Origin of the sequence: Glycomyces sp. YM15 (assembly GCF_016918015.1) — a bacterium.
Taxonomy (GTDB): Bacteria; Actinomycetota; Actinomycetes; order Mycobacteriales; family Micromonosporaceae; genus Glycomyces.
Map to the genome: position 1 here is coordinate 284,417 of NZ_JAERMK010000002.1, position 57,671 is coordinate 342,087.

49 protein-coding genes, 1 tRNA gene and 2 pseudogenes (1 of these 52 cut by a window edge) are annotated in these 57,671 nt (G+C 68.1%); 24 read left to right on the top strand and 28 right to left on the bottom strand.

Going from position 1 to position 57,671, the window contains the following annotated elements; genetic code table 11:
• Positions 1-41: 41 nt before the first annotated feature.
• Positions 42-117, top strand: a tRNA-Ala gene (locus JHY01_RS03940).
• A 613-nt stretch (positions 118-730) separates the two neighbouring features.
• Here JHY01_RS03940 and JHY01_RS27990 read toward each other — a convergent pair.
• Both JHY01_RS27990 and JHY01_RS03955 read right to left on the bottom strand, forming a co-directional pair.
• Positions 731-1,759: pseudogene (locus JHY01_RS27990) on the bottom strand (recombinase family protein); the annotation flags it as partial.
• 703 nt (positions 1,760-2,462) lie between these two features.
• A complete protein-coding gene (locus tag JHY01_RS03955) occupies positions 2,463-2,957 on the bottom strand; it encodes a hypothetical protein (RefSeq protein ID WP_205324291.1) in 495 nt (164 codons plus the stop codon).
• A 371-nt stretch (positions 2,958-3,328) separates the two neighbouring features.
• Between JHY01_RS03955 and JHY01_RS03960 the strand changes: the two genes are divergently transcribed.
• Positions 3,329-3,883 carry an HD domain-containing protein gene (locus JHY01_RS03960; RefSeq protein ID WP_240192393.1) on the top strand — a complete coding sequence of 185 codons (555 nt, stop codon included), beginning with the start codon at positions 3,329-3,331 and terminating at the stop codon, positions 3,881-3,883.
• On the opposite strand, the gene JHY01_RS03965 is transcribed toward JHY01_RS03960, so the two are convergent.
• Complete coding sequence (locus tag JHY01_RS03965) at positions 3,871-4,341, bottom strand: NUDIX domain-containing protein (RefSeq protein ID WP_205324293.1); 471 nt, start codon at positions 4,339-4,341, stop codon at positions 3,871-3,873. The two genes, JHY01_RS03960 and JHY01_RS03965, sit on opposite strands and share 13 nt — an antisense overlap.
• Entirely contained in the window at positions 4,338-5,105 is a 768-nt protein-coding gene (locus JHY01_RS03970) for an XRE family transcriptional regulator (protein WP_205324294.1), read from the bottom strand. Before JHY01_RS03970 ends, JHY01_RS03965 begins: the two co-directional genes overlap by 4 nt.
• 159 nt (positions 5,106-5,264) lie before the next feature.
• On the opposite strand from JHY01_RS03970, the gene JHY01_RS03975 reads away from it, so the two are divergent.
• The 5 genes from JHY01_RS03975 (at position 5,265) to JHY01_RS03995 (ending at position 11,148) form a co-directional block, all read left to right on the top strand.
• A complete protein-coding gene (locus tag JHY01_RS03975; protein ID WP_205324295.1) occupies positions 5,265-5,843 on the top strand; it encodes a hypothetical protein in 579 nt (192 codons plus the stop codon).
• Positions 5,844-6,300: 457 nt separating this feature from the next.
• Entirely contained in the window at positions 6,301-7,884 is a 1,584-nt protein-coding gene (locus JHY01_RS03980; RefSeq protein WP_205324296.1) for a DUF262 domain-containing protein, read from the top strand.
• Positions 7,885-7,903: 19 nt separating this feature from the next.
• Entirely contained in the window at positions 7,904-9,184 is a 1,281-nt protein-coding gene (locus tag JHY01_RS03985) for a type II toxin-antitoxin system HipA family toxin (protein WP_205324297.1), read from the top strand.
• A 251-nt stretch (positions 9,185-9,435) separates the two neighbouring features.
• Complete coding sequence (locus JHY01_RS03990; protein WP_205324298.1) at positions 9,436-10,926, top strand: serine/threonine-protein kinase; 1,491 nt, start codon at positions 9,436-9,438, stop codon at positions 10,924-10,926.
• A 54-nt stretch (positions 10,927-10,980) separates the two neighbouring features.
• The gene (locus tag JHY01_RS03995; RefSeq protein ID WP_205324299.1) at positions 10,981-11,148 is read left to right on the top strand and encodes a hypothetical protein; all 168 of its coding nucleotides are present in this window, start codon (positions 10,981-10,983) and stop codon (positions 11,146-11,148) included.
• Positions 11,149-11,723: 575 nt separating this feature from the next.
• Here the strand turns inward: JHY01_RS03995 and JHY01_RS04000 are convergent.
• The 6 genes from JHY01_RS04000 to JHY01_RS27195 form a co-directional block, all read right to left on the bottom strand.
• A complete protein-coding gene (locus JHY01_RS04000; protein WP_205324300.1) occupies positions 11,724-13,046 on the bottom strand; it encodes a PHB depolymerase family esterase in 1,323 nt (440 codons plus the stop codon).
• A gap of 79 nt (positions 13,047-13,125) precedes the next feature.
• The gene (locus tag JHY01_RS04005) at positions 13,126-15,492 is read right to left on the bottom strand and encodes a glycoside hydrolase (protein ID WP_205324301.1); all 2,367 of its coding nucleotides are present in this window, start codon (positions 15,490-15,492) and stop codon (positions 13,126-13,128) included.
• Between the two features lie 642 nt (positions 15,493-16,134).
• The gene (locus JHY01_RS04010) at positions 16,135-17,427 is read right to left on the bottom strand and encodes an MFS transporter (protein ID WP_205324302.1); all 1,293 of its coding nucleotides are present in this window, start codon (positions 17,425-17,427) and stop codon (positions 16,135-16,137) included.
• A gap of 80 nt (positions 17,428-17,507) precedes the next feature.
• Positions 17,508-17,867 (bottom strand): metalloregulator ArsR/SmtB family transcription factor, encoded by a 360-nt coding sequence (locus JHY01_RS04015; RefSeq protein WP_205324303.1) that lies wholly within the window; start codon positions 17,865-17,867, stop codon positions 17,508-17,510.
• 38 nt (positions 17,868-17,905) lie between these two features.
• On the bottom strand, positions 17,906-18,559 hold the full coding sequence (locus JHY01_RS04020) for a response regulator transcription factor (protein ID WP_205324304.1): 654 nt from the start codon (positions 18,557-18,559) through the stop codon (positions 17,906-17,908).
• Positions 18,547-19,662, bottom strand: coding sequence for a sensor histidine kinase (locus tag JHY01_RS27195; protein WP_205324305.1), 1,116 nt, complete (start codon positions 19,660-19,662; stop codon positions 18,547-18,549). The genes JHY01_RS04020 and JHY01_RS27195 overlap by 13 nt, the downstream gene beginning before the upstream one ends.
• A 130-nt stretch (positions 19,663-19,792) precedes the next feature.
• Here JHY01_RS27195 and JHY01_RS04030 point away from each other — a divergent pair, with 130 nt between their 5' ends.
• Both JHY01_RS04030 and JHY01_RS04035 read left to right on the top strand, forming a co-directional pair.
• The gene (locus JHY01_RS04030; RefSeq protein ID WP_205324306.1) at positions 19,793-20,164 is read left to right on the top strand and encodes a DUF6069 family protein; all 372 of its coding nucleotides are present in this window, start codon (positions 19,793-19,795) and stop codon (positions 20,162-20,164) included.
• Positions 20,161-21,264 (top strand): alpha/beta hydrolase, encoded by a 1,104-nt coding sequence (locus JHY01_RS04035; RefSeq protein ID WP_205324307.1) that lies wholly within the window; start codon positions 20,161-20,163, stop codon positions 21,262-21,264. The genes JHY01_RS04030 and JHY01_RS04035 overlap by 4 nt, the downstream gene beginning before the upstream one ends.
• 119 nt (positions 21,265-21,383) lie before the next feature.
• Here JHY01_RS04035 and JHY01_RS04040 read toward each other — a convergent pair whose 3' ends face one another.
• From JHY01_RS04040 to JHY01_RS04060, 5 genes are all read right to left on the bottom strand, one after another.
• A complete protein-coding gene (locus JHY01_RS04040; RefSeq protein ID WP_205324308.1) occupies positions 21,384-22,331 on the bottom strand; it encodes an NmrA/HSCARG family protein in 948 nt (315 codons plus the stop codon).
• A 510-nt stretch (positions 22,332-22,841) separates the two neighbouring features.
• Entirely contained in the window at positions 22,842-23,741 is a 900-nt protein-coding gene (locus tag JHY01_RS04045; protein ID WP_205324309.1) for an alpha/beta fold hydrolase, read from the bottom strand.
• Positions 23,742-23,906: 165 nt separating this feature from the next.
• The gene (locus tag JHY01_RS04050) at positions 23,907-25,658 is read right to left on the bottom strand and encodes an ABC transporter ATP-binding protein (RefSeq protein WP_205324310.1); all 1,752 of its coding nucleotides are present in this window, start codon (positions 25,656-25,658) and stop codon (positions 23,907-23,909) included.
• Positions 25,658-27,301 carry an ABC transporter ATP-binding protein gene (locus tag JHY01_RS04055; protein WP_205324311.1) on the bottom strand — a complete coding sequence of 548 codons (1,644 nt, stop codon included), beginning with the start codon at positions 27,299-27,301 and terminating at the stop codon, positions 25,658-25,660. Before JHY01_RS04055 ends, JHY01_RS04050 begins: the two co-directional genes overlap by 1 nt.
• Positions 27,302-27,375: 74 nt before the next feature.
• The gene (locus JHY01_RS04060) at positions 27,376-29,487 is read right to left on the bottom strand and encodes a thioredoxin domain-containing protein (RefSeq protein WP_205324312.1); all 2,112 of its coding nucleotides are present in this window, start codon (positions 29,485-29,487) and stop codon (positions 27,376-27,378) included.
• 309 nt (positions 29,488-29,796) lie between these two features.
• Here JHY01_RS04060 and JHY01_RS27995 point away from each other — a divergent pair.
• Positions 29,797-30,270 (top strand): annotated as a pseudogene (locus JHY01_RS27995) (DUF998 domain-containing protein); the annotation flags it as partial.
• Between the two features lie 75 nt (positions 30,271-30,345).
• On the opposite strand, the gene JHY01_RS26330 reads toward JHY01_RS27995, so the two are convergent.
• The 3 genes from JHY01_RS26330 to JHY01_RS27590 form a co-directional block, all read right to left on the bottom strand.
• Positions 30,346-31,017 carry a hypothetical protein gene (locus JHY01_RS26330; protein ID WP_240192342.1) on the bottom strand — a complete coding sequence of 224 codons (672 nt, stop codon included), beginning with the start codon at positions 31,015-31,017 and terminating at the stop codon, positions 30,346-30,348.
• A gap of 56 nt (positions 31,018-31,073) precedes the next feature.
• A complete protein-coding gene (locus JHY01_RS04075) occupies positions 31,074-31,763 on the bottom strand; it encodes a hypothetical protein (RefSeq protein ID WP_205324315.1) in 690 nt (229 codons plus the stop codon).
• A gap of 69 nt (positions 31,764-31,832) precedes the next feature.
• Positions 31,833-33,137: a PhoH family protein gene (locus JHY01_RS27590; RefSeq protein WP_374199488.1), complete on the bottom strand. Its 1,305-nt coding sequence runs from the start codon at positions 33,135-33,137 to the stop codon at positions 31,833-31,835.
• A 182-nt stretch (positions 33,138-33,319) separates the two neighbouring features.
• On the opposite strand from JHY01_RS27590, the gene JHY01_RS04085 reads away from it, so the two are divergent.
• The 14 genes from JHY01_RS04085 (at position 33,320) to JHY01_RS04145 (ending at position 47,023) form a co-directional block, all read left to right on the top strand.
• Positions 33,320-33,586 carry a hypothetical protein gene (locus JHY01_RS04085; RefSeq protein ID WP_205324317.1) on the top strand — a complete coding sequence of 89 codons (267 nt, stop codon included), beginning with the start codon at positions 33,320-33,322 and terminating at the stop codon, positions 33,584-33,586.
• Positions 33,587-33,605: 19 nt separating this feature from the next.
• On the top strand, positions 33,606-34,379 hold the full coding sequence (locus JHY01_RS04090) for a hypothetical protein (RefSeq protein WP_205324318.1): 774 nt from the start codon (positions 33,606-33,608) through the stop codon (positions 34,377-34,379).
• A 2-nt stretch (positions 34,380-34,381) separates the two neighbouring features.
• Positions 34,382-37,201, top strand: coding sequence for an FtsK/SpoIIIE domain-containing protein (locus JHY01_RS04095; RefSeq protein ID WP_240192343.1), 2,820 nt, complete (start codon positions 34,382-34,384; stop codon positions 37,199-37,201).
• 10 nt (positions 37,202-37,211) lie between these two features.
• On the top strand, positions 37,212-37,877 hold the full coding sequence (locus tag JHY01_RS04100) for a hypothetical protein (protein WP_205324319.1): 666 nt from the start codon (positions 37,212-37,214) through the stop codon (positions 37,875-37,877).
• 123 nt (positions 37,878-38,000) lie between these two features.
• Positions 38,001-38,555, top strand: a complete 555-nt coding sequence (locus JHY01_RS04105; protein WP_205324320.1) for a hypothetical protein — start codon at positions 38,001-38,003, stop codon at positions 38,553-38,555.
• A 691-nt stretch (positions 38,556-39,246) separates the two neighbouring features.
• Positions 39,247-41,049, top strand: coding sequence for a phosphoenolpyruvate carboxykinase (GTP) (locus JHY01_RS04110; RefSeq protein ID WP_205324377.1), 1,803 nt, complete (start codon positions 39,247-39,249; stop codon positions 41,047-41,049).
• Positions 41,050-41,231: 182 nt separating this feature from the next.
• Positions 41,232-41,999, top strand: a complete 768-nt coding sequence (locus tag JHY01_RS04115) for an isoprenyl transferase (protein ID WP_205324321.1) — start codon at positions 41,232-41,234, stop codon at positions 41,997-41,999.
• Between the two features lie 106 nt (positions 42,000-42,105).
• Positions 42,106-42,531 carry an RNA polymerase sigma factor gene (locus tag JHY01_RS27595; protein ID WP_205324322.1) on the top strand — a complete coding sequence of 142 codons (426 nt, stop codon included), beginning with the start codon at positions 42,106-42,108 and terminating at the stop codon, positions 42,529-42,531.
• Positions 42,507-42,653, top strand: coding sequence for a sigma factor-like helix-turn-helix DNA-binding protein (locus JHY01_RS27600; RefSeq protein WP_307814225.1), 147 nt, complete (start codon positions 42,507-42,509; stop codon positions 42,651-42,653). Before JHY01_RS27595 ends, JHY01_RS27600 begins: the two co-directional genes overlap by 25 nt.
• Positions 42,650-43,549, top strand: coding sequence for a hypothetical protein (locus JHY01_RS04125; protein WP_205324323.1), 900 nt, complete (start codon positions 42,650-42,652; stop codon positions 43,547-43,549). The genes JHY01_RS27600 and JHY01_RS04125 overlap by 4 nt, the downstream gene beginning before the upstream one ends.
• A gap of 166 nt (positions 43,550-43,715) precedes the next feature.
• Complete coding sequence (locus tag JHY01_RS04130) at positions 43,716-44,255, top strand: RNA polymerase sigma factor (protein ID WP_205324324.1); 540 nt, start codon at positions 43,716-43,718, stop codon at positions 44,253-44,255.
• On the top strand, positions 44,252-45,091 hold the full coding sequence (locus tag JHY01_RS04135; protein ID WP_205324325.1) for a hypothetical protein: 840 nt from the start codon (positions 44,252-44,254) through the stop codon (positions 45,089-45,091). Before JHY01_RS04130 ends, JHY01_RS04135 begins: the two co-directional genes overlap by 4 nt.
• A 187-nt stretch (positions 45,092-45,278) precedes the next feature.
• On the top strand, positions 45,279-45,830 hold the full coding sequence (locus tag JHY01_RS04140; RefSeq protein WP_205324326.1) for an RNA polymerase sigma factor: 552 nt from the start codon (positions 45,279-45,281) through the stop codon (positions 45,828-45,830).
• A complete protein-coding gene (locus tag JHY01_RS04145) occupies positions 45,827-47,023 on the top strand; it encodes a hypothetical protein (protein ID WP_205324327.1) in 1,197 nt (398 codons plus the stop codon). The genes JHY01_RS04140 and JHY01_RS04145 overlap by 4 nt, the downstream gene beginning before the upstream one ends.
• 61 nt (positions 47,024-47,084) lie before the next feature.
• Here the strand turns inward: JHY01_RS04145 and JHY01_RS04150 are convergent, their stop codons facing one another.
• The 10 genes from JHY01_RS04150 to JHY01_RS04195 form a co-directional block, all read right to left on the bottom strand.
• On the bottom strand, positions 47,085-47,639 hold the full coding sequence (locus tag JHY01_RS04150) for an isochorismatase family protein (protein WP_205324328.1): 555 nt from the start codon (positions 47,637-47,639) through the stop codon (positions 47,085-47,087).
• Between the two features lie 123 nt (positions 47,640-47,762).
• Positions 47,763-49,439, bottom strand: a complete 1,677-nt coding sequence (ctaD, locus tag JHY01_RS04155) for a cytochrome c oxidase subunit I (RefSeq protein ID WP_307814220.1) — start codon at positions 49,437-49,439, stop codon at positions 47,763-47,765.
• Between the two features lie 224 nt (positions 49,440-49,663).
• Entirely contained in the window at positions 49,664-50,068 is a 405-nt protein-coding gene (locus tag JHY01_RS04160) for a roadblock/LC7 domain-containing protein (protein WP_205324330.1), read from the bottom strand.
• Positions 50,069-50,079: 11 nt separating this feature from the next.
• The gene (locus tag JHY01_RS04165) at positions 50,080-52,539 is read right to left on the bottom strand and encodes an ATP-binding protein (RefSeq protein WP_205324331.1); all 2,460 of its coding nucleotides are present in this window, start codon (positions 52,537-52,539) and stop codon (positions 50,080-50,082) included.
• Between the two features lie 107 nt (positions 52,540-52,646).
• Positions 52,647-53,996 (bottom strand): TrkH family potassium uptake protein, encoded by a 1,350-nt coding sequence (locus tag JHY01_RS04170; RefSeq protein ID WP_205324332.1) that lies wholly within the window; start codon positions 53,994-53,996, stop codon positions 52,647-52,649.
• Between the two features lies 1 nt (position 53,997).
• Entirely contained in the window at positions 53,998-54,678 is a 681-nt protein-coding gene (locus JHY01_RS04175; protein WP_205324333.1) for a TrkA family potassium uptake protein, read from the bottom strand.
• A 237-nt stretch (positions 54,679-54,915) separates the two neighbouring features.
• Positions 54,916-55,731: an ectoine/hydroxyectoine ABC transporter ATP-binding protein EhuA gene (gene ehuA, locus JHY01_RS04180; RefSeq protein ID WP_240192345.1), complete on the bottom strand. Its 816-nt coding sequence runs from the start codon at positions 55,729-55,731 to the stop codon at positions 54,916-54,918.
• Positions 55,712-56,383, bottom strand: a complete 672-nt coding sequence (locus JHY01_RS04185) for an amino acid ABC transporter permease (protein WP_205324334.1) — start codon at positions 56,381-56,383, stop codon at positions 55,712-55,714. Before JHY01_RS04185 ends, ehuA begins: the two co-directional genes overlap by 20 nt.
• Positions 56,383-57,105 carry an ectoine/hydroxyectoine ABC transporter permease subunit EhuC gene (gene ehuC / locus JHY01_RS04190; RefSeq protein ID WP_275889659.1) on the bottom strand — a complete coding sequence of 241 codons (723 nt, stop codon included), beginning with the start codon at positions 57,103-57,105 and terminating at the stop codon, positions 56,383-56,385. Before ehuC ends, JHY01_RS04185 begins: the two co-directional genes overlap by 1 nt.
• A gap of 12 nt (positions 57,106-57,117) precedes the next feature.
• A protein-coding gene (locus tag JHY01_RS04195; protein WP_205324336.1) for a transporter substrate-binding domain-containing protein crosses the window boundary here: on the bottom strand, positions 57,118-57,671 show its 3' portion. It continues 367 nt past the right edge of the window; 554 of the gene's 921 nt are visible here — the last part of the coding sequence; its start codon lies beyond the right edge, outside the window; its stop codon occupies positions 57,118-57,120.

The window sequence follows — 57,671 nt, forward strand, 5'->3', positions numbered from 1 at the left end:
CGCGGCGGCCCCCCGCGGCTGTGCTAACCTTGTCGCCGCAAGGGGCTTTGGCGCAGTTGGTAGCGCGTTTCGTTCGCAATGAAAAGGTCAGGGGTTCGAATCCCCTAAGCTCCACCAAAGGGTTCTTACTTGAACCCTGACCCATAGGAAGAACGGCATCAGCCTCCGGGCAGGTGCCGTTTCGCCGTTCCCGGTCCCGGAACGTCACCAGCGGCGCGATGCTGGCAGTGGCTGTGCCCTGGCTGATCCGGGGGTGCTGGTCGGTGTCGGTGTCCACGTGTAGCCGGGTGAAGCAGATCGAGTTGAGCGTCTGCCGGTCCTCGTCTGCCAGCGACTCGTAGAGCCGCCTCGGATCCGACAGGAGCTCCAGGAACGGGGCGATGTGGGCTGCGGCCTGGTCGAGTCGAGGCAGGTCGGTGTCGGCCAGTTGGGTATCGATGGCTTCGCGTTGCGCGGCGATGTCGCGGATCTTGGCGGCGAGTTTGTCGGTGGGCCAGTCGGGGTCGCCAAGCAAGTCCAGGACCTGGTCCTCCAGGGTGTCGAGTCGGGTGCGTTCGCGTTTGAGGTTGCGGCGCAGGGTCTGCGCGGTCCGCTCATCGGTCCGGGCGACCTGCTCGAGCCCGTGCCTGGTCCGGCTCGCTTCGTTGGGCGTGAGCGCGATGGTGGCGTAGTGGGCGCTCACTGCGGCCTCGACATCACCCACGGCGAACCGCGGGAGATCGCAGGTGCCGTTCTCGTTGCGGCCCATGCAGAGGTAGTAGAAGTAGAGGCGGCCGGTCTTGGACTTGGCGCGCTCGACGATCAAGCGGCGCCCGCAGCGCCCGCACCAGACGAGGCCTTTGAGGTAGTGGTCCCACTTGCGTTCGCGCACGCCCGCGCCGCGCTGCTCGGTGAGCACGGCCTGGACCTTGTCGAACAGGGCTCGGTCGATGAGGGCTTCGTGCCGGCCGGGGTAGGCGACGCCGTTGAAGGTGACGGTGCCGAGGTAGTACGGGTCGGTGAGGATCTGCCCGATCTTGTGGATCGAGACGGCAGTACCGGCCGGATGCTTTCGGGTGGGCCGGGTCTTGAGCCCGGCGGTAGTGGCGATTTCGCGGAGTTTCTTGAAGGAGTGCTGTCCCGTGGCGTATCGCTCGAAGAGCGTTTTGACGATCGGGGCGCGTTCGGGATCGAGGGTGACGGTGCGGATTTCGCGACCGTCAATAGTCTCCCGGATGTTCAAGTACCCGAGGGGCGCGCGACCGGGTGTGCCGCCTCGGGCGGCTTTTGCTTCCATCTTGTAGGCGATGTCCTGCCCCGAGACGCGCGACTGGTACTCGTTGAACCCGTCGACCATATGCGCCATCAGATCCCCGGTGGGCGAGTCGTCGGTGGGGTCCTTCACCGACAGGATCGCGACGCCGAGGCCGCGGAGTTCGCGTTTGGTGAGTCCGGCGTCGGTGGCGTCGCGGAACAGCCGCGAGCGCATGTATACCACGACGAAGTCGACATCGCGCTGATTGCGAATCCGCCCCATCATCTTGCGGAATGCAGGGCGACCGTCAATTGAGCGGGCGGACTTGCCCGGCTCGACGTACTCGTCGACAACGGTAAGACCCATGCGCTCAGCGAGCGCCAGACACGCATTCCGCTGGGCGGGGATCGAGTTCCCCTCGGGGTCGTAGTCGGTCTCAACCTGGCCTCGGGAAGAGACTCGCAGGTAGACCACTGCTCGCCCGCCGATGGGCGTCTCGCTCGTCTTGTCAGGTTGGCCGTTCATGCCGCGTCCCTCTCGCTCCGAACATCGTCGTCACGGGCCGCGTCCTGGTCCGGACACCCGCTGTCTGCCGTCGGCGTGTCAGCGGCTTCCTGGGCGCGTCTGGCGGCGCGCAGCAACAGTGCGGCCAGCCGGTCGGTGTCGATGGTTTCCCGCCGCGCCCCGGTGACCCGGATCCGCTTCGAAACCCGGCTCACCGCCCCCACCACCAAGCAAAACTGCAGGTAGCGGCCCTGATGGCGACCGTAGCGCGGACTCGCTGCGGGTACGAGCTTTCGGATGGGCAGATCTGAAACGCTCGATGGAGCACTCGGCGGTGCGTGATTGCAGGCGTAGGCAAGGCGGGCGTCTCGCGCCGTCCTCAGGACCAAGGTCGCTCGAAGGTAGCTCGTTCCTGGATGCGCGTCAAGATCATCGATTTTCGGGCCGGGAGGCCGGTCGGCAGTCGCAGAGCAGGCCTCGCAGGCCGGAAACGCTCAGATTCGGAGTAAATATGTCGGGCCAACTTCTGACCCCTCCACGCATCCGCTATCGCAAGGCCTCTCAACGGCAATGACCTTGTCGAGCGGATGTCACAACCGGGCTGTGACAGGGGTTGCGTCTCATCCTGCATGTCGATGGCGGGCGAGAAGCAAGGTCAAACTCAGGGTGAAAGTCGTGGGGAGAACGGAAGCGGCCACAACACAGGTGCTGCGCGCGGGACGCGTCAGAAATAGCCGAAGAACCGAGCCCACCAGTCGGGCCGCTCACCGTCCAGGGACTCCTGGCTCGGCCCTTCATAGTCGCGGCCCAGCAGTTCCTCGGGAACTACGACGTATCCGAGATCCTTCAGCGCCTGATCGACCCTCACAAGGTCGTCCGCGTGCAGTGCCCTCTCGTCTATCGCCTCGGCCGTACTGAGGAACGCGCCTGGATTGTCGGCGCAAATGAGGGCCAGGTTTCCGAACTTGCTGACGCAAACGACCAGCCTGGAATCGCCTTTCAGCGCCGCTGCAGGCACGTGGATGCGCCCGTATTCGCTGGAATCTTGGGTGTCTTGTTCAGACTCGCAGCGAACCGCAAAATCCTGTTCGAGCCGCGCCACCAGCCGGCCGAAGGGCTCGGCGCACTTCCTGCGCTCGTAGCCCTGTGGCCACTCCAAGTGGACAGGATCGTCAAGCTCGCGCAGCAGCGCCAACAGTTCCGATTCGCTTGAAGGCATGCAGTCATCATCAAGGAGCACTCAGATGGGGCCTGCAGGGGCACAGAAGCGGCTGAGACCCGCCAACTATCGCCCCACATCAGCAACCAGTCCTCGCCCGTCTCTTCCGAGAAATGCTGCTGGCCCGAGTACATAAGTTGCCCCCCATTTGGCTCTGCGCGAGCGCCGCTCCCCTCTCGCCCGGCACCTTAATTGACCTGCGCATCTAGTTGTCACGAACGCTTGGTGACAGGGGCGGCATCTCTCCCGGCACCTGGTTGGCCGGTGAGATGCCGGGTCAGGTGCTGGGGCAAACCTCCGGGTGGAACGGCCACTGTCACAGACGTTGGCTCGACCATCCGGATCGATAGGATTGTCGAGTGCAGTCGAGCATGGTCAGCAGTGCGCGCGCTCTCGCGGAGCGGAAGCTCAGCGAGGCGTTGCCTCGACGATGGCGACATGTTCAAGCGGTGACCGCCAAGGCCGAACGGCTTTCCCTAGTGCTCCGTGTCCAGCAGGATCGCGAGACGCTTGTCGCGTCTGCAGCGCTCCACGACATCGGCTACGCACCCTCGATCGATACGACTGGATTCCATCCATTGGACGGGGCGCGTTGGCTTCGCGAGATCGGGTTCAACGACCGGGTGGCCGCGCTGGTCGCCCACCACACCAATGCACTTGCCGAAGCTGAACAGCGAGGTCTCGACAAGGAGTTGTCCGGGGAGTTCGACCGTGAAGCCTCGCCCGTGGCGGACCTGCTTTGGTACTGCGACCTCACGACCGGCCCTGACGGACAGGCCTTCACGGTCGAGGAGCGGATAGCCGAGGTCCAGGAACGATATGAGCCTGACTCGGTCGTCTACGAGTTCATCACGGGCAGTGCCAGCGTATTTGCCGAGGTTGCGAAACGAGTCGAACCGATGTTGCCGTCAGCTCAACCAATGTAGGGCTCGCCGTCGTTCGCAAAGCCGTGCTCGATTCGGAGCCGCATCGACGGATTGATCGGAAGAGCGTCAAGCTCATCTGCGCCAATCCAGCCAACCTGGGTGGACTCGGCGCTGGTGGCGAGCGATCCGCCGATCGGCTTGGCCCGGAAGGAGATCGAGAACTGCTGCCGGACCTCGCCATCGCTGTACTCGATCAAGTGATCAGGGTCGGTGTAGAGGCCGATGATGCCAGTGACCTCGATGTCCAGGCCGGTCTCTTCCTTCGTCTCGCGGACTGCGGTGTCGGCGATTCGCTCTCCCAGGTCGTGCCCACCGCCGGGTAGGGCCCAGTCGCCGTTGTCCGAGCGCTGGATGAGCAGAACCCGGCCTTCGTCATCGGTCACGAACGCGACTGTCGAGGGCACGACGCTGTTCGGCTCGGGGGCATCGGGGTTGTTGATGTGGTCGATGCGGCTCATGGCCTCACCTTGCCATGGTCGCCGGTCCAGGCGTCGCGCGAAGCGGTCCAGACTCGGTCGAAGCTGTCGGCGTAGGAGTTGAACAGGGTGCCACCGGCGAGTCGGCGCAGATGCATGACCGGGGCGTGCGCTGCCGGAAAGCCGTAGACGTGGGTGTTGACCAGCATCTCGTCGTCATAGCGGTAGATGCTGTTGTACAGCGTCGAAGTGTGGAAGCCGACGAACACGCCTTCGGTGCCTCTGAGCTTCTCGTAGAACGCCAGGACATTGCGGATCTTCGCAGCAAGCGCATCGCCGATGCCCTCCTCACGGCCGCGGACCGCTACGGCTCCACAGTCAGGATCTCCGAGCAGGACCGTGATCTTGGTGCCCGCTTCGGCTTTGCGCTGCAGCGCCTCGATCAGGTGCGGATCATGCTCGGGTAGGAACAGCCCGGAGTACACGAGAATCCCGATCCGCTCGGTAGCGTTGTCGAACAATCGCCGCCACAGTTCCGACGGCACCTGAAAGCGGCGCGGGTAGGTCCGGATCACCTCGGACTCCGACACACGCGCTTGCCGCTCGGCCGTGTCGATGTTGGGCCACAGGTACTCCTCAGCCTCGTCCAGCATCGCGGCGATGGCGGAGCGGTGCCGAGGGTACGGAGTGCGGCCGATACTGATCCACCGTCTCACGGTCTTGGCATCGACCTCCAGCTCGTCGGCCAGCGACTCCGGCGTCATCCCGGACGCTTGCAGGGCATCCTTCAATCGGTCATTCGGCATGAGCACTCCCAATCGTGGACGACTTCGATGCGTGAGGACGTCTCTTCGCGTCCCATTGTGTAGTTCTGTCGTCCCGTTCTGTCAACCACCATGTTCATATGCCGCTTTTCCACCGGGTCAGATGGCTGGGCGGTCAAACGGACGACAGGGAGGAAGTCGATGACGCAAACACAGGTCACGGGTCGGACCGTCCAGTCCGAGGTGCTGGGCGAATGGACTACCGATCACGGCAACCGGCTCACCCTCATGGCCCGCCGGGCGACGGGCTACGCCTCGATCTGGCTGAACCGCCACGGCAAACCAGTCAAGATCGGCTACGCGGTCCACGCGGGGGGCGTGCTCCGCGAGGTCCGCTGGGAACCGCTCTGGAACGAGCAAACCGATGCCTGGAAGACCCAACAACGCAACCACATCGCCGCCCTCATCGCCGCCTGGCATGCCGAAGGCACAGTCCCGCCCGAACCCGCGGCGCTTCCCGCGAGCGTGCTCGGCACCTTCGACTCCTTCGGCTTCCGCTTCGCTGTCGAACCGACCGCCACCGCCGAACACGCCATCCTCAGCATCCTCAACGTGGCAGGCAGCCTCACACCCGTCGCCGACCTCCTCCACGAGCAAGGACGCATCGCCGGCATGTCAACTCGCCCCGGCTGGAAGAGCACCCCCGACGACCGCAAACGCCACTGGCGCCACGAGTCCGAAGCTATCCTCACCCAAGCAGCCGAACGAGGCCGCCTCTAGACCTTCCTCCAACGGGCGGGGCCGCCAGGTGGGTGGCGAGCCCCGCCACCAACTCGCCGCACCGATCCTCCGAGTCTCGAGGGAGAGGGCGAGCAACTCGGAATCTGGCTGCCTCCAGCAGACTTCGCTGTCCTGACAACCCTAGAATTAGCGCTGGAAGCACAGCACGGCGCTCTAACGATCGTCGCCACAACCGCGCTAGGCACAGTCTTCCCCCTACGCCATAGTTCGCCGAAGGAAGGTGGGTGAAGGATGTGGAAGCGTTGAAGCATACGCCCGTGTCACCGCTGGATCCTAGTGGCGCTAAACCAAGCATGACCTAAGCTAGGGTCCTCGAGTTCGGTAGAATTCAGAATCGGGTTGTTCGGAGCCCGCACTCGGCGCAACAGATCCCTGGAGTTACTCGCACCTCCGGGTCAGACATCAAAGTATATCCGGCTGTATATGGAGTGACTACATGGATACAAAAAGTGAGTTGATAAATCGACCTAGGCCTAGCACCTGGAGTATTCCTGAGCTTGTAGCTGAAGCGACTAGTGGAAATCTCAGGATTCCAAACTTCCAAAGAAAATTCACATGGGATCAGAGCGATGTTAAGAAGCTATTCGACAGTATTTGGAGGGGGTTTCCTATCGGCAATCTTCTCCTTTGGCGAAATCGCGCTGAGGCCGGAACTGTCAATCTCGGGCCGATATCGATTCAAGCCGATGCGCGGCCAGATGCCCTCTGGGTGGTTGATGGACAGCAACGAATTACTTCAATTGTTTGCGTTCTTAACAAGGATTTCAAGGCGCAAGATGAACGGTTTCAGATCTACTTTGATCTTCGTCGGAAGCATTTTGTTTCAAAGGGCAAAGGTGTACCGCCATGGTGGATTCCTGTAAGCGAGGCTCTTGAGACTCGAACACTACTTTCCTGGCTGCGCGAGAAATCAGTGGATCTTGAGGAGGATGATCTTACGGTCGCTGACGCACTTGGAGGGGCAATACGAGATTACCAAGTTCCGGCGTATATAGTTGAAGGCAACGACGATTCTTTGCTCCGAGAAGTATTCGACCGCGTTAATTCTGCTGGAAAACCAATCGGACGCGCGGAAACATTCCATGCGCTCTTTGCTAGTGAATCAGAGCCTGGGAGCCCAGCAACGGTAGTCGAGAGTCTGAAAAGACTGCGATTCGGAGAAATCGATGCAGATCGCGTAGTCCAGAGTCTCCTTGCACTAAGGGGCGGGGACGTCCAGCGAGATATTCGTGATGAATTTGATGCTGGTGAGGATCCAGCTGAATGGTATGATCTCGTGGAGGTTGCTCTGGAGCGAGCGATCTCGTTTCTTCGATCCGAGGGAGTCCCGCATCTATTGCTGACTCCTTCTTCATTGCCGCTTCCAGTACTGGCTGTATTCTTTCATCTACACCCGGATCCTGATCCTTGGACAAGACAACTTCTCTCTAAATGGCTGTGGCGAGGCTGGGCACTGGGATTTGGGCAAACGGGGCAAACTCCAGCATTGCGGCAAGCCATTCGGGCAGTCAACCCTAAAAAGAAGCGCAATGACTTGATTCCCAACGAGTTTGACGCCGTATCTGCGCTCATCAAGCTGGTACCTGACGATGAGCCACCGGTTCCCGCCCTTGAGCCTTTCAAGACCAATTCTGCTGCAGGGAGACTGTGTCTCCTCGCCCTCGCATCACTGACACCACTCGACAGGGAAGGCAACCCGGTAGATATTGCCTCGGAGCTTGGCAAGAATGGGTCCGCTGCAATTACAGAACTCGTGCCCTCCAAACGTGCGAATCTAGCTTCCAGAGGATTCTGGCCCATCGAAATGCGGAGGCCAAATGGAAATGAAGACGACAACATACTTATGAGTCATGGAATCGATTCCGTGGCGGCGCACGCTCTTAGAATTGGGAACATTGATGAATTCCTTGAAGCTAGAAGTTCCGTGATATTGCCTGTCATACGGAATTACGTTTCGGTTCGAGTGGATGCGAGGGCCTTGATTCGTCCGCCGCTTTCAAATCTGCTGGTTGAGGACTAGAAGAAATCGAGGGTGCGTGATGGAGACTCGACACATTGCACAACGGTCCTTGCGTGTAGAAATACAGAAACCTGACGGGGTATGGGTCAAAGTCGGGAATCTCAATCATTCTCATGACATAACATGGTTCGAAAGTGATGCGGGCTATTGGGAGACTTCCCAGCGACCAATCTTGGGCCAGATATTCGAAGAGCGAGGACGAAGCTGGAGACCAAGTGCCAGAATGTCGCTGCCCAACTGGTTCTCCCAATTGTTGCCAGAGGGGATGCTCCGTTCCGCGGTTGCTAGGGCTGCTGGAGTCGACAGTAAGCGCGAGTTCTTCTTGCTTGCTCGCATCGGAAGAGATGACCTTCACGGTGCAGTTCGAGTTCAGTTTGATGAGTCAGCCAATTTGAGTGAGCCGCCAGAAGTCTCTGAAGAGCATGAAACTGATGACTCCGACAACCCCTATCTCAAATTTAGTCTTGCAGGCGCACAGCTGAAATTTTCCGTCGTACGAGCTGGGAAAACTGGCCTTACCATTTCGGCGCGTGGAGAAGCTGGAAACTGGATTGTGAAGCTCCCCGACGGGCGTGCAGGATTCGACGGAGTTCCAGAAGCGGAGCTTGGCGCAATGGAACTTGCTAGACGAGTTGGCATCGAAGTTCCTGAGACAATGATGATAAAGGCATCTAATATACCCGGACTGCCAAAGGTCGTAAGTGATATACCGGGGGATTCATTTGCGGTAAAACGATATGACCGTCTGGAAAACGGGGGACGAGTGCATGCAGAAGAGCTTGCCCAGATCCTGGATATTCCAACTGGCAACGAGTTTCACAAGTATCGCCGTGCCAATTTTGAGACAGTGGCATCCGTCATCGGAGGTCTGTGTGGTCGTGAATCGGTTGGCCTTGTTCTCGATCGTATCATTCTCAATATCTTGATTGGTAACGGTGACGCCCATTTGAAGAACTGGTCCGTCGTGTATCCGGATGGTCGTATCCCAATCCTTAGTCCACTTTACGATGTGGTCCCCACGGTTCTGTATATGCCGACAATCGGAACGGGTCTGAACCTAAATCGCTCTCAGTCATTTGGAGTGATACAGCTCAGGAGCTTTGACAAACTGCTGAATCGCGCCGAATGGGAATTGAATGAGGGGCGCAGTCGGATGCGGGAAATGACCCAAAAGATTGAAACTGAATGGAATGTATTGCGGGATCATCTGTCGAAGGAGAATTTCAATAAGCTGACTCGGAGGCGCAATTCCCTCGGTCTTTTCAGAGAGATTCAAAATCTATTGGACTTAATTACCTGAGAGCTGCGGGACCGCTCCACACATATGCAATAAGCCGTTTCATGCCGGATTGGCCCGGTTCTGATGGTTGTCGGTGAAGTGCAATCGTGGGCGCGAAAATCGTGCGGCTCATCGTCATGGCGCACAAGTACTCTTAGCAGGGCACAGACTTACGCAGCCGGACTCGTACTCGGCGCGGACTGCAGTCGCCACCTCAACTCGCATTGAGGAGCCGGTGTACGGCTCCATGAACACATCGCCAAGGAGCAGCCATGGGCAGCATGCCTTCCCCCTGGAAACTGGTTCCAGATTCAAGGCCTATCGAATCGGGTCAGGCTTTTGTCTTCCGGGTGCAGCGTCGCGATGATCCGAAGGTTTATGCGCTCAAACGCTGGAAGAACCCGAAGCGGATGGACCGCTTCGAGCGCGAGTTCACCAGCATGAACGAACTCGCGGCGCTTGAAGTCCCGGTGCCTCCGGTCATCGATCACCGTCTCGATGACCCAAAGCCCTGGTACGTCATGCCCTGGTACGACGAGGGTTCCCTTGACTCGCTGGTGGAGGGAGACCGCTCACAGCGAACGACCCAGGAGCGCATCGAGATCGTGGATGCGGTTGCGCGCGCCCTCTCCATGATCCATGAGCATGGCATCGCTCATCGGGATATTAAACCGGGGAACATCCTGCTGAACGGGATCGGCATTCTAGTTACCGATTTCGGCTTGTGCCTGTCGCTGGAGGACGAACGACTGACGGGTGTCAATGAGGCGGTTGGTCCGAGGCTGTACACCGCGCCCGAGAACCGGTCGGGATTCTCCGAGCTCCTCGATCAGCGGCCTGCGGATTTCTATTCCTGGGGGAAGCTGGCGTGGGCCGTAGTTGCCGGACAATATCCGACTGACGGTGAAGAGGTCCTCCTTCCCGAATATCGGCTCGAGATTCTCCTTCGCGATGACCGCCTCTCCGGGCTTCATGCCCTGTTCGAGCGACTCCTGGTTCGTGACCCGCGGAGCAGGCTTGTGGACTGGGGGCCTGTGCGACGGCAGCTTGCCGAGGTGCTTCAGGAATATGATGGCCGGACGCGCGCCGATGCAGGTGAAGAACGGCCCTCGTTCACTGCGGCGATCTCGACGGCGCACCGCATCGCGTTGAAGGCTGGCGCCGCAGCCCGCATCGCCGAGCGAGAGCGGGTTGCGTGGCGCCACAAGGCTGTTCGCGAGCTTCAGTTGCTAATGTTTCCGGAGATGCACAGAATCATCGGCGAAGACCTTGGATTCTTTAACGATGCGGCCAAACGGGAGGTCGAGGCGAGCCTGACTAGCGGCGGAGATTCCCTTGCTGCGATGCTCTACCACATCGACTTCATTCCTGGTCCCGAGGCGGACCAGCACAGCCTCGATGACAACTCGCACGCCATGATGAGCCTGTCCTGGAAATCTGATCCAGAACGTGAAAACGCCGATATCTTCCTTTTCCTCTCCCACTACACCCTGATCGAAGGCGATTCGGTGAGGCTCATCAGGATTCCGACGATCCATCGAAACGGCGACCCCTCAAGAAAGTTCGAAGGCGTTGAAGGCTTGGTGCACGTTTCCGAACCGTTGCCGCTCAGCCTTGCCGTCACGCAGAATGACGTCGTGCGCCTCATCGGCCAGAGCGCCCGAGTGTTCCGCAACCTCGTCATTCGCTGGGCACAGTTCATCGAAGAGGGCCTCGATCCCTACACCCAAGAAGACTGGACCCTCCCGGCCCACACAGACTGACCGAGACGGCCTACGCGTGCGGATACCGACCTAATTCCGATTACCATTGAGCGCATGGGGTGGTGCCGCCACAACGGCGAGGATAAGCAGATCACCGAGGAACACATCCCGCCGCGGGCTACGGGGAACGACGGCCAGGGCAAGCTCTACGTTGAGAAGCACGGCGGGTTTGACGGCTATGCGACTTTTGGGACGGTCCTGGCAATCGCCAAAGGACGATGAATCGCTCCTATCAGTGCTTGACAATTCCACAGGAAGTATTCGCTGACTATGCTTCGGTTTTCATCTCGCTTACCCTCGTCTTCCGAACGAGGCGCTTGATGCTGGAGAGACTGATCCCGTAGTGGTCTGCGAGGACTTGTTGGTGGACGCCCTCTTGGCACGCGGTCACGATGGCATTCCTGACTTCGTCGGACAGGCGGCGACTCAACGCCCAGGCTTTGGCGGTGCCTTGGGGTGGGATTGCGGGGTCAGGAATCGGGGCGGGCCGGGTGAGCAGGTCGGGGAGCTGGTTTGCGTGGGTGTTGAGCTGGGGTGATGGGTTCAAGTAGGCCGATGCAAGCTCCACCACATCTACCAGGCAAAAGAGGCCACAAGGTTATCCCTTGTGGCCTTTCTGCTACTCGATCTGCTACCGATTGGTCGGCATATCCCCAGGTCAGGGGCTAGATTCTTGTCACCTATGCGCCGTGCCGCCCCCTCCGGGCATCGACCAGTTCCGCGATGCGTTTCACTCGCGCAGTCGCATGCGCCCGCGACCTCGTCATCCAGGTCGCGGGCGTCATACGATGTTGCGGCTAGAGGAGGGTAGTCCACTGCTGGTTGGTGCCGCCGTGACAGGACCAGAGGATGATCTCGGTGCCGTTGGCGCCGGTACCGCCCATCGCATCCAGGCAGAGCCCGTTGAAGTCGTTGGAGATCGATCCGTTCGAGTTCAGGGTCCAGCGCTGGTTGCTGCCGCCGGTGCAGTCCCAGATGACCACTTGGGTGCCCTCGGCGGTGCCCCAGCCATGGGCGTCGAGACACTTGCCGCCGACCTTGAGCTCACCGGCGGGGGTGCGGGTGAACTGCTGGTTGGAGCCGCCGTTGCAGTCCCACAGCTGGAGCTGGGTCCCGTTGGCCGAGCTCGAGCCGGGCACGTCCAGGCACCGGCCCGAGGCCACTCCGGCGATCTGGCCGCCGGTGGCCGTCGAGGTCAAGCCGAAGAAGCGGAGCGTCTCGGCGGCACGGTGCGGCAGGCCGTGGTCGACGCCCGCCATGCTGATCGCCTCGACGGGAGCCTGGCCGCCGGTGCCGCCGTAGCGGGCGCGGGTCCAGTTCGGCTCCGGGGTGTCGGTGTAGTCGGCGGTCTGGTCGGTGCCGTTGACGTTCGTCCACTGGTCGATCTGCTCCCCGAAGTTCGGGTAGAACAGCGCGTCGTCCTCGGTGCCGTGCCAGATCTGCATGCGCGGCCAAGGGCCGTTGTAGCCGGGGTTGGCGCTTCGCACGGCGTCGCCCCATTCCTGCGGGGTGCGGTCGATGTTCCCGGTCGCGCACTCGCTGTTCCACTCCGAGCCGTTGGTGGTGGCGAAGCAGGTGAAGGGCACGCCCGCGTAGGCCGACCCGGCCTTGAAGATCTCCGGGTAGACGCCGAGGAGGACGTTGGTCATCATCGCACCGGAGGAGGTGCCGGTCGCGAAGATCCGGTTCTGGTCGGCTCCGTGGTTCGCGAGTACATAGTCGACCATCGACTTGATGCTGACGGAGTCGCCGCCGGTGCCCGAGAGCGAGGCCTGCGAGGCGACGTCGAAGCACTTGCTCTCGCGGGTCACCGACGGGTAGACGATGATGTAGCCGTACTGCTCCGCCAGTTCGTCGAACTGGGTGCCGCTGTGGTAGACCGGGCCGGAGCCGGTGCAATAGTGGTTGGCGACCACGATCGCCGGGTTCGTGGCCACGTTGTCCGGCACGTACAGGTACATCTCGAGGTTGCCGGGGTTGTCCCCGAAGTTCGTGATCTGCTGGAGTTGTGCGGCGTGCGCGGCCTTGGGGGCCATGAAGACCATCAGCGCTGAGGCTGCGACGAGCGCGATCGCGAAGACCGCCGCCGCGCCGCGGCGCAATCGGATGACTGTAGACATTGCTTTCTTCCTTTGATGAGACTGCTGCGGCCTGAGGCGCCCGGACGACGCCGGGCACCTCGGGCCGTTGGAACCGGGCTTAGGCGATGTCGCCGTAGATCAGTCCGCGGCCGTTCGTCGTGAGGTAGACGCGGCCATAGATCTCGGGGTCGCCGGTGATGGCGGACCCTGCGAAGGCCCACTGGTGGGCGTCGTCGTTGATGCGCTGCCAGCTGCCGCCGGCGTCCGTCGAGCGGTAGATGGCGGCCTTGCCGCCGATCTCCGCCGAGGTGTAGACCGCCGGGTAACCGGATCCGTCGGCGGCCCTGCCGAAGCCGACCGACAGCGCCGTGTCGATCGCGCTGATGCGCGTCCAGGTGAAGCCGCCGTTCTGGGAGTGCCACATGCCTCCGCCGATGCCCTCCTCCTCGTCGCCGCGTCCGGCGAGCCAGACGTCGCCCCAGCGGCCGGGGACGACCCGGAAGTCGTCGACGGCGCCGATCGGCAGGCCGGACGCCCCGGTGTCGGCGAACGTCGCGCCCCCGTTGGTGCTGCGGTAGAACCTGCCGCCGGAGTAGGCGTACATGATCGGCGAGTCGACCCGGTCGCCGCGGATCAGCGCGCCCGCCGGGAGTCCCTGGACGGGACTCCAGGTCACGCCCAGGTCGGTGCTGCGGACCGGCGTGACAGTGGTGTCACTCGGCGACCACAGGATCACGGACGCGTTGGCGGCGATCGCGACGACGCCGGCGTGGCCGCCACCCGGCACACCGGCGAGCGGCGAAGCGGTCCGCCAGGTACTGCCGCCGTCGGTCGAGACGCCGACATGGCCGACCCCGTTGTCGTGGGGGTTGCCCGTGCCGACGATGACGTTCGGGTTCCAATGGGCGAAGTCGACGCTGGTGCCGGTGGACCAGTCGGAGCGGGTCATCGGCTCGGCCCGGTCGAGGTCGGTGTGGACGAACCCGCCGATGTCGCCGAACGCGGAGACGAGCGTCCCCCCGAGCGCCGCGATGTCCAGGACCGCGGTCTCCTCGACGCCTTCGGCGCGGACGCCGACGGTGAACTTCTGGATCGGCCGGGCCACGCGCTCACCGGCCGCGTTCTGGACGACCAGTTCGCCTTGGCTGTCCCACCGTGTCAGCTCGTCGGTGCCCCAGATGGTGGCGCCGGTGCCCCACATGATCCGGTCGGAGTCGTGCGGGTCGATCGCGAGCGCCTCGATCATCCAGCCGTGCTTGACCGCGTACGTGGTCCCGTCGTCCTGGCCGTTCCAGGACAGCCACGGGCTGCCGGTGTTGTCCATGACGAACCGGTCGGTGCGTACGTCCTCACTGACGAGGTCCCAGCTGAGCGACCAGGTCGCGCCGGAGTCGGTGGAGCGGAAGAGGATCTCGTCGGGGCCCCAGTTGTTGCATGTGGACGCCATGAGGGTGCTGGGGTTCTGGCGGTCGACGGTGATCCCGCCGAAGCCGGGGATCGGGCGCCCGGGGTTGTAGGGCGGAGTGACGTCGGTCCAGGCGCCGGTCAGCGTCGAAAGCCGCTGGATCCTGCCGCCCCGGCCGGAGGAGGGCCCGCCGTTGTAGGGGCCGGGGTCATAGCTGGTGATGACGTACAGGTAGCCGTTGGTGTTGTCGACCGCGGCCTGCTTGGGGATGGTGCGGTTGCCGTCGACGTTGCCGAGCGCTGCGGCGGCTCCGGGGACGGGCTGCCAGGTCGCGCCGCCGTCCCTCGAGACGTAGAGCGGGTCGTCCGGGTCGGCGACGCCCACATAGATGTCGCCGCCGATCTGGTCGAACTCGATCCAGAGCACGCCTTGGTTGTCGGCGGAGTAGGGGTTCGAGGGGTCGATGACGAAGTTGCCGGGGTTGGGGAAGTTCCCGACCTTGGACCAGCTGCGGCCGAAGTTGTGCGAGCGCCACAGGCCGTTCCCGCTGGGCGTGCCCAGGTACAGCTCGTAGTTCTTCCCGGGGTGGACGGCGAGGCGTTCGCCCATGCCGCGGCCGGGCATGTTGCCGCCCTGCTTGAACGGCAGCTCGGCGATGCCCCAGGTCTCGCCGCGGTTGTCGGAGTAGAGGACCGCGCCGTTGTCGGGGTCCCAGTCGGTGGTGTAGGTGCCGACGGCGGCGTAGACGCGGTTCGGGTCGACCGGGTCGGTGGCCATGGAGACGACACCGGACCAGCCCCATTTGTCGCGGCCGATCCAGTCGAGGAGGGGCTTCCAGGTCCGCGTGGCCTCCTGCCAGCGGTAGCAGCCGCCGATGTCGGTGCGGGCGTAGATGAGGTTCGGCTCGGTCTCGTTGAAGACGATGCCGGGCACGAAGCCTCCGCCGTTGACGACGACGTTCTTCCAGATGTAGGTGTCGGCGGCCTGCTGCTGGGCGAAGGCCGGGGCGGGCAGGGCGCCCGCCACGGCTGCGGCTGCGGCGGTGGCTGCGCCGAGGGCGGTGAAGGTGCGTCGTTGCACGTTTTTCTCCTTTGGATTGGGATATGGGATATGGGATATGGGGTCGCGAAGCGGCGCGGGGCTCGATGGGAACCCCGCGCCGTTCGGTCGGGTGTCGCCTAGGAGGCGGCGCCGGTCACGGTCGTGCCGGTCTCGGTGACCGTGCAGGGCACCGTGCCGCGTCCCGGAAGTCCATTCGAGGTCCCATCGGTCGATCGGCACGCAGAGGTTGGTCACCTTGACGTTGCCGGCGAGGCCGCCTGCCGTCGGCCGGCGACGTCGTGGTCGACCGCGCAGCCTTGGACCGCTTGGGCGCTCATGGCGCCGAGCAGTTCCGCGAAGGTCGAGAAGTACCGATGTATCGAGGTATGTAGATTCCTGACCTGACGCGGAGTACGGTACAGCCCGCGATCGACTTTGTCAATCAAGCAAACTAAGAAAGCGCCTTCACGGCGGCCGGGCGCCGCCATAGCGGTGGTGATCGTCGACTGCGATCGTTCACATGGCACAGGAGGCGTATCCGGCCCGACTCGCGGGCTGAGGTTAGTTTCTTTACTTGACAAAGTATTGGTGTGGGTTCGACAAGGGGAACCCTGCTTCCCGTCGTCGGCGACCACGAATTTCCCGGTCCTCGCCGACGGGGAGGGCCGGTGCCGTTGGGGCTCAAGGTTGTGCGACGTAGGTGCCGGCTTCGGCCTTCGGGCCGGTGCCGCTGCTGCCATGCGCGGGTTCGGACCGTTCGGTGCCGCGGAGGAACGCGACGGGGTCGCGGGCGGGCCACGCGGCCAGGCCGGTGGCGGCGGCGGCCGCGGCGACGGCCGCGAGCACGGCTGCGGCGATGGCCATGTCGGACGCGGCGAGCCACCCTGCGAGCGGGTAGGCGATGAGGAACCAGCCGTGGGAGAGGGAGAACTGGGCGGCGAAGGCCGCGGGCCGGTCTCCTGCGGCGGCGGAGGCGGTGACGAGGCGTCCGGTGGGGGTGAGGATCGCGGCGGTGGCCGCGCCGAGGGCGGTCCAGGCCGCGAGGAGCCAGGTCCAGTCGAACGCGCCTGTCGCGAGTGCGGCGGCGATTGCGGTGAGGCCCGCGGCGAGGGTGAACGCGGCGGCGGCCATGACCTGGCGGTCGCTCCGGCGGCGCAGCAGCCGCGGGGTCGCGAGCGTGACGAGGATCGAGCCGATGCCATAGGCGCCCAGGGCGATCGCCACGTCTCCGGCGGTGCGGCCGAGGACGCCCTGGACGAGCACGACGGTGTTGACGACGACCATCGCGGTCGCGGCGGCGACGGCCAGGTGCATGCACAGCAGGGCCCGCAGGCGGGGTGTGGCCGCGTACAGCTTGAAGCCGCGGGTGGTCCGGGCCCATCGGCCCCCCGACGGCTCGGTCCGCGGCTTCGGGATGGCCACGGAGACGACGAGGACCGCGGAGGCGAGGAATCCGGCGGCGGTGCCGGTGAACAGCCACTGGTATCCCACGGCGGTCAGGAGCGCGGCGGCGAGCAGGGGGCTGGAGAGGGCCTCGAGGTCGTAGGCGAGGCGCGAGAGCGACAGGGCCCGCGTGTAGTCCTCTTCGCGGTCGAGGATCTCGGGGAGGGTCGCCTGGAACGTGGGGGTGAAGGCGGCCGAGGCGGCCTGGAGGACCAGGATGAGCACGTAGATCTGCCAGACCTCGGTCACGAACGGCAGCGCCAGGGCGGCCGCGGCCCTCGCGAGGTCCATCGCGCACATGAGTGTGCGGCGCGAGCACCGCTCGGCGAGGGCCGTGGCGATCGGGCCGATGAGCAGGTAGGCCAGCATCTTCAGGGCGAGCGCGGTGCCGAGCACGGCGCCCGCGTCGGCGCCGGCCAGGTCGTAGGCGAGGAGCCCGAGCGCCACCGTCGCGAGTCCGGTGCCGGTGAGGGCGACGGCCTGGGCCGCGAACAGGTGGCGGTAGGTGCGGTGGCGCAGGACGGCGAGCACGGCGGTTCCTCGGTCCGGGACAGATGAGGACCCGACCGTAGCATATATGTGCGCACCTGCGCACGCGTCTAATGTGATGGCTATGCGTGCCACGGCTCGCCCGTGACCTGGTGGTCGGCACGGCTGAGGGCTTCGACGACGAGCCGGCGCAAGTGGCCGTCAGTGAGGCTGTAGACCGCACGGCGGCCCTCGCGGCGCGGCTGGACGAGCCCGGCGAGCCGCAGTTTCGCGAGGTGCTGGCTCACGGCGGTCCGGGCGGCCCCGGTGCGCTCGGCCAAGCCCGTCACGTCCGACTCGCCCTGGGCGAGCGCCCACAGCACATGCAGGCGGGTGGGATCGGCGAGCAGGGCGAACACGCTCGCGGCGGTGGCGAACTGCGCACCGCTCGGGGAATCGTGTTGCGACTTCGTTGCAGGAGCAGGTTGCTCGCGTTCGGGCATCAGCCCATCCTACGTGCGCGCCGCGCGCACGAGCCGCTTCAGACCAGGTCGGCGTCGTGCACCAGGAGCGCGATCTGGGTGCGGTTGTCGAGCCCGAGCTTGGTGAGGATGCTCGAGACATGCGACTTGACCGTGGTGACGCTCATGAAGAGCGCACCGGCGATCTCCGCGTTGGCGCGGCCGTCGGCGATCGCGACCGCGACATCGCGCTCGCGAGGCGTGAGCGCGGCGAGCACCGCACGGGCCCGCTCATAGGCGCCGGTCTGAGCGACGGTGCGATCCATGAGCCGCCGCATCACACCCGGGGAGAGCATCGGGTCCCCAGCGGCCACACGGGCGACCGCGTCGGCGATCTGACCGGGCGGGGTGTCCTTGAGGAGGAAACCGCCCGCCCCGGCACGGAGGGCGTGGACGATGTTCTCGTCGGAGTCGAACGTCGTCAACACGATGACCTCAGGCGGGTCGGCCCGGGCGCGGAGCCTCCGCGTGGCCGCGATCCCGTCGACGTACGGCATCTGCAGATCCATGAGGACGACGTCGGGAGCGTGGGCGTCGACGGCCGTGACCGCCTCCCGGCCGTCCCCCGCCTCGCCGACCACGACGATGCCGCCAGTCCCGTCGAGCATCATCGACAACCCGGCCCGGACCAGCGCGTCGTCGTCGACCAGGAGCACTCGGATCACATCGGCCATGGTAGCCGCGCCCGCAGCAGGAAACGCCCCTCGCCGCGCTCGTGATCGAGCCGCCCGCCCGCCAGACGGACCCGCTCCGTGAGGCCGACCAGACCCAGACCGCCACCGGGCACGACCGGCGCATCGCCCTGCGAGGGAAGCGGATTGGAAAGCTCGACCGTGAGCTCAGCGCCCGGCCCGCCGCGCAACACCAGGTCGACAGGGAGCCCGACGGCATGCTTGCGGGCGTTCGTCAGCCCCTCTTGAAGCACCCGGAACGCGGTGCGACCGACCGAAGGCGGCAAGACCTCGACGGGAAGACCGCCCCGCACCGACACCGACTGCCCAGCCGCCCGCGACTCCTCGACCAGCCGCTCCAGATCGGCCACGGCCACCGGGCCACCCGCCCCGGCCGCATCGTCCTCCCTGAGCAGGCCGACCACCTGCCGCAGCTCCTCCAACGCCTGATGCACGCCGACCCGCACCACCCCCGCCGCCATGGCGACCTTCTCGGGCGGGGCGTCCGGGCGGAACTCGAGCGCCCCCGCATGCGTCGCGACCAGCGAAAGGCGATTCGCGAGCACGTCGTGCATATCGCGGGCCAGGGCACGGCGCTCCGCCGCACGGGCCTCCGCCACCCGCCGCCCCTGCTCGGCCTCGGCCCGCTCCGCCCGCTCACGCAAGGAGACGAGGAGCCTGCGGCGGGCGCTGGCCAGGGCGCCCCAGCCGAGCAGCGCGCCGTACGAGACCACGCAGAACAGTGCCCACCACCCGAACTCGAGCGCCGGTATCGGATACCACCGCCACTGCAGGAGATGCGCCAGGACCCCGGCGGCCGCCACGGCCGCGGCCGTCCGGAACCGCCCGCGCCACGCCGCCTGCAGCGCACCGATCGTGGCCGCCGGCGTCGCGACCGGCGACAGCACCGCCAGCACCGTGGCCGCGAAGGCCCCCGCGACGGGCCGCCGCACCTGCACGACCGCCGCCCCCACACTCAGCACCGCGACGGCGACCTCCAAGGGCCGCAACTCGATACGCGACCACAACGCCAACGCCGTCATGAGCGCCACACCGCCGACCAGCACGGCCGCGTCGACGGGGCGGGGACTCCGGCACTCGCTCACGAGCTCATGCTAGCCGCGAACGGACCGGACCCGTCACCTCCGAAAGTAGGAGACGACCCCTTCCCCGGCAGGAGACACCGCGGCCCCCCGACCGATGCGGACACCCCACGACCCCCACGACACTGGTCACATGCACCAGCGCACCCGCCGACTCCTCACCGTCACCACCGCCGCCGCGGCACCCCTCCTCCTCTGGGCCGCGGCCGCCCCGCTCGCCGGCGTCGACCTCACCGTCGACCAGGCCGGCACCCCGCTCACCATCGGACCGACCCTCATCGCCCTCGCGAGCCTCACCGCCGGCTTCGCCGCCTGGGGGCTCCTCGCACTCCTCGAGCAACTCACGGCCCGAGCCGCTCTGATCTGGTCGATCACCGCCGCAGCCGTACTCGCCTGCTCCCTCACCGGCCCCCTCGCCGCCGCCACCACCGCCGCGATGCTCGTCCTCATCGGCATGCACGTCACCACCGGCGGCATCCTCATCGCCGGGCTGGTGCGGCGATGAACCTCCCCTGGGGCTACCTCACCGGCCTGCTCCTCCTCGCGCTCCCCGCGATCCGACTGCCGCGCATGCCGATCGCCCCCGGAACCGCAGTCTTCCTCGCCGGCATCGCCGTCCTCGAACTGCCATTCCTCGCAACGGCCGCCTTCGCCGCCGGCACCGCACTCGCACTCGCCCAAGGCGACCTCGAATCACCCGCGACGATCACCGCCGCCGTCCTCGCGGGAGCCTGCCTGACCCTGACCATACGGCGCAGCCTCCGCGCCCGGCCGACCCTCACGCGCACCATGGGCGACCTCCCCATCGCACACCGCCTGCCGTGGACCCGCATCCTCCTGCTGCCCTTCCCCCTCCGGCCCCGCACCGTCGAACGGATCCCGAACCTCGCCTACGGACCGCACGGCAGACGCAACCTCCTCGACCTCTACCGGCACCGCTCCCCACCCGCCCACGCGCCGGTCCTCATCCACCTCCACGGCGGCTACTACACGACCGGGCACAAGAACTCCCAGGCACTGCCGCTACTCCACCGCCTCGCCGCGCAGGGCTGGGTGTGCATCAGCGCCAACTACCGACTGGGGCACGCGGCGGGCTTCGAGGCCCACCTCCACGACGCGAAACGGGTCGTCGCCTGGGTCCGCGCCAACGGCCGCGAATGGGGCATGGACCCGGACCGGATCGTCCTCTCCGGTTCCTCTGCGGGGGCGCACATGTCGGCGCTGGCGGCGCTCACGCCCGGGCAGGCGCGCTTCCAACGGGGCTTCGAGGGTGTCGACACGTCCGTGTCCGCGGTGGTGGGCCTGGGCGGCTACTACGGCCCCTACTTCGACGGCGGGCCGGACGGCGACCCGCTCACCCACGCTCATGCCGACGCCCCGCCGTTCCTGATCGTCCACGGCGGCAACGACACCGTGGCTCCGGCGGCCGCTGCCCGCCGTTTCGCCGAACGTCTCCGCGGGATCTCCGCTCAGCCGGTCGTCTACGCCGAGCTGCCGGGCGCCCAGCACGGCTTCGACGTGTTCCACTCGCCGCGGTTCGAAGCCGTGGTCAACGCGATCGAGGCCTTCGCCACCAGGGCCGTTGCGGCCGGCGCGCGGCATTAGCCCGTCCGCCGCCGAGGGACCGGTGGTCCCCGGCCCTTCGGCGTTGCAGCCCGGGCGGGCACCGAGACGCGGAGAGGGACCGTCCCAAGGGGGCGGTCCCGCTGCTCCACTGCTGCCGATCAGGCTCCCGCGAAGGCGTCCTTGTTCGCGGCCAGCCATTCCCGGAAGGTCTTGAGCCGCGGGTTCAGCGCCCGCACGGCGGCGAGGTCGCGGCGGCCGGTGAACTCCTCGTCGAACTCGGCGTAGTACTGGAACATGTTGCCCATCTCCTCGGCGGCCGGGAACCCGGCGGCGCGGAAGCCGTCGAACGGGACGGGGTAGTAGGCGACCGGCTCGCCCAGTGCCTCGCTGAACGCCGCGGCGTACTCCTCACCGGTCAGGTGCTCGCCGGCGATGCTGATGGTCTTGCCGACGAGTGCCTTGCCGCGCTTGAAGATCCCGAACGCGGTGCGGCCGATGTCCTCGGCGGCGATCCCGGCGAGCTTGCCCTCGCCCATCGGCAGCGCCAGGACCAGGCTGCCGTCCTCCTGCCGCTTCGGGGGGAAGTAGGCCATGAAGCCCTCCCAGTAGAACGTCGTCTGCAGGAACGTGGTCGGGACCCCGGCCTCGGCGAACAGCGTGTTCGCCTCGCCCTTGACGTCGAAGTGCGGCACCTTGAAGCGGTCGAGGAGCGTCGGCATGCGGTCGTCGTCGAGCGGGACCGAGTCGCGGGTGTCCTCGAGGGTGGACCAGATCGCGTGCTCGACGCCCGCGCGCTTCGCGGCCCGTGCGAGGTTCCCCGCCTGCTCGTACTCGCGGTCGGGGGACATGTGCTCCCAGAAGTTGGTCACCAGGAACGCGCCGTACGCGCCGTCGAAGGCCTTCGCGAGACTCGCCTCGTCGTCGAGGTCGGCCTCGACCACTTCGGCCCCGAGCCGCGCGAGTGCACGGGCCTTCTCGGAACCGGCGTTGCGGGTGATGGCGCGCACGGTGAATCCGGAGTCGGGGTCGTCCAGGATCGCCTGGGCGAGCCCGCCGCCCTGGGCTCCGGTCGCGCCGACGACGGCGATGACGTTCTGCTCGGTCATGGTGTTGCCTTTCGTTGCGGTGTTCCGGGCGTTTTCACTCGGGACGATAGGTCGTCGGCAGCGTGCCCGGTCGCGATTCGGCCGAACCATTTGCATGACGCGTCATTTAACTTACGCTGCGATCGATGATGTGTCAACTACCGGTCTCGGGCGTGACGGACCCTTCTCGCCACAGCGCCCCGACCCGAGACCCCCCACCCAGGAAGTCCGTTCTGTTCAAGACCCCGAGACCGGACCCGCCCTAGCGTGGACGCATGGCACGAATCACCGACTCCATGACCGAACGGGCCGCCGCATTCATCTGGCTGACCGGGAGCACACTCGACCAGCGCCGCCTCGCGCTCCACCTCGGCGACGGCGACCGCGACGTAGTCCTAACCGCACTGGCCGGACACCGGACCGCTGACGGCGGCTACGCCTTCGCACTCGGCGCCACCGCACCGGTACCGACGCTCCTCCAGCCCACGAATCCCGTTGCGACCCAACGATACGACCCGGCGCCCTTCGCCCTCAGGCGCCGACGGGGACCCCGCGGAGGTCCTCCACGACCGTCGCGTACGGGAGGTCATCGAGCGGTTCGCGGGAGAAGAAGCGGGTCATGAGGTCCACGAGCTGCACCGGGCGTTCGAGATGGATGAGGTGGTCGGCGCGGGCGAGCTCGACGTACCAGCTCTCGGGGCAGGTGAACGCGAGCTCGCGGCAGCGCTCCGGCGGCGTGATCGTGTCGTGCTCACCGGTGGTGAAAACGGTCGGAACGGCGGGAGGAAGCGACGGGTCGATGAGGTCACGGGAGAGCAGCCGGTTCGTGTTGGCGATGAACTTCGCGAGGTCCGCGTCGTCGGCGGCCCCGAAACGCATCGCGAGGACGCGGCGGACCACGGCCTGCGCCGCGATATCCGGATGCGGGCTCATGAGCGCCTCCACCGCGGCCGGACCGAACCGCTCCCGCGGGCCCCGTTCCGCAAGCGCCACAGCCGCTCGCATCATCGGACGCGATTCAGGCGGGACGCCGCCCATGGTACCGGCGAGGACCATTCTGGCGATCCGCTCCGGGCGGGTCTGCGCGAGCCGGTACCCCACCGACGAACCATAGGAGCCCGCGAACAGGTTCACCCGTTCGACGCCCAGGTCATCGAGGAGCCGCACCAGCGCCTCGGCGGGGAGGTCCGGCCCGAGATACGGCGGGAGGAGGTCCGCGCCGCCCCAGCCGGGCAGGTCCGGGCAGATCACGTCCGCGTGCTCGAGCAGGCCCTGCTCGACGCGGCCCCAGTCCTCCTTGCGGTGCAGCGCACCGCCCACGAGGACGACGGGCGCGAAGCGCGACGAGTCGGAACGGGTGCGCCGCGACCAGTACGTGTAGCCCGCGAGCCGGTGCTTGTAGACCTGGGGGGTGGCGGCGTTCCGCGGCATGGAGCCTCCCGTTCGAAGTTCACGGCGGCATCGAGGCCGCCGCAGGCACGGGAGATCACCCTAATATCCGAAATGCGAATTTCTGGTATTTTGCCGCACATCGAGGCATGTCCGCCTTTCGCGACGCAGCGGCCCGGGGCACCAGCCCCGGGCCACTCCATGCGCTCAGACCGCCACGCCCTTCCACGCCCGCCACAGGCTCGCATACGCGCCGCCCGCCTCGAGCAGCTCGGCATGACCGCCCTCCTCCGCGATACGGCCGTCCTGCACCACCGCGATCCGATCAGCCGACTCGGCCGCCTGCAACTGGTGCGCGATCGCGATCACCGTGCGGCCGTGCAACGCCGCCGCCAGCGCCGCCTCCACATTCCCCGCACTGCCCGGATCGATACCCGCCGTCGCCTCGTCCAAGATCACCACGTCAGGATCAGCGAGGATCACCCGCGCCAGCGCCAACTGCTGCGCCTCCGCCAGATTCAGCCGGTGGTGCTCGTCGCCGAGCATCGTGTCCAGACCCTCGGGCAAATCCACCGCCCAACGCGCATCGACCGTCTCCAGCGCCGAACGCAGCGCCTCGTCATCCGCCTCCGGCGCCGCGAGATTCAGATTCTCCCGCAACGACGCAGTGAAGATGTAATGCTCCTGCGTCACCAGGATCACCTTGCGGCGCAACGTCTCCAACGGAATATCAGCCACAGGCGCACCCCCGAGCGTCACCGCCCCCGAACGCGGCCGGTCGATCCCGGCCACCAGCCGCGCGATCGTCGACTTCCCCGCCCCCGACGGCCCGACCACGACCAGCCGCTCACCGCGCCGCGGATGCAGACGCAAACCGTGCAGCACATCAGGACCATCGCCGTACCCGAACGTCACCTCGTCCAACCGCACCTCAGCGCCCTCAGGAGCCGCCTCGCGGACCTCATCCGGCATGAGATGCACGCCCTCGACACGCGCCATCGCCGCCCCGCCCATCTGGAACTCGCTGAGCGACATCATCGACCGGAACACCGGGCCGTCCAGACGCAGCGTCAACATCGCCACCGCGACCACCTCGCCCACCGTCACCCAGTCGTTCAAATACCACAGGGCGCCAACGACCGTGACCACCACAGCTGGCGTCAGGAACGTCAAGTCCGTCGCCGGGAAGAACCACGTCTGCAACCGCACGATCCCCTTGAGACGCTCCATGTGCGTCGCCGCCCGCGCATACCCGGCCTCGCCCCGCTCACCCTGCATCCGATACGCGGCCACCGTCGAAGCGCCCGCCGCAGAAGCCGTCGCCGTCTCCGCGATCTCGCTCATCGCCGCCCGCTCACTCAAGAACACCGGGCTCGCCGCCCGCAGATACCGGCGCCCCGCAATGAACAGCATCGGCATCCCGACCACGAACAGCAACCCCAGCAGCGGACTCACCACGAACGCCGCCACGATGATCACCGTGCCCTCGATCATCGCGACCGCCACCTCCGGCGCGGTCTTGCGCAGCAGCTCCGCCACCGCACCCACGTCACCCGACGTACGCGTGGCCAGGTCACCCGTACCGGCGCGCTCCACCACACCCAGCGGCAGCCGCAGCACCCGGTCGATGAACGACTCCCGCAACCGCGCCGCCGCCCGCTCCCCGAGCCGATACCCCAGACGCCGACCCGTGCGCATCAGCACCAACTGCAGCACCACGCATGCCACGATCACCCCGCACACCAGATCCACCCGGGCCGCGGTCCAACCCGACCCGATACCGTCGATCACCTCGCCGAGCATCACCGGCAGCGCCGCACTCGCACCCGCGGCCGCCACGTACAACGCGACGACGCCCGCGAACGCCCGCCGGTCCTCCAGAATCAACCGCTTGATCGCCCCGACCATCGCGGCACGGTCCGCCACCGGCAGACGCCCACTGGTTTCCTCGACACTCATCAGGACTCCTGCCTCGATGTGAGGGACCGGTACTCGTCATGCAGCGAAAGCTCGGCGTGGCTCCCCACGGCCCGCACCTTCCCCTCCCACATCCACACCACCCGATCGGCACGCGCCAGCCACAACGGCGAGGCCGTCACCACCGCCGTCGTCCGCCCCACCCGGGCCGCGGCGACCCGCTCGGCGATCAAGGACTCCGTGTGCGCGTCCACCGCCGAAGTCGGCTCGACCGCGAGCAGGACCTCCGCGTCGGCCGCGAGGGCCCGCGCGAGCCGCAGACGCTGGCGCTGGCCGCCGGAGAGGTTGCGGCCGGCGTTGTGCACTTCACCGTCCAAGGTGGAGCCGAGACTGGAGTGCACGTCGCCCGCGCCCGCCGCATGGATCGCGGCGAGCGCACGCTCCTCGTCGACCCGCAGGGTCTCGCCGAGGGTCTGCGCGAACAGGTAGTCGTCGCGCAAGAGCAGCACGCGTTCGCGCACTTCGTCCAGTTCGAGGTCGGCGAGTCTCGTGCCGCCCCACTCCGCCTCTGAATCCCACTCCGCTCCTGAACCCGGCTCTGCGCCGGACTCGCGGTAGCGGGCCAGGCGCTCCATCGCGGCCTCCGCGGGCTTCGCCTCGGCGCTGACGACCACGGTGAGGCGGCCCGGTTCGATCGCGAGCCCCGACTCGGGGTCGCGGAGCGTCCCGGACGCGCCCGTCGCGGTGCCGTCGTCGGCGATGTCGCTGCGGGTGTTGAAGAACGCGGTCAGACGCCGGGAGGCGACCTGCGCGGCGATCACGGCCTGGGCCATGCCGATCATCGCCCCCGAGTGCTGGGCGACGAGCGCGGTCATGCCGAACGCGGCGGAGAGCTCCCCGATCGTGATCGTCCCGTTCAGCGCGAGGCGCGCGCCGACCCACGTGACGGCCGCGATGAGCGCCAGCGGCAGGCTCGCCCGCAGGCCCTGCACCCACGAGTCGGCCGTCGCCACCCCGTAACCGGCCTCGCGCAGCTCCGTTGAGGCCGCCCGGTACCGCTGCGAGAACTGCGCCTCGCCGCCGACCCCGCGCAGCACGCGAAGGCCGCCCACGACGTCGCTCGCCTGGCCGGTGAGGGTCGCGACCGACGAGCGGTACGCGATCTGGTGGTGCTGCAGGCGGCCGAGCACCGGCCCGACCACGAACCCGATGAGCAGCACTCCGGCCAGCGTGGTCAACCCGAGCGCGGGGCTGGCCCGCCACAGCAGGACCGCCCCCACGGCCGTCATGACCAGGCCCATCCAGCCGAAACCGAGCTGGAAGATGAACGACCCGGTCTTGTGGGCGTCCTCAGTGGAGAGGTTCACCATCTCGCCCGGGGAGATCGCGCCCCGCACCCCGGTCCCGGCCCGGTTCAGGTGGTCGGTGAGATTCCGGACCGTGCGCACACGCGCATGCGACTCGGCCATGAACAGCGACCGGTACCCGGCCACGAACACCCACGAGGACGCGATCGCCACGACGACGAGCACGATCGACCACTCCGCCAGCGGCTCCGCCGAGCCCGCGAGGAGCACCTCGTCGATGATCTTCGCGATCGTCCACGGCAGCAGGATCCAGGCCGTCCCGGAGACGCTGAGCAGCACGAACCCGAGCGCGACCAGACCGGTCTGCGCACGGGCCACGTACCAGAGGTACCGCCACGGGTCGGCTGGAATGTCCCCGGGGGACAAGGCAGGGGGGCGTAGTGGGTTGGGCTTCACAACTCACAAACGTAAGCACGGCGCTTGCCGAGCGGCAAGCAGATATACGACGAAGCGGAGTGTGATTCACGCCCGTCAGGCCTGCAATTTCTTGCGGTCGGGGGGGGCCCCGGGGCCCCCCCCCCCCCGCGCTCCATGGAGGAGGCGGCTCCGGCGGGGACCGCGCGCGGCTGGAGTGCCGCGCGCGGTCTCGGTATGGCGACGTTCGCGAATCCCCTTGTGTCGCCGCCATCCCGCCGGAGCCAGATGGCTTTTTTCCATCTACTACAGCATGTGCGGTAGTCGAGCGGCAACAGCAAGTTTCCGCCTGTGGATAACTCGCCGTCGCCTGTGGACAACTCCGTGCGCTGGGCGCGCGCCAGCGCTTCGGCCGCCGCGTGGAGACCGGCCGTGAACCGCGGGTTCGCGGCCATCACCGGCTCGGCCCGCGCCACCGCGCGCCACGCGTCGTCCTTGTACGTCTCCTCGCCCGTGACCTGGAACGCCTCCAGCATCGCGGCCGCCGCCAGCGCCCAACCCGAGGCCGTCGGGCCGTCGTGCACATCCGCGGGCCGCGTCACCAGCGCCTCCGCGTCAGCGGCGGTGTCGTAGAACCCGCCCTCGAAATCCGTGAAATGCTCCCGGATCTGCTCGATCAGCCCCTGCGCGCGGGCCGTCCAGTCCCCGCCCAACCGCAGGAAGCCGAGCGCGACCGCCGCGTAGTCCTCCAGGATCCCCGGTGCCTCCGAGGCCACCCCCGCGAGCGAGGCCCGCGCCAAGCGGCCGTCAGCGCCGATGTGCACGCGCCGCAGCAGCTCCGCGGCGCGCTCCGCCGCCAGCAGCGAATCCCGGTGGCCCGTGCGCGACGCGTACTCGGCGAGCGCCGCGATCGCCAGCCCGTTCCAGGCCGCGACCACCTTGTCGTCGCGGCCGGGCTGCGCCCGCAGGCGCCGGGCCGCGAGCAGCCGGTGGCGCACCGCCTCCCAACGGGCGCTGTCCCGGGGATCGCGGGGCAGTTCCAGCACGTTCGCGCCGTGCTCGAAGTTCGGATTCGCCGGATCGATCCCGAAGACCTCGGCGGCCCACGCGGCGTCCTCGCCGAGCACCGCCTCCAGCTCCCGCACGGTCCACACGTACGTCAGGCCCTCGACGCCGTCAGTGTCGGCGTCGAACGCCGCCGCGAAAGCGCCCTCCTCGGTTGAGAAGCGCTCGAGCAGGAACGCCGCCGTCTCGTCGGCGACCCGCGCGAACAGCGCGTCCTCGCCGTACAACCGCGCGTACAGCCACAGCAGCTCGGCGTTGTCGTACAGCATCTTCTCGAAGTGCGGCACGGTCCACTCCGCGTCCACGCTGTACCGCGCGAACCCGCCCTCGAGCTGGTCGTAGATCCCGCCGCGCGCCATCCGCTCCGCCGTCAGCTTCACGTGGTCGAGCAGCGCCGCGTCGCCGGTGCGCACGTACGCGTCGCACAGGAACCGCAGCGCCGGCACGCTCGGGAACTTCGGTGCGGCACCGAACCCGCCGTTCACCGTGTCAGCGGACGCCAGCGTCGTCGCCGCCGCCGCGTCCAGCAGGTCCGTGCGGATCGGCGGCGCGGGCGGGCACGGCCCGTCGAGCGGGCACGCCACGGTGACATCGGCGAACGCCGGACCGGTCTGCGCGCTCGCCTCCACGATCGCCGCTCCCTGGTGCTCCAGCTCCTCCCGCTGCGTCGTCCACGCCGTGTGCACGGCGTCCAGCAAGCGCAGGAAATGGGACTTCGGGAAGTAGGTGCCGGCGAAGAACGGCGTCCCGTCGGGGAACGCGAACACGGTCATCGGCCACCCGCCCTGGCCCGTGATCGCCATCGTCGCCTGCATGTACACCGCGTCCAGGTCCGGGCGCTCCTCCCGGTCGACCTTCACTGCCACGAACCGGGAGTTGATCGCGTCCGCGACCGTCTTGTCCTCGAACGACTCGTGCGCCATCACATGGCACCAGTGGCAGGTCGAATAGCCGATCGAGATCAGGACCGGCACGTCCCGTTCGGCGGCCTCCGCGAGCGCCGCGGCGCTCCACTGGCGCCACGCCACCGGGTTCGCGGCATGCTGACGCAGGTACGGGGACAGGGCTCCCGCCAACTCGTTCACCCCCCAAGCCTCGCACACCGAGGAGGGGAAGCGAGCGGGAGCGGCGCCAACAGCGGCGACGCGGGCACACGCGCTCGCCTGCGGGCGGTGGGGCGGGCGGGAACGGGCAGGTAGTGCAGGCCGTACCGAAGGCCGGGTGCTGGCTGGGGGAGCGATTCGGGTGCCCGCGTCACTGATTCCGGATCCCGATTTCGCGAGGCTTACTGCATGATCATTCATGCGCCCCTTGGCGACAGTGCCAACACTGCGACCACCCTCAAGGGACTGACGACGGCCGGTTTCACCGCGCTCGGCGCCGGGTTCGCCGCGATGGTCGTCCTCCACGCGACCTCCGGCCTCAACCCCGTCGAGGTCGTCATCAGCCTCCACCTCTACACCCCGCTCGGCTGGCTCCTGCCCGTCGCGCTCGTCCTCTTCGGGCTCGGCGCCGGCGCCTTCGCCGTCGTCGCGCGTCGCGTCGCGGCCCCGCGCTGGCTGAGCCCGATGCTCCTGGTCTGGGCCGGTTTCCTCGGCCTCGTGGCCCTGTTCCCGACCGACCCGCCCGGACTCCCCGAGGTCTCGCTGGTCTCGGCGATCCACCGGTACGCGGCGTTCTGCGCCTTCAGCACCATGGCGGTCATGGGCCTCGCGTTCGCCCGCTGGGCGCGGGGTACCGACTGCCCCGAGAAGACCCGCAGGTCGATCCTCGCCGCCAGCTGGATCGCCGTCGTCGCGTTGACCGCGTGCTCGGCGCCGTACGTGGCGGAGTGGTTCGGGGTGCCGCGTGAACCCGGCGCGTTCGCGGCGGGCCTGCTGCAGCGCACGACCGTGGGCATGGAGCTGGTGGCGCTGGCGTTCGTGGGCGCCTGGCTCAAGGGCTCAGTAGAAACCCTCGGCCTCGGATTTGGCCCAGGCGTCGCAGGGGGCGTCGTACCGGCGCTCGATGTAGTCGAGGCCCCAGAGGATCTGGGTGACCGGGTTGGTGCGCCAGTCGTCGCCGAACGACGCCATCTTGTTCCCGGGGTAGGACTGCGGGATGCCGTAGGCGCCGATCGAGTTCTCGGCCAGTTCGTTCCAGCCGGACTCCTTGTCCCACAGGAGCTCCAGGCACGCGAACTGCTCGAGGTCGAATCCGGCTTCGAGGGTGAGCGCGCAGCCCGTCGCCTTGTTCCCGGTGAACTCGTCGCAGTCGGACGGGAGGTCGACTGACGTCGGGTTGGTGTTCGCGGCGGCTTCTTCGGCGGCCTGATCGGCTTCCTGCTGGGCGTCGTTCAGGCCGCTCGCCTTGTCGGCGGCGTATTCGAAGACCGCCTCGGCTTTGACGGTGACGTCCGCGCCGGCGGTCGCCGCGATGTAGTCGCGGTGGTGCCCGCGCGCTTCCTCGTACGCCGCTTCGGCGTCGGCCTGCTGCTCGGCGGCGGCCCGGCCGGGGTGTTCGGCGTCGATCCGGGCGGGGTCGTCGGTGATGGCCTGGACGGCGATGACGGCGCCGATCGCGAGCACCGCGAGGGCGGCGATGCGGGCGCCGTAGCGGGTCAGCTGCTGGATCATGCGGGGGTGCTCCAAAAGAACGACCGCTGACCGGGGGACCGGGCAGCGGTTCGGATCTAGTACCAGCCGACTTCTTCGGAGTGGTTCCAGGCCTCGCAGGGCGTGCCGTAGCGGCCCTCGATGTAGCCCAGGCCCCACTCGATCTGGGTGACGGGGTTGGTCTCCCAGTCGGAGCCTTCGCTGGCCATCTTGTCGCCCGGGAGGGCCTGCGGGATGCCGTACGCGCCGATGCCGTTGGCGGCGTATTCGTTCCAGCCGGACTCGCGGTCCCAGAGGGCCACGAGGCAGCCGACCTGCTCGAGGTCGAAGCCGTGCTCCTGCGCGAGGGCGCAGCCGGTGGCCTTGTTCCCCGAGTATTCGCCGCAGCTGCCCGGAATGTCGACATCGGTCCGGCCCGCGTTGGCGGCCGCTTCTTCGGCTTCTTCGGCTTCCTTCTCAGCCTCGTCGGCTTCCTGCTGGGCGTCGTTCAGGCCGTTCGCCTTGTCGGCGGCGTACTCGAAGACCGCCTCGGCTTTGACGGTGACGTCGGCTCCGGCGGTCTCGGCGATGTAGTTGACGTGCAGGTAGCGGACCTCGTCGTACGCCTCTTCGGCGTCGGCCTGCTGTTCGGCGGCGGCCATGCTGGGGTGCTCGGCGTCGCGCTGCCACAGATTGTCGGTCGCGGCCTTGACGGCTATGACGGCCCCGAGTGCGAGGACGAGCACGGCGGCGAGTTTCGCGCCGTAGCGGGTCAGCAGTGGGATCATGCGCTCTACTCCTGTGTCCCGGGCGTCTGTCCACAGACGCCCGGGACACAGCATGCCAGAGCTGTATTCCTAGCCTTCGAGCAGGTTGGTGACCATCTCCGCGATCTCCGAACGCTCACTGCGCGTAAGCGTCACATGGGCGAACAGTGGGTGGCCCTTGAGCACGTCGATCACCGAGGCGACCCCGTCGTGGCGGCCCACCCGCAGGTTGTCGCGCTGGGCGACGTCGTGGGTGAGGACCACTTTGGAGCCCTGCCCGATGCGCGAGAGCACCGTGAGGAGCACCCCGCGTTCGAGCGACTGCGCCTCGTCGACGATGACGAACGCGTCGTGCAGGGAGCGGCCGCGGATGTGCGTGAGCGGCAGGACTTCCAGCATCCCGCGCTCCAGCACCTCCGAGATCACGACGTCGTTGGTGACGGCGCCGAGCGTGTCGAACACGGCCTGGCCCCACGGGCTCATCTTCTCGCCCTCGGAGCCGGGCAGGTAGCCGAGCTGCTGGCCGCCGACCGCGTACAGCGGCCGGAACACGATGACCTTCTTGAACAGCTCGCGTTCGAGCACCTGCTCGAGACCGGCGCACAGCGCCATCGCGGACTTGCCGGTGCCGGCCTTCCCGCCGAGCGAGACGATCCCGATGTCGGGATCGAGCAGCAGGTCGAGCGCGACCCGCTGCTCGGCGGAGCGGCCGTGGACGCCGAAGGCGTCCCGGCCCCGGATGAGGCGGATCTGCTTGTCCACAGTGACCCGGCCCAGCGCCTTCGAGCTGTTGCCGGTGAGGACGAGCCCGGTGTGGCAGGGCAGGTCCACGTCGTGCGGCAGGTCCGCGTCGCCGCCGTCGAAGAGCTGGTCGATCACTTCGTCGGATACGGCGAGCTCGGCCATCCCGGACCACGTGGGGTCCACGGCCTGCCCGTGGCGGTACTCCTCGGTGGGGATGCCGACGGCGGAGGCTTTCACCCGCAGCGGCATGTCTTTGGTGACCAGCACGGCGTCGGCGCCTTCGAGCCCCAGTGCTCGGGTGACGGCGATGATGCGCGAGTCGTTGGTGTCCACGGCGAACCCGGCCGGGAGGCCGGAGGTGTCGACGTGGTTGAGCTCGACCCGGATGGAACCGCCGTGGTCCCCGACGGGGATCGGCTGGTCGAGACGCCCGTGCCTGATGCGGAGTTCGTCGAGGCGCCTCAGGCACTCCCGGGCGAACCAGCCCAGTTCGGGGTGGTGGCGTTTGGCCTCCAGTTCGCTGACTACGACGAGCGGAATGACCACGTGGTGTTCGTCGAACCGTGAGAACGCACCAGGGTCTGATAGCAGAACCGAGGTGTCGAGGACGTAAGTGCGTTGCACTGGCACGGTCGCCTCCCGGGTGTCGATGTGTAGGGGGCGGGCCCCCGTTGGTACTCACACTCTAGTTGGGAGGTACGTCACTGCGCCACCGTTAAATGCATCGAAAGCAACACTGGTAGTCACCGCGGCGTCGGAAATCCGACAAAGCAGACACGCCGGGTTAACCCTCGATCACTGCAAGTGCGCACTCCATCGGTGAGAATGAGCCTGTGTCCATCGTGAGCGTCGCCGAACTCAAGTCCGCCATCGCCGCCGCCCTCCAGCAGGTCCGCGACGGCCAGGCCGCCATCACCTCCGCCAGCCAGAACATCGAAGCCGCCCAGGGGAGTCTCACCGCCGTCACCGCAGGGTCGGGCCACGACTCGGTCGCCACCGCCCAGGCCGCGCTCGCGCAGGCGGCCGCCGAACTCGAGCAGTCCCTGGCCGCCACGTTCGCCGCCGCCGAGCAGGCCGAGGCCTACGCCGCGACCCTCTAGACCCTGGAACGGAGCCCCTGTGGACGTCGCCGCCCTCGCCGCACGCCTCAAAGCCCTGGCCGCCGACCTCCCGCTGCCCGCCCTCGACTCCGCCGACCAATGTCTCGAAGCCGCTCAGGCGGAACTGAAAGAGGCCTCCCGGGAGTCGAACGCCGAGATCGGGCTCCACAAGCTCGGCGCCGCTCGCGAACGCCTCGACTCCGCCCGCATCCGCCTGACCGAGGCCGCCACCGCCATCGACGACTACCTCGACGGCATCGGCGCGGGAGCAGCCGCCGCCCCGGCGGCCCCCGCCTCCGAAAGGACGACCGTGCATTCGCCGCCGGTCGACCCGCGCCAGTGGTGGACCGACCGCGTCAACGAGCTCTGCGACCGCACCGGCGCCGCCGACCCGCAGCAGGTGCCGCCCACGCGGCTGTTCAACGAACTGCTCAAAGCCGCAGGCGACGGCAACGCCGAGGCCTACTGCAAGCGCCTGCGCGACGCCGGGCCCCAGACCGGTGTGAAACTGCCCGGCCTCGCCTGGCCGCTCGTGCGCACCCTCGCCGCCGAGCACTTGGGACGGACCCCGACCGCGCGCGACGTGCCCGGCCTGCGCGACAAATGCGCCGACAACGTGCGGTCGCTCGTCCCGAAAGCCGAACCCGACCACATCGGCGCCGCGCTCGCCTCCGCCTGCACCTTGGGACGCAAGGGCACCGACGGCGAAGGCGACGCGGCCCGGACCGCGGCGATGGGCCCGGCCCTGGTCGCGGCCCTGCACCGGTTGAGCAAGAGCGAGCGGAGGGCCTGAGCATGAGCAGCTGGCGGCGACGACTGGTGGTGGCCATGGGCGACGAGCTCGGGCGCGCCCGCGGCGAGGCCCGGTTCCTCGCCGACAGGACCGCGGCCGAGGCCGAGTCCGAGCGGGACAGGGCCGAACAGGCGATCACTGACGCGACCCGTAAGCAAGCGCAGCTCAAAGGCATCCACGAACGGATGCTCGCCACCCTCGAAGCCCGCAAAGCCGCTGCGGTGCAAGACCACCACGACGCCGCACTCGCGGCGGCATCCGCGGCGGCCCCGGCCGCCGCCGGAGCGACATGGAGCGCATGGGAGCCCGCCTCGGGCCTGGATCGCGGCGCGGCCCCGATGCTCCGCATCGGCGACCTCGCGGACTCCGGGGGCCTCCCTCCCTCCCCCTCGCCCACCCACCCCGCCACCGCCTTGCCGGCCGCCGCCTCGACCGGGCGCGCTCCGGTCGAGGACGGTGATGCCTCCGGTGCCTCCGGAAAATTCCGGATTCGTTCCGGTGCAGCGGATGCATCCGCCGGCCACTCCAGTGTGGCAGGAGGGTACGACAATTCAGCACCGTCGGTGACCGCAATCTCACTCCCTGCGCTCGTGCCGCTCCTCGACCGCGCGCACCTGCGAATCGATTCCGCTGCGGCCCAAGCGCTTCCAGGGCTGCTGGTCAGGGCCGTCGGCTCGGTGCCGGCCGGGCTCGTGCGCCTGCATGTCTACGACCCCGAGCATCTCGGCGGCTCGCTCTCCGCGTTCGCCGCCCTCGGCAAGGCCGGACTGCTGTCCTTCATCGGCCCCTCGGGCCTGCGCGAAACCCTCGACTCGCTCGTCGAGAACGTCCGCCGCGTCAACGCCGACGTCCTCGCCGGCGAACACGCCTCGCTCGCCGAACTGGCCGCCGCCACCGGGCGCCGACCCGAACCCTGGCGCGTCCTCGTACTCCTCAACGCCGACCTCGCCTCTTGGCCCGCCCACGACCAGGCTCAACTCGCGCGGCTGCGCCGCACCGGCGTCGCCGCCGGGGTGCATCTCGTGGTCGTCGGCGACGACACCGCCGGACCTGCCGACCTGCCCCGCCTCACCGCGACCGCCTACACCGGACTCCCCGGCGCCGCCATCGAACTCGACAGCCCCCCGCCCCTCAGCACCATCACCGCCGCCGCCAAATCCATCGCCGAGAAGCACAGCGCCGGAAGGGAACCCGCCCGGCTCGTCGACCTCCTCCCGCAGCGGCTCTGGGCCGCCTCCTCCGCCACCGGCCTCTACGCCGCCATCGGCGAGACCGCCGCAGGCGACGTCGCCCGCCTCGCACTCGGCGACAACCCGCCCCACGCGCTCGTCGGCGGCCCCTCCGGCTCCGGTAAGACCAACCTGCTCTACGCCTGGATCGCCGGACTCGCCTCCAGCTACAGCCCCGACGAACTCGCGCTCCACCTCCTCGACTTCAAAGAAGGCGTCTCCTTCGCGCGCTTCGCCTCCGGCCGCCGCGATCCCACCTGGCTCCCGCACGTGCGCCTCGTCGGCGTCAACATCAACGACGACCGCGAGTTCGGCCTCGCCCTCCTGCGCCACCTCAAAGCAGAACTGCGCCGCCGCGCCGAAGCCGCCAAAGCCCACGAGGCCACCAAACTCGAAGAGCTCCGCGCCGCCGACCCCCAAGGCCACTGGCCCCGCATCGTAGCCATAGTGGACGAATTCCAGGTGCTCCTCGAAGCCCGCGACGCCGTCACCGACGAAGCCGTGCAGCTCCTCGAAGACCTCGCCCGCCGCGGCCGCAGCCAAGGCATCCACCTCGTCCTCGCCTCCCAGGACATCGCCGGGATCGAAGCCCTCTGGGGCCGCCCCAGCCTCGTCGCCCAGTTCACCATGCGCATCGCCCTGCCCAAAGCCCGCAGGGTCCTCGCCGAGAACAACCACGCCGCCGACACCGTCCCCCGCTTCCACGCCGTCGTCAACGACGAATCCGGCCACGCCAACGCCAACAAGATCGTCGCCGTCCCCAACGCCGGACACGCCGACGCCTGGGAACCCCTCCAGCGACGCCTCTGGGAAGCCCGCCCCATCGGCAACGAACCGCCCGCGCTCTTCGACGGCGACCACGTCCCCGTCCTCACCGACACCGCGCCGCCCCCCGAGACCGCGCTCCTCGGACAGACCATCGACGTCGCCTCACGCGGCGCCGAACTCGCCCTCCACCGCGCCCCCGGCCGCAACCTCGCCCTCCTCGGCACCAGAGCCGTCGAAGCCGCCGACATCCTCGCCGCCGCCGCCCTCACCGCCGCACGCGGCCAGCGCATCGGCGTCGACCTCTGCTGCCTCGAACCCGACGCCGCCCCGTCCGCGCTCGCCCTCGCCGCCGCACTCGAGACCGAAGGCGCCGAAGTCGACTGGCACGACGGGCTCGACGAGGTCTGCAAGGACTGGGACCGCCGCTGCGACGGCACCCTGCGCCTCAACCTGATCTACGCCGTCGACGCCGGCTCCGCGCGCCTCGACGCCGCCGGGACGGCGGCCCTGCGCGCCATGCTCATCGACGGACCCGAACGCCACCTGCACACCCTCGGCTGGTGGCGGTCCGTGCCGCGCCTGCGCGAGGACCTCGGGGGCTTCTCGGCCCGCTTCGACGCCGTGGACGCCTGGCTCGCCCTCGACGTCCAAGGGCCCGAGCTGGCTCCGCTCTCGCCCGCGAGCGGCGGCCCCGCCTGGTATCCGCGGGTGCGCCGCGGCCTGTACTTCGACCGGGCCCGGCACCGGACGCCGCAGGTCGTCATCCCCTACAAGACGACTGCGCTGCTGCCGCGGCCCGAAGCCGTCCTCGACCTGCCGCAATGAGGTGCCACCCATGCCGATCGACACCGATTACGCCACCGCCGTCGCCGCGTACCTGAAGGAACGCGAGAACGCCGACGCCGAGATCCGCGCCGCCGTCGCCTCCTACCGCGGCGAGGCCGACCGGCTCGCCGCCGCGGTCGAAGCCGCTCGCGCCGCGCGGGAGGAGGCCGACGGCGCCGCCGTGAACGCGGCGGCGCTCGTGGCCGAGACGGACAAGACCGTGGCGGTGCTGTGGCGCTCCCTCGGTGATTTCGTGGGGCACCGCCGCACCGGTCCCACGCCCTCCGCCGGCGACCCGGATCCGGGTCCCGACGAGGAGCGGGTGCGGGCCCGGCTCGAACGCTCCGAGCGGCTGCTCTCCCTCGCCCGGCAGGGCGAACTGCCGATCGAGGCGCCCCGTCACACCGAGGTCACCGCGGCCGCGATCGGTCTGGGCCTCGGAGCGCTGGCGGTGTGGGCGGCGCTGGGGATGCTCATGTCGGGTCGCGTCCCGTTCGCGGAGGCCCTGGCGGCGCTGACGCTGTTCGTGGGCATCGGGGCCGGCCCGATCGTGTTGGGCGCGTGGCTGTCCTGGCAGTACCGGGTGCGGCCGAGGCCGGGCCAGACGCTGGTGTGCGTGGGGGCGGCGATCGTCGCGGTGTGCGCGCTGGCGGGGTTGTTCATGAGGGGGCTTTAGCAGTCGGGGTTCCCGAAGGCACTGGTCGCGAGTGTCGCGGCGGCGGCTTGCGGGCCCTGAGTCGGTGCTGTTGACGTCATGGGGTACACCTGATGCGTCAACGAAACGTGAGGAGTCCCGTCAATGGCCGCCATCGACGACACCGGCTCGTGGCATTACGGCCCCCTGCCGTCCACTGACGACGCCCCCGCCTGGATCTACGGGATCGTCCCGGACGGCTGGATCGCCGGGATGCCCGATGTGACGGTGGACCGCGACGAGATGATCATCATCTGCCCGCTGCCGACCCCGGACCATCCCGCGGACGCGACCGAGTCGGACCGGGCCGCGACGGAGGAGGGCCGGATCTCGCGTTTCCGGGAGGCGACGCGGGACATGCGCGTGCAGATCGCGCAGCAGCTGCAGTACCGGTACCACCGGCAGTCGTCGTGGGGTGCGCGCTGCGGTTCGACGACGATGGTGTTCACGCATCAGTCCCTGCCGGTGACGACGCGGCTGCGTCAGCCCGAGCGGTTGGTGCTGGACACGCTCGTGGGTTCGGGTGTGGCCGCTTCGCGCTCGGATGCGCTGGCGTGGTGCGTGCGGCTGGTCGAGCAGCACGCGGAGGACTGGCTCAAGGAGTTGCGCGAGGCGATGGTGAGCGTCGACGAGCTGCGGCGCCGGGGGCCTTCGGTCTAGCCGCGAGGGCATGTGGAGAGGGCGGGAACGCGTGCGTTCTCGCCCTTTCGTGTGCTCAGTTCAGCAGCAGGTAGGCGAGGACGATCGCCATGATGATGAGGATCGCGATCACGAAGCCGATCGTCGCGTTCCTGGCGCGGTTCGGCTGCGGTTCCGGTTCTCGGTGCGCCATGGACCTCTCCAACGCTTCGACACTCGGATGCGGCTGTGCAGATCTGCATCTTGACCTACGACGCCCCGTGATGCGGCGTTTCAGGGCAAATGGCGATGACTCGTGCTCGAAACGCGATCGCGACGGCGCGCTAACGCGCTCGTTCCATGATTGAAACCGATCGCATTAGTTGTGATGAACGGTCAAATTCAGTCTCGATTGCGCGTTACTGCTTGCTCACGCAGAAACTGCGGGTAGTTGTGCTCGTTTCGAGCTTGAATGCGCACAAGACCAGAATCAGGCGGTGGAGTCCCTGTTCAGGACAGGACCGATCGAGCACGAGTGCCTGCGCGTGCCCGGGTATTCCCGTAGCGTCCGAATGACCGGTCCCGGACGGAGCGATCAGCTCCGGCCCATCGGCACGAACCGACGCGAGCCGCCACGAGCGGACAGCGCGCCGTGCATGAGAACAGCACCGAAGGAGCCACCGTGAGCATCGAAGTCTCCACCGCCAGTGTCGTCGACACCGGCACCGCCTCGATCGGACTCACCGATCCGCCCACCCGCCACCACAGGCTGCTCGCCTGGGTCGGCGAGGTGGCCGAGCTGACCGACCCCGACCAGATCGTGTGGTGCGACGGCAGCCCCGCCGAATGGGAGCGCCTGACCGCCGAGCTGGTCGCGTTCGGGACCCTCGAGCCGGTCCCCGCCAAGCCCGATTCGTTCCTGGCGCGCACCGACCCGGGCGACGTCGCCCGGGTCGAGGAGCGCACCTTCATCTGCTCGCAGGACCCCGAGGACGCCGGTCCCACCAACAACTGGACCGCGCCCGACTACATGCGCGAGACCATGACCGGCCTCTACCGCGGCTCGATGCGCGGCCGCACCATGTACGTCGTCCCGTTCTGCATGGGCTCGCTCGACGCGGAGGAGCCGATGTTCGGCGTGGAGCTCACCGACTCCGCGTACGTGGCGGTCTCGATGCACATCATGACCCGCATGGGCGCCAAGGTGCTCGAGAAGATGGGGAGGGACGCCGACTTCGTCAAGTGCCTCCACTCCGTCGGCGCGCCGCTCGCGCCCGGCCAGGCCGACGTGCCCTGGCCCTGCAACGCCACGAAGTACATCTCCCACTTCCCCGAGGACCGCGAGATCTGGTCCTACGGCTCCGGTTACGGCGGCAACTCCCTGCTGGGCAAGAAGTGCTACGCCCTGCGCATCGGATCCGCGATGGGCCGCGACGAGGGCTGGCTCGCCGAGCACATGCTCATCCTGCGGCTCACCAGCCCCGAAGGCCGGGTCTACCACGTGACGGGGGCGTTCCCCTCCGCGTGCGGGAAGACCAACCTCGCGATGCTGGAACCGACCATCCCCGGCTGGAAGGTCGAGACCCTCGGCGACGACATCGCCTGGCTCCGCTTCGGCGAGGACGGCCGCCTGTGGGCCTCCAACCCGGAGTACGGCTTCTTCGGCGTCGCGCCCGGCACCGACTACAAGACCAACCCGAACGCCATGCGCACCATCGAGAAGGGCCACACGCTCTTCACGAACGTCGCGCTCACCGACGACGGCGACGTGTGGTGGGAGGGCATGGGCGAGGCGCCCGAGCACCTGATCGACTGGAAGGGCCGGGACTGGACCCCGCACTCTGCAGAGCCTTCCAGCCACCCGAACAGCCGCTTCTGCACGCCGATCAAGCAGTGCCCGGTGCTCGCCCCGCAGTACGACGACCCGCGCGGCGTCCCGATCGACGCGATCCTCTTCGGCGGCCGCCGCGCCAGCACGATCCCGCTCGTCACGCAGGCCCGCGACTGGGTCCACGGCGTGTACATGGGCGCGACCCTCTCCTCGGAGACCACGGCCGCCGCCGTCGGGAAGGTCGGCGTCGTACGGCGCGACCCCATGGCGATGCTGCCGTTCATCGGCTACAACGCCGCCGACTACTTCGGTCACTGGATCGAAATGGGCAAGTCCGCCGCCAGCGAGGACCTCCTGCCCGAGGTCTTCTACGTCAACTGGTTCCGCCGCTCCGAAGACGGCCGCTTCCTGTGGCCCGGCTTCGGCGAGAACTCCCGCGTCCTCAAATGGGTCGTCGAGCGCCTCGAAGGCCGCGGCGAGGCCGTCGAGACCCCGATCGGGTACTGCCCGACCCCGGGTGCGATCGACGTCGACGGCATCGACCTGGCCGAGGCCGACCTCAAGGCCGCCCTCGAGGTGGACCGGGACGAGTGGGCCGCGGAGATCCCGCTGGTCGAAAGCTGGTTCGCGCGGTTCGGCGACCGGCTCCCGACCGTGCTCTGGAGCGAACTCGACGCGCTCAAGGAGCGCCTCGGCCTGCAGTGAGCCGACTTCCGCCGCCCGCGCGCCTCCCAGCGCGCGGGCGGCGGCGCACCCGCCGTGACGCACCGGCGGCGAAGCGTGCGCGACCTGATTCGACCTGCGGCTCGAAGCTCGCGAGCCGTGAAATCCCTGCCCACCGCGCAGCTCGCGAGCCGTGGATTCGGCACAGCCTACAATTGCCGGTTGTGGCGATCTCGAACCTGCTTTACCGGATCTACGAGCGTCGGCTCGCACGCGAGCTGACCGGTCAGCCGCTGCCGCGGCACATCGGCGTCATGGTCGACGGCAACCGTCGCTGGGCCCGCGACATGGGCCTGACCGACCCCAACGACGGTCACCGCGCCGGCGCGAAGCACATCGAGCGCTTCCTCGGCTGGTGCGAGGAGCTCGGCGTCGAGCACGTGACGATCTGGCTCCTCTCCACCGAGAACCTCTCTCGCCCGAAAGAGCAGCTCGACCCGCTCCTCGACATCATCGACGAGCTCGCCGGGGAACTCGCCGAGGACGACCAGCCCTGGCAGCTCCGCATGGTCGGCGCCCTCGACCTCCTCCCCGAAGCGCACCAGGCCGCCCTCAAAGGCGCCCAGCAGCGCACCGCCGACAAGCGGGGCATGCAGGTCAACCTCGCCGTCTGCTACGGCGGCCAGCGCGAGATCGCCGACGCCGTGCGCTCCTTCATCCTCGAGCAGGCCGCGACCGGCGCGAGCCTGGAGGAGGTCGCCGAGTCCATCGACGCCGACTCGATCGCCCGGCACCTCTACATGACCGGCCAGCCCGACCCGGACCTCGTGATCCGCACCAGCGGCGAGCAGCGGATCTCGGGGTTCCTGCTGTGGCAGTCGGCGTACTCGGAGTTCTACTTCTGCGATTCGAACTGGCCGGACTTCCGCCGGGTCGACTTCCTGCGCGCCGTGCGGTCCTTCGCCATCCGCGACCGCCGCTACGGCCGATGACGCACTGAAGAAGAACCCCGGTCCGGGTGGGACGCCCGGGGGCGCTCGTTCGTGTGGGGGATGCGGTCGACGCGACCGCGTCGCGACCCCCACAACGAGGAACCGCATGGATGCAGCAGTCGCCACGGAAACGCCCGTCATGGGCACATCACGCGCCGCGCCCGACGATCGGGCGGAGTTCGACGCCTTCTACGCCGGCAACGTCGGGCGGATCACCGCGCAGATCCGCGCCTACGTCGGCGACCACGCCGAAGCCGAGGACGTCGTCGCCGAGGCGTTCACGCGGGCCGTGGTCCGCTGGAAGACCTTGAGCACGTACGACAATCCGGCGGTGTGGGTCCGCCGTGTCGCCTGGAACCTCGCCACGTCGAGACTCCGGCGCGGGGCCTTCGCCCGGCGCTTTTCCTGCGCCGCCAGCGCATCGCCGACGTCGAAGGGCCCCAGCCCGACCGCGTCGATCTCGAACGCGCGCTCGCCGCGCTCAACGATCGGCATCGCAAGGCGATCATCCTCCACTACATCGCCGGGATGACCGGTGCGGAGATCGCCGACCAGGAGCGGGTCGCCGAGTCGACCGTCCGCACTTGGCTCGCCCGAGGCAGGGCCGCGCTGGCCGAGCGCCTGCGCATCGACGACTTCAAGGAGCAGCAGTGAGCATCCCAGACCCGATGGCATCGATCTTCACCGACTACACCGCCGACATCAGCGCCGAGGTGCAGGGGAGCGGCACCGGTCCGCTGCGGCGCAAGGCGAGGCGGCGCCGTATCGGCCGCACGGCCGCCGCGGGCACCGCTGCCCTCGCCCTCATCGCCCCGGCGACGTGGCTTCTGGCCGACGTCGCGGGGGCCGGCGAGCGGTCGCCCCAGCCGTACGCCGGGGCGACCGGGGACGCGACCGTCTCGGAGGAACCGGACGCCTCGCCGGAGGAGCCGGAGCCCTCGATCGAATTCCTGTTCGAGGAGGACCCCGTCGACGCCGGCGACCTCATGGGCGCGACGGTCGACATGCCCTCGTTCGTCCCCGGGAACGGCGAGGTCGAAGCGGTGTGCGGTTCCGGCGACACGGTCGTCGTCGACGGCATGTACCACGGGGCCGGGGAGAGCGGCGAGGTCGAGGAAGGCGAGGCGTTCGTCCTGGTGACCACGCAGGCCGTCGTCACCGCAGAGGACCGCATCGACATCGCGGACGGCACCGCCGCCTACGCGGACCTCAGTCTCGTGGGGTACTTCGGATGCGACTACGGCCGCGAGTTCGTCTTCCAGGTCGTGGTCCTCGAGGCGACCGGCGACGGCACGTGGAAGGCCGAGCAGCTCGTCCACTCCCAGCCCGGAGGCGAGGTGATCAAGGGGGCCATCACCGGCGACGACGGCGAGCTGCTGGTGGGATTCGCCGAGCGGTGGGACCCCGGTGCCGGGCCCGAGGACACCGACACCGAACACTGGATCGAGCACGTGCGGCTGGACGATGAAGGCGCCGCGGTGCGGGAGCCGTCCGAGTACGGGTACTGGTCCCTCGTGATCGATAGCAGCCCGCTCTTCCCCGCCGAGTAGGGCCGGTCGAAGCCCCCGCGAGCTCGCTCGCGGGGGCTTCGTCGTGCCCGAGGCGACGTTCACGGAAGATTCTTCGGATCCGGCTGCGTCATTCGGGTCGCGTGCTTCGTGTGGGGAGTGCGATCGAACCGACCGCACGCCCCCGACCCTGGAATCGAGGAACCGGATGACCGCGAGCCCCATCGTGCAACAGTCCACTGTGTCTCGGGCATCACCCGTGGCCCGCGCCGACTTCGACGGGTTCTACGCCGCGAACGTCGACCAGATCACCGCGCAGATCCGCGCTTACGTCGGCGACCTCGCCGAGGCCGAGGACCTGGTCGCGGAGGCCTTCTGCCGGGCGCTCGCCCGCTGGGGGTCGATCGGCGCCTACGACAACCCCGCCACCTGGGTGCGTCGGGTCGCCTGGAACCTGGCGACCTCCCGGCTGCGCCGCGCCGCCGTGCTGCGCCGGTTCCTGCGGTGGCAGCGGCCCGCGACCGCCGAAGCCCCCGGTCCGGACCGGATCGATCTGGAGCAGGCGCTGTCCGAGCTGAACGTGCGCCACCGCAAGGCCGTCATCCTCCGCTACATGGCGGGCATGACCACCGCCGAGATCGCCGACCAGGAGGGCGTGACCGAGTCGACCGTCCGCTCCTGGCTGACACGAGGAAAAGCGGCGCTCGCCGAGCGACTGCGCATTGAGAACTTCGAGGAGAGCCGATGACCACCCCTGAGCGAGACCCTTTGAACGCCATGTTCGACCGGTACGCCGCGACCACCGCCGCCGAGACCACCCGGGCCACTCCCGGCCAGCTGCGGCGGCGGATGCACCGGCACCGGGCCGCCCGCGTGGCGGCGGCCGGTGTCGCCGCCGCGGTCCTGGCCGTCCCCGGCGGCTGGATGCTCCAGCAGGCCGGAGCGTCCGACGAACCTCTCGGCGCCGCAGACCAGGGCGCGACCTCGGAGGAGCCGCCCTGCGTGGAGGGCGGAAGGTACGCGATCCTCGCCGAGGGCACCACCATCGAGGACTACCTCGCCGCCGAGGAGATGGGCGGGGGCGTGATCTTCAGCCAGTACGAGACCATCGAGGCGCTCGCCGCGGACCCCGCACTCTACAGGTTCGCCTCGCTAGCCGAAGGGGCCGAGGAAGACGCCTTCAAGGGAAACATCGAGGACGCCAAGGAGGTGCAGGAGGAACACGGCGGGTACATGATCGTCGTGGAGTTCTACGGGACCTTCGAGAGGGACGCCCCCGTGGAGGTGCTGTACCCGTGCGAGGAGCCGCCCGTCGATGAACGGAGCGTGTGCGCGGACGTGGACCAGTCGCCCACGCAGGTGCCGTGCGAGGAGTCGCCGACCGAGACGCCTTCCGAGGAGGGCCTGCCCGGCGACGGACCCACCGAGGCCGAGCCGGAGATCGGTGAGGAACCGACCGGAGTCGGTGAGGAACCGACCGGGCCCGACGAGGAACCCACCGAAGCGGGCGACGAGTCGCCGACCGAGGAACCCTCCCCCGGGGATGAAGAGGAGCCCACCGCATCCGAGCAGGCCACTTCCTGATCGCCTGCGCGAGAACGAGGCCCCCGCGAGCTGCGCTCGCGGGGGCCTCGCCGCGTCCACTGTCCCGGATGCCCGACCGCAGTGGGCGAGGCCACTCGATCCCATTGCGGCATCCGCTGCATTACTTTGAGGGCGCCGCTCGTGTATCTAGTGCGGACCCCCGCCATACCCGAGTTGAGGAGCCCCGATGATGACCCGCGACAGTCCAGACGCCATATTGGACAGTGTGTCCGTGGAGCAGCCGCCGCTGCGCGCCAACCAGGATTTCGACGACTTCTACGCCGCCAACGTCCGCGCCCTCACCAGCCAGCTCCTCGCCTACACCGGCAACAAGGCCGAAGCCGAGGACCTGGTCGCCGAGGCCTTCTGCCGGGCGCTCGCCCGCTGGAAGAAGGTGCGCGAGTACCAGAACCCCGTGGCCTGGGTGCGCCGCGTCGCCTGGAACCTCGCCACCAGCCAGCTGCGCCGCCGCGGCGTCGTGCAGCGGTTCCTCAACCGGCAGCGGGAGACCCACGAGACCGCGCCCGACGGCGACCGCGTCGACCTGATGCGCGCGCTCGCCGGGATCACGCCCAACCACCGCAAGGCCGTCATCCTCCGGTACATGGCGGGACTCACCGTCACCGAGATCGCCGAGCAGGAAGGCGCCGCCGAGGCCACCGTCCGGTCCTGGCTCTTCAGAGGCAAAGCCGCACTGGCGGAACGACTCACCATCCAAGACGAGAAGGAGCAGCGATGAGCACCCCGGAAGACGAGATCCGCTTCGCAGCGGCCTTCAACGAGCTCGGCGAGTCCGCCGAACTCATGGTCGAGCCGCCGACCGCCGCCGCCATCCGCGGCAAGGTCCGCCGCCGCCGCGCCACCCGCGTCACCGTGGCCGCGGTCGCCGCGCTGGCGCTCGTCGCCCCCGCCTCGTGGGCCCTCCAGCAGGCCGCGACGGCCGAGGAGCGCGAGGCGCCGTTCATCGCCGAAGAGCGGACCACCGAGGCCACGGCCGGTGAGGACTCCGTGAAGCCCCAGGAGCCCACGCCCTCGGACGAGCCCTCGGCCGAGCGCGAGACGATCGAGTACGACGCGCCGCCCACCTTCGACGAACTGGTCGGCACCGCACTCGACCTGCCCTCGTTCATCCCCGGCGCCGGCATCGACGAGGTCTGCCCGGTCGACGGCGCAGTGCTCGAAGACGGCAGGAACGGCGGCTACATGGACGGCGGCGGGCGGATCGGGCTCCTCGAAGTCGTCCACACCCCCATGGGCGAAGGCAGCAGGGATTTCCCGGTCCTGCTCCTCGGCTGCCGATTCGGTGAAGCGGCGGCGTACCAGGTGGTGCTGCTCGACCAGAGCGAAGGCACCGGCGAGTGGTACACCTGGACGCAGCTCAGCCACTCCGTGATGAACGCCGACCGCCCCTATGACATCGCCGCCGATCCCGACTACGGCGTGCTCATCGGCGTCGCCGAGCGCTACGCCTGCTGCGCGACCGACCCCGACGAACTCGACTACTGGGTCGAGCGGGCCCGCCTCGACGGCGAGAGCGACGTCGTGCTCGAGCGCGTCGAGGACGGCCCACTCACCAACGTGTCGGTCTCGGTCGAGTCGACCGGGACGAACGCCGACGGCTTCACGGAGATCATCGTCAGAGTCCTGAACGAGGGCGACGTCGCCTCGGGCGACTTCCTGCTGAGCGCCTGCGCCGACCCCGAGGAGATCCAAGCGGACTTCTCCGTCCAGGACTGCACCGAGGGCATGCACGTCGTCGAGGCCATCGGCCCGCTGCAGCCCGGCGAGGAGCACAGCACCTCGTGGGAGGTCGCCGCGTCCGGCGGCGCGATCCTCCGCTTCGAGATCGACCCGGACACCTTCACCACCGCGGGGATCGCCCGCGACCTGGTGTTCGCCGACAACTCCGGCTACTACGAGTGGGCGCTCTGAGCACCCCCTGAACGACGAGGCCCCCGCGAGCGCTGCTCGCGGGGGCCTCGTCGCGTCGTGTTCAGGCGAGCGCCACGCCCGCCGCTTCGAGTTCCTTGAGGGCCTTCGCCTTCGTCTCCTCCGCGACCGCAGCCGTGTAGTCGAGGAGGACCGTGGTCGCGAAGCCCTCGGCGGCGGCGTCCAACGCCGTGGCGCGGACGCAGTGGTCGGTGGCGATGCCGACGACGTCGACCGCGTCGACGCCGCGTTCACGCAGCCATTCGGCGAGGCTCGTCTCGCCCGCCGAACCCTCGAAGCCCGAATACGCGGCCTCGTACGCGCCCTTGTCGAACACCGCCTCGGCGACCGAGTGGTCGAAGCCGGGGTGGAAGGCCGCGCCCGCGGTGCCGACCACGCAGTGCGGGGGCCACGAGTCGCGGAAGTCCGGTTCGGCCGAGAAGTGCAGGCCCGGGTCGATGTGCCAGTCGCGGGTGGCGACGATGTGGTCCCAGCGGCCCGGGGCGGACCCGATCAGCTCGGTGACCGCGGACGCGACCGCCGCGCCGCCCGCGACCGCGAGCGACCCGCCCTCACAGAAGTCGTTCTGGACGTCTACCACGATCAATGCCCGGCTCATACTTCGATCCTAGTGACGAGGCCACGGCAGTGGAACCCCCGGTGCGCGCCCGCGCGCGTTTTTCCCTCACCGCGAACGAAAGAAGCCCGGGAGCGAATGCTCCCGGGCTTCCTTACGCGTGCTTTAGTGCCCCTTGACTTCCTTGACCAAGTGGCCCCACTTCTCGTCGAAGACGGGGCGCTCCGAGCGGATGCGCGGGAGCCGGTCGAAGTTGCGCAGCGGCGGCGGGCAGCTGGTCGCCCACTCGAGCGAGCCGCCGTAGCCCCACGGGTCGTTGGTCTCGACGACCCGGCCGGTCTTCCAGGACTTGAACAGGTTCCAGATGAACGGCAGGGTCGAGAGGCCCAGGACGAACGCGCCGACCGTGGAGATCATGTTCAGCGTCGTGAAGCCGTCGGACTCCAGGTAGTCCGCGTACCGGCGGGGCATGCCCTCGGAGCCGAGCCAGTGCTGCACCAGGAACGTGGTGTGGAAGCCGATGAAGGTCAGCCAGAAGTGGACCTTGCCGAGCCGCTCGTCGTACATGCGGCCCGCGACCTTCGGGAACCAGAAGTAGACGCCGGCGTAGACGGCGAACACGATGGTGCCGAACAGCACGTAGTGGAAGTGCGCCACCACGAAGTACGAGTCGGAGACGTGGAAGTCCACCGGCGGGCTGGCGAGCAGGACGCCCGAGAGGCCGCCGAGGAGGAACGTGACCAGGAAGCCGATGCTGAACAGCATCGGGGTCTCGAAGGTCAACTGGCCCTTCCACATGGTGCCGATCCAGTTGAAGAACTTGACGCCCGTCGGGACCGCGATCAGGAAGGTCATGAGCGAGAAGAACGGCAGCATGACCGAGCCGGTGGCGTACATGTGGTGGGCCCACACGGCCATCGACAGGCCCGCGATCGCGAGGGTCGCGGCGACCAGCGTCTTGTAGCCGAAGATCGGCTTGCGGCTGAACACCGGGAAGATCTCGGAGACGATGCCGAAGAACGGCAGCGCCACGATGTACACCTCCGGGTGCCCGAAGAACCAGAACAGGTGCTGCCACAGGATCGCCCCGCCCGTCTCCGAATCGAAGACGTGCGCGCCGAGCTGGCGGTCGGCCATGACGGCGAGGAGCGCGGCGAACAGGATCGGGAAGACCAGGATCACCAGGAGGCTCGTGATGAGGATGTTCCAGGTGAAGATCGGCATCCGGAACATCAGCATGCCCGGGGCGCGCATCGTGATGATCGTGGTGATCATGTTGACCGCGCCGAGGATGGTGCCGATACCCGAGATGGACAGGCCCACGAACCACATGTCGGCGCCGATGCCCGGCGAGTTGACCGCGTTCGACAGCGGCTGGTAGGCGAACCAGCCGAAGGAGGCCGCGCCGCCCGGGGTGATGAAGCCGGAGACCGCGAGGATCGAGCCGAGCAGGTACAGCCAGTACGCGAACGCGTTCAACCGCGGGAACGCCACATCGGGCGCGCCGATCTGCAAGGGCACCAAGTAGTTGCCGAACGCGAACACGATCGGGGTCGCGAACATCAGCAGCATGATCGTGCCGTGCATCGTGAACAGCTGGTTGAACTGCTCAGAGGACACGATCTGGAGGCCCGGCTGGAACAGCTCCGCGCGAATGAGCAGCGCGAGGACACCGCCGATCGCGAAGAACGCGAAGGACGTCACGAAGTAGAGCAGACCGATCTGCTTCGCGTCCGTCGTGCGGAGCGTGCGGGCGAGCCAGGAACCGTTGGGCTCCCGGCGTACCGGCCAGGGGCGCGCGACGATAGGCGTTGGCTCAAGCTTCGGCTCAACCGTGGTCACCTGTGGGCCTCCATGATTCATTTCCAGGTAGCGAACGCAGCATAGCCCCGGGAACGGCCGCCGATGCGGAGGGGGATTGCACTAGCGGCGTGGCGGAGCGTGATCGATTGCTGTGCTCATCGTGGTTGTCGCAGGTGGGCCGTGCGACCGGCTTTCGGTGAGGAGTGGTGCCCGCGGGCGGCGGACGCGGCCCGGCGCCCGCGGGTGAGCAATCTCCTACAGCGTTACAGGCTGCCCCGGGCGTCGGGTTCGAGCGCCGCGTAGACCCGCTTGACCAGGAGGGCGGTCTCGTAGCCGACCTGGCCGAGGTCGCAGCCGGCGTTGGCGAGCACGGCGAGCTGGGCGCGGTCGCCGACGGCCATGAGGAGCAGCACGCCCTCGTCCATGTCGATGACGGACTGGCGGATCCGGCCCGCGTCGAGGACCTTGGCCGCCCCCGTCGTCAGGCTCGCGAGCCCTGAGGTGATGGCGGCGAGCTGGTCGGCACGGTCGGTCGACAGGCCGCGCGAGGCGGCGATGGCGAGGCCGTCGACGGAGACCGTGAGCGCCTCGGAGACGTCCGGGACCTTCTCCACGAAGGAGGTCAGGAGCCAGTCGAGTTCACCGACGTTCTTGTCCTTGTTGTCCATCTCGCTGCTTTCTATTGGCGTTGTTCGTGCGCGGCGGCCGCCGCGATGCCGGAGGCGAAACCGGCGAGCCGGTCGCGGATCTCGGCAGGGTCGAGGTCGGTTCCGCCGCCGCCCGAACGCGAGCTGGGCACGGAGCCGGGGAGCAGCCGGGAACCGGGCGCGCGACGGGGCAGTTCCGCGCCGTTGACCCTGCCGGAGGTTTCGAGTGCTCGGTTCACTTTCCTGAAGGTAACATCCAGCGTCTCGGGCGCAGGCCCCGCAGGTGCGTGGGACCCGTTACCCCCGTTGCGCGGCGCCGGCCCCGGCGAAGCCTGCGAGCCGTAATGAGGCCCGGCCACAGGCAGTGGTTCGGGGGCCGATCCGGCGCGGCGCGGGCGCGGCACGATCGGTTCGACGGCGCCCGGCACGCCCGTGTCGGCGCCCGTCCCGGTCACCGGCAGGTTCGCGGCGCGGGCCGAGAGCGCGAGCTGCGCCGCCGTCCCGGAGCGGTCGCTCGGCGAGAGGCCCACCGGGTCCTCGGCGTGCGCGCTCGCGGGGATGCGCACCAGGGCGAGCGTGCCCTTGCCCATCGTGGAGTGCAGCTGGACGCTGATCGAGTGCTCGGCGGCGAGCCGCCCGACCACGAGGAGGCCCATGGTCGCGGTGAGCTCGGAGTTCAGCTGGGTCGGCTCGGCCAGGCGGCGGTTGATCGCGGCCATCGGCTCGGGGGCGAGGCCGATGCCGTCGTCGGCGATCGAGATGACGATCTCCGAACCCGAACGGCGGGAGGTGACCCGCACCGACTGCGTCGGCGGCGAGTACGACGCGGCGTTGTCGAGCAGTTCCGCGAGGATGCGCACCAGGTCGCCGGCGGGCTTGGTCTCGAGCCTGGCCCCGACCTGGTTCTCGACGACGACCCGTCCGGCGTCCTCGATCTCGGCGACGGCGTCGCGGATGATCGCCTCGAGCCCGGCCGGGTGGTTGTAGCGGCGCTGCGGGTCCCCGCCGGCGAGCAGGAGCAGGTTCTCCTCGTTGCGGCGCATGCGGGCCAGCAGGTGGTAGACGCTGCGCCACTCGTCGGGAATGGGGGCGGCGCCGTCCCGGTCCTCGACGAGGGCCTCCATGACCTGCTGCTGGCGTCGGATGAGGCTCTGGCCGCGGCGGGCGAGGGTCTTCATCATCGCCTCGACGTCGATGCGGAGCAGCGCCTGGTTCGCGGTCTGCCGCAGCGCCTGGTGATGGGCGGCGCTGAAGGCCTCGGCGAGGCTGTCGAGCTCGTCGGCGTAGCGCGAGTCGGTCTGCAGCACCGTCTGCTGCTTCGCGTCCTGGAGCAGCCGGTCGACTTCGTTCGCGTTGGCGGCCTGGGAGACCGCGGCCACCGTCTTCGGCAGCGTGTCGTACGCGGCGGTCAGGGTGGCCTCGCGGACGCCGTCGACGCGGAGGCTGATCCGGCGCGCCAGCATCGCCGCGGAGATGATCGAGGTCAGCGCCAGCACCAGCACCAGCGCGAACGTCGTCAGGAGGGTGCGGGAGGCGCTCTCGCGCATCAGGTTCACGTCGTCGTTCATGTACGCGAGGACGGCGATCTGCGTGGTGTCGAGGGAGGCGACGACGGCGCCCTGCGCCTCCAGGAAGTCCTGGGGCGAGATCGTCGGGATGTTCCCGCGGAGATACACCCCGAGGGCGGTCCGCGCGGCTCGGACCTCGTCGGACTCCATGGCCGTCTGGTAGGTCGAGGCGGTCTCGCTGGAGGCGTTCGACCTGAACTCGACGATCTGCTGGTCGAACTTGCCGGAGAGGGTCGCGACCTGGCCGAGGACCTCGCGGTCGACCCGGATCTCGCCCGTCTGGTCGAGCATCGCCAGGTCGGCGGAGACGGTGAACTGGATTTCGGCGGCGAGGCGGCCGGCCTGCATCACCGCGGCGAGGGAGTCGAGGTGCGAGGAGATGTCGGCGTCGTTGACGAGGCGGGGGAGGATCGCGGCGACGCCGACGATGTGGTCGGCGGCCTCGCGGTAGGAGAGGAACGCGGCGGCCACGTCCTCGTCGGTGTACGCGGCCTCGCCGGTGGCCATCGCGTCGAACGTGGAGCGCGCGGTCTCGAGCTCGCCGACCTTCTCGAACAGCGTCTGCATGTCGTCGTCGAGCTCGGGGAAGCGGGCCGCGGCGGCGTCCGAGATGCCTTGCAGCGCCGTGTAGGCCTTGTCGGTCTCGCGGCGGGCCACGGCCGATTCGAACTGGCCGCCGCCCTGGTTGATCACCGCCAGTGCGAGCGGGCCGACTTCGAGCTGCTGCTTGTCGAGGGCGTTGTTGAGCCCTTCGGAGAGTTCGGCGAGGACCTCGGCGTCGGCGGCGTTCTGGTATTCGTCCCACACCGTCACCGTCTGGAACAGCCCGAGCACCAGCATCCCCATGAGCGCCGCCGCGATCGGCAGCATCAACTGCGCCCGTATCGGGAGACGGCTGGTGCGCTGCCGGCTTTTACGAGCCATCGGGGGCGTCCTTTCTGAGGGGCGAAAGCGCTGCGGCGTGCTGGTGACCATCTTCGCTTGTGCTTTCGGGGCTGTATGAGGCGGGGCTCACTCCGTGACTGGTCCGTTCAGCCCACGAGCGGCCGTCCTTCCGGGTATCGGTACAGGCGGTGGCGGGAGCGGATCGCCAGCGACGTCGCCAGGAGCAGCGGTCCCATGCGGCCGCCGAACATGAGGATGATCGACACCCACTTCGACGGGTCCGACAGCTCGGCGGTGATCCCGCTCGACTGGCCCACCGTCGCGCCCGCCGAGGTCGCCTCGAACATGATGTGCGCCAGGTCGATCTGCGGCTCGAACATCTGCATGAGCAGCACCCCGGCGGCGATGAACGCGACGTACACGAGGGCGACGCTCAGGGCTTGGCGCACCACGGCGCCGCTGAGCCGGGTGCGGAACGCCGAGGCGTCGGGTTCGCCGCGCACTTCCGACCAGATCACCCACAGCAGCACGAAGAACGTCGTCACCTTGATGCCGCCGGCGGTCGAGGCGGAGCCGCCGCCGATGAACATCAGCGCCACGCCCGCCAGCAGCGAGTGGGTCTCCATGAGCCCCACTTGGATCGAGTTGAACCCGGTCGAGCGGAGCATGACGTCCTGGAACAGCGCGGGCAGCAGCTTCTCGTGCCACGCCAGCGGCCCCAGCGTGTCCGGGTTGCCCCATTCGAAGCCGAGGAAGACGAAGAAACCGCCGACGAACAGGACCGTGGTCCCGACCAGTGTCATCTTCGTGTGCAGGGTCCACCGGCGGTGGCCCCAGTTGCGGCGGGCGATCTCGAACAGCACGGGCATGCCGAGCCCGCCGATGACCGAGGAGACGATCACCGGCCACATGATCCACCCGTCGCCGGCGAAGTCCTCCAAGGAGTTCGAGAACAGGCTGAACCCCCCGGAGTTGAACGAGCTGACACTGTGGAAGACGCCCTGCCAGGCCGCTTGGCCGCCGGAGAACCCGTACCCGTGGAGGAACCGCAGCGCCAGGACCACCGCGGTGGCGGCCTCGACCGAGGCCATCACCAGCACCGCGCGCAGCAGGATGGCTTTGACGTCGCCCACCATGACGTTGCGGTTCACCTCGGCCTGCGCCATCAGCCGGGACCGCAGGCCCAGTTTCTTGGAGACGACCAGGCCGAGGAAGACGGCGCTGGCCATGATCCCCAGGCCGCCGATCTGCATGGCGACCACGATGACGATCTCGCCGAACAGCGACCAGTGCACGGGGGTGTCCACGGTGACCAGCCCGGTGACGGTGATCGCCGAGGTGGCGGTGTAGAGCGCGTCCACGAACTCGGTGCCGCTCTGCCGGGCCTGGGCGACGGGCAGCAGGAGCAGCGCCGTGCAGACGGCGATCGCGGTGCCGAACCCGAAGGGGACCAGGCGGACGGGGTGGCGGGTGAACCACGCGAGATATCGGTGCATCTCAGGTGTGCGAGGCGAAGGCTTCGACCTTGGTGGTGGCCCCGGAGACGATGAGGGTGTCGCCGTCGGCGATCACGGTGTCCGGTGTGGCGTAGGTGAAGTCCTCGCCGGGCTGCTTGACGCCGACCACGGTGACCCCGTACTTGCTGCGCAGCTTCGACTCGCCGAGCGTCCTGCCGATCGCCTCCGCCGGGGCCTTGGTCTTGACGATCGCGAAGCCGTCGTCGAACTCGATGAAGTCGAGCATCTTGCCGCTCACCAGGTGCGCGACCCGCTCGCCCATCGCGGCCTCGGGGTAGACCACGTGGTGGGCGCCGGTGCGGTGGAGGATCTGGCCGTGCTTGGCGTTGATGGCCTTGGCCCAGATCTCGCGGACCCCGACCTCCTCGCAGGCCAGCACGGTGAGGACGCTCGCCTCGATGTCGGTGCCGATCGCGACCACGACGTGGTCGAACTCGCCGATGCCGAGCTGGTTGAGCACGGTCGACTCGGTGGAGTCGGCCTGGACCACGTGCGTGAGGGTCTCGGAGGCCCGCTGGACGATCTCGGGGCGCTCGTCGATCGCGAGGACCTCGTGGCCGAGCCGGGTGAGGGACTCGGCGACCGCGGACCCGAAGCGGCCCAGGCCGATCACGGCCACGGTCTCTTCTGTGGGGCTCTCGCCTCTGCCGAACAGGTTCATCGGGCCACCTCTTGGAGGGGCGCTGCCTTGCATATCGGTGCTGACACGGTGTCTGATTCTGCCACCCGCCCGGGGCGGGGGCGGTGTGCACCCGCGCTGCGTCGCCATCGCACCGCCGAAACCCGCGGTCCATTGAGGACCTGCGGGCGAGAAGAAGAGGGGGGCGGCCGATAACCCCTCATGGCCGCCCCCCTCGAACACCCCTAACACTCTCCAAGGATGGAGGAGATTCCAAGTCTACTCCGCGAGGACGGCCCGGAGGAAGTCCTGCGTGCGCGCTTCCCGCGGATCGGAGAAGATTTCGTCCGGGGCGCCCTCTTCGACGATCTGGCCGCGGTCGAACATCATCACCCGGTTCGAGACGTCCCTCGCGAAGCCCATCTCGTGCGTGACGATGAGCATCGTGATGCTGGTCGTGTCGGCGACATCGCGCAGCACGCCCAGCACGTCGGCCACCAGCTCCGGGTCGAGCGCGCTGGTCACCTCGTCGAGCAGCAGGATGTCCGGGTCCATCGCCAGCGCCCGGGCGATCGCCACCCGCTGCTGCTGGCCGCCCGAGAGCTGCGACGGGTAGTTGTCCACCTTCTCCGAGAGGCCCACCAGGTCCAGGAGCTCCTTGGCCTTGACCTCGGCTTCGTCCTTGGAGCGGCCGAGGGTGTGGACCTGCGCCTCGGTGACGTTGCGCAGGACCCGCATGTTCGGGAACAGGTTGAACGACTGGAAGACCATGCCGATCTTCTTGCGAACCTGCCGCAGGTGGCGCTCGTTCGCGACCACCAGCCGGTTTCCCTTCTCCATGTGCGACAAGGGCTTGCCCTCGACCCAGATGACGCCGCCGTCCTTGGCCGGGTCCTTGGTCGGGGTCACGTGCTCCAGCGTCATGAGCAGCCGCAGGATCGTGGTCTTCCCCGAGCCGGAGGGCCCGATGAGCGTCACGCGCTCGCCGGGATCGACGTCGAAGCTCAACTGGTCCAAGACCTTCAGATCCCCGAAGGACTTGTTGACGCGGTCGAACCTGATGATCGGCTCGTTATTAGAAGTGGGATTTGGCAAGGCGGTTCTCCAATCTCCTCATCATGACCGCAACCGGATAGGAGGCGGCCAGGAACAGCAGGCCCGCGAGCGTGTAGCCCTCGAGAGCGCCGGTGTAGTGCTGTCCCTGGTACTGCTTGACCTCTGCGATCATCTCGATGACTCCGATGGCGAACAGCACCGGCACTTCCTTGAACATGGCGATGATCCAGTTGGCAACAGCGGCCGTCGATCGGAGCATCATCTGGGGCAAGATCACCGTGAACCAGGTCCGGTGGGTGGGCAGACTCAGGGCTGTAGCTGCCTCCCACTGCCCGAGGGGGATCGCCTCGATTCCGGCACGGTACGACTCCGAGGTATAGGAGGCGTAGTGGACGCCCAGTACAACGGAACCAACTGCGAAGGCACTCCACTCCGGATTGATGTAGAGACTTGTGGCGTACCAAACGAAGAGAACCTGTACCAGCAGCGGAGTGTTGCGCACGAACTGCATGAATCCGCTGATGGGCCGACGCACCGGCGTTGGAGCAATGCGCCCAACGATAGCGAGCGCCAGCCCCAGCAGCACCGCAATGAGGCCGGCGACGGCGGTAACCTTGAGGACCGTCCAGAAGCCCTCTAGAACCATTGGAAAGATCTCGGAGGCGATCTCATTGTTCCATCCGGAATTCATCAGCCCACACCCTTCGCCGCGACGGCCGGGGTGAGGTGGCCCTTGACGGGTTTCGCGTCGACTCCGATGCCCCGCTTGGCACGGCGCTCAAGTGCTCGCATGCCGGTCCAGATGAGCCAGGCGAGTACGAAGTAGATCACCAGGATCACGGTGAGGTGCGGCAGCGGGTTCTGACCAGCTTCGCCTCCCAGGATAGACGCCCGGAAGGTGATGTCGGCGATGCCGATCATTGAGACCAGGGAGCTGGCCTTGAGCAGCATAATCGCGAACGCGCACAGCGAGGGGATCATCTCGGGCCACGCCTGGGGGATGACTACCAGCCGCATTTTCTGGATCGTGGTGAACCCCAGCGCCGTGCACGCCTCCCACTGACTCTTCGGGACAGCGGCGATCGCGCCTCGCACGATCTCTGAAGAGTAAGCGCCATAGTTGAGTGCAAGGGCGACGACGCCCACCACGATCGCGTAGTCGAACTGAATGCCGAAGAGGATCGGCATCGCGAAAGCAAACCAGAACAACTGCACCACCACGGATGAGCCGCGGATGAGCTCGACGAACGCACGTGCGGGGGTGCGCACGGCAAGATGCCTTGAGCTGGTTGCCAATCCGAGCGTGAAGGCGACGACCAGGGCCAGAGCTGCCGCCGCGACGGTCACCTGGATGGTCACCAGCAAGGGATTGGCGTAGCTGGGGAGTGAGTCGATTACTCTCGACCAGTCCATGGAGGGGCCCTACTACTGGTAGTTTCCGCCGCAGAGTTCCTCGGCGGTGAGGTCCTCCGCCGGAAGATGGAGTTCGACGGTGAAACCGAACTCGCCGACCAGGCTCTCCCAGAGTGCGGGATCGGCGAGAACTTTTTCGAGCTCTCCATTGACCGCGTCGCGGAAATCGGCATCGCGAGGCTGGAACACCGCGGCGCCGGCGCCAATGATCTCCTCGCCGTTCGCGTCAACCGGGTAGAAGCCTTCCGTGGTCTCGAGGTCGGCGTCAGCTTCAGCCTCAAGCTGCAGGTTCATCTGAGTCAGTGCGATGGCGTCGCAGCGTCCGGACTTGAGCTCGAGGATCAGTGCAGACAGATCGGCCTGGGTGTTGATCCGGCCCTCGGGCATGCCGAGTTGCTGGGCGTTGGTCTGCTCGGTCGTGCCGTTCATGACGCCGATGACGGCGCTGTCGTGCTCGGCGATCGAGTTGATGTCGACGAGGCCCATCGGGTTCCCGGCGGGCACCAGGAGCGTGTCGGGCATGACGTAGTCCGGTTCCGCGAACGCCACGGCCTGGCAGCGCTCAG

What these genes read in the sequence shown, in the direction of transcription:
- JHY01_RS04135 (WP_205324325.1), top strand. Translation starts at nt 44,252, where the DNA reads ATGACCACCCCTGAGCGAGACCCTTTGAACGCCATGTTCGACCGGTAC.
- JHY01_RS03980 (WP_205324296.1), top strand. Translation starts at nt 6,301, where the DNA reads ATGGATACAAAAAGTGAGTTGATAAATCGACCTAGGCCTAGCACCTGG.
- JHY01_RS03995 (WP_205324299.1), top strand. Translation starts at nt 10,981, where the DNA reads ATGGGGTGGTGCCGCCACAACGGCGAGGATAAGCAGATCACCGAGGAA.
- JHY01_RS04185 (WP_205324334.1), bottom strand. Translation starts at nt 56,383, where the DNA reads ATGAATTCCGGATGGAACAATGAGATCGCCTCCGAGATCTTTCCAATG.
- JHY01_RS04160 (WP_205324330.1), bottom strand. Translation starts at nt 50,068, where the DNA reads ATGGACAACAAGGACAAGAACGTCGGTGAACTCGACTGGCTCCTGACC.
- JHY01_RS03985 (WP_205324297.1), top strand. Translation starts at nt 7,904, where the DNA reads ATGGAGACTCGACACATTGCACAACGGTCCTTGCGTGTAGAAATACAG.
- JHY01_RS04035 (WP_205324307.1), top strand. Translation starts at nt 20,161, where the DNA reads ATGAACCTCCCCTGGGGCTACCTCACCGGCCTGCTCCTCCTCGCGCTC.
- JHY01_RS04075 (WP_205324315.1), bottom strand. Translation starts at nt 31,763, where the DNA reads ATGATCCCACTGCTGACCCGCTACGGCGCGAAACTCGCCGCCGTGCTC.
- JHY01_RS04000 (WP_205324300.1), bottom strand. Translation starts at nt 13,046, where the DNA reads ATGTCTACAGTCATCCGATTGCGCCGCGGCGCGGCGGCGGTCTTCGCG.
- JHY01_RS03960 (WP_240192393.1), top strand. Translation starts at nt 3,329, where the DNA reads ATGGTCAGCAGTGCGCGCGCTCTCGCGGAGCGGAAGCTCAGCGAGGCG.
- JHY01_RS04015 (WP_205324303.1), bottom strand. Translation starts at nt 17,867, where the DNA reads ATGCCCGAACGCGAGCAACCTGCTCCTGCAACGAAGTCGCAACACGAT.
- JHY01_RS03970 (WP_205324294.1), bottom strand. Translation starts at nt 5,105, where the DNA reads ATGCCGAATGACCGATTGAAGGATGCCCTGCAAGCGTCCGGGATGACG.
- JHY01_RS04020 (WP_205324304.1), bottom strand. Translation starts at nt 18,559, where the DNA reads ATGGCCGATGTGATCCGAGTGCTCCTGGTCGACGACGACGCGCTGGTC.
- JHY01_RS04165 (WP_205324331.1), bottom strand. Translation starts at nt 52,539, where the DNA reads ATGGCTCGTAAAAGCCGGCAGCGCACCAGCCGTCTCCCGATACGGGCG.
- JHY01_RS04050 (WP_205324310.1), bottom strand. Translation starts at nt 25,658, where the DNA reads ATGAGTGTCGAGGAAACCAGTGGGCGTCTGCCGGTGGCGGACCGTGCC.
- JHY01_RS04145 (WP_205324327.1), top strand. Translation starts at nt 45,827, where the DNA reads ATGAGCACCCCGGAAGACGAGATCCGCTTCGCAGCGGCCTTCAACGAG.
- JHY01_RS04105 (WP_205324320.1), top strand. Translation starts at nt 38,001, where the DNA reads ATGGCCGCCATCGACGACACCGGCTCGTGGCATTACGGCCCCCTGCCG.
- JHY01_RS04140 (WP_205324326.1), top strand. Translation starts at nt 45,279, where the DNA reads ATGATGACCCGCGACAGTCCAGACGCCATATTGGACAGTGTGTCCGTG.
- JHY01_RS04150 (WP_205324328.1), bottom strand. Translation starts at nt 47,639, where the DNA reads ATGAGCCGGGCATTGATCGTGGTAGACGTCCAGAACGACTTCTGTGAG.
- JHY01_RS04030 (WP_205324306.1), top strand. Translation starts at nt 19,793, where the DNA reads ATGCACCAGCGCACCCGCCGACTCCTCACCGTCACCACCGCCGCCGCG.
- JHY01_RS03975 (WP_205324295.1), top strand. Translation starts at nt 5,265, where the DNA reads ATGACGCAAACACAGGTCACGGGTCGGACCGTCCAGTCCGAGGTGCTG.
- JHY01_RS03965 (WP_205324293.1), bottom strand. Translation starts at nt 4,341, where the DNA reads ATGAGCCGCATCGACCACATCAACAACCCCGATGCCCCCGAGCCGAAC.
- JHY01_RS26330 (WP_240192342.1), bottom strand. Translation starts at nt 31,017, where the DNA reads ATGATCCAGCAGCTGACCCGCTACGGCGCCCGCATCGCCGCCCTCGCG.
- JHY01_RS03955 (WP_205324291.1), bottom strand. Translation starts at nt 2,957, where the DNA reads ATGCCTTCAAGCGAATCGGAACTGTTGGCGCTGCTGCGCGAGCTTGAC.
- JHY01_RS04130 (WP_205324324.1), top strand. Translation starts at nt 43,716, where the DNA reads ATGACCGCGAGCCCCATCGTGCAACAGTCCACTGTGTCTCGGGCATCA.
- JHY01_RS04175 (WP_205324333.1), bottom strand. Translation starts at nt 54,678, where the DNA reads ATGAACCTGTTCGGCAGAGGCGAGAGCCCCACAGAAGAGACCGTGGCC.
- JHY01_RS04100 (WP_205324319.1), top strand. Translation starts at nt 37,212, where the DNA reads ATGCCGATCGACACCGATTACGCCACCGCCGTCGCCGCGTACCTGAAG.
- JHY01_RS04045 (WP_205324309.1), bottom strand. Translation starts at nt 23,741, where the DNA reads ATGCCGCGGAACGCCGCCACCCCCCAGGTCTACAAGCACCGGCTCGCG.
- JHY01_RS04170 (WP_205324332.1), bottom strand. Translation starts at nt 53,996, where the DNA reads ATGCACCGATATCTCGCGTGGTTCACCCGCCACCCCGTCCGCCTGGTC.
- JHY01_RS03990 (WP_205324298.1), top strand. Translation starts at nt 9,436, where the DNA reads ATGGGCAGCATGCCTTCCCCCTGGAAACTGGTTCCAGATTCAAGGCCT.
- JHY01_RS27595 (WP_205324322.1), top strand. Translation starts at nt 42,106, where the DNA reads ATGGATGCAGCAGTCGCCACGGAAACGCCCGTCATGGGCACATCACGC.
- JHY01_RS04040 (WP_205324308.1), bottom strand. Translation starts at nt 22,331, where the DNA reads ATGACCGAGCAGAACGTCATCGCCGTCGTCGGCGCGACCGGAGCCCAG.
- JHY01_RS04095 (WP_240192343.1), top strand. Translation starts at nt 34,382, where the DNA reads ATGAGCAGCTGGCGGCGACGACTGGTGGTGGCCATGGGCGACGAGCTC.
- ehuC (WP_275889659.1), bottom strand. Translation starts at nt 57,105, where the DNA reads ATGGACTGGTCGAGAGTAATCGACTCACTCCCCAGCTACGCCAATCCC.